50 protein-coding genes, 1 tRNA gene and 1 pseudogene are annotated in these 48,872 nt (G+C 62.8%); 29 read left to right on the plus strand and 23 right to left on the minus strand.

Annotated features, from left to right (window positions below):
• Positions 1 to 203 precede the first annotated feature (203 nt).
• Genes NKH16_RS28825 through NKH16_RS28835 form a run of 3 tightly spaced genes read left to right on the plus strand, consistent with a single transcriptional unit; the run spans position 204 to position 2,375 of the window.
• Positions 204 to 590 (plus strand): thiol-disulfide oxidoreductase DCC family protein, encoded by a 387-nt coding sequence (locus tag NKH16_RS28825; RefSeq protein ID WP_502911762.1) that lies wholly within the window; start codon positions 204 to 206, stop codon positions 588 to 590.
• A 49-nt stretch (positions 591 to 639) separates the two neighbouring features.
• Complete coding sequence (locus NKH16_RS28830; RefSeq protein ID WP_352747383.1) at positions 640 to 1,395, plus strand: saccharopine dehydrogenase NADP-binding domain-containing protein; 756 nt, start codon at positions 640 to 642, stop codon at positions 1,393 to 1,395.
• The gene (locus NKH16_RS28835; protein ID WP_352903068.1) at positions 1,317 to 2,375 is read left to right on the plus strand and encodes a DUF4166 domain-containing protein; all 1,059 of its coding nucleotides are present in this window, start codon (positions 1,317 to 1,319) and stop codon (positions 2,373 to 2,375) included. Before NKH16_RS28830 ends, NKH16_RS28835 begins: the two co-directional genes overlap by 79 nt.
• On the opposite strand, the gene NKH16_RS28840 is transcribed toward NKH16_RS28835, so the two are convergent.
• The 3 genes from NKH16_RS28840 to NKH16_RS28850 form a co-directional block, all read right to left on the minus strand.
• Positions 2,264 to 2,647, minus strand: a complete 384-nt coding sequence (locus NKH16_RS28840; RefSeq protein WP_352903070.1) for a DUF1850 domain-containing protein — start codon at positions 2,645 to 2,647, stop codon at positions 2,264 to 2,266. The genes NKH16_RS28835 and NKH16_RS28840 overlap by 112 nt on opposite strands.
• Positions 2,644 to 4,740 (minus strand): TRAP transporter permease, encoded by a 2,097-nt coding sequence (locus tag NKH16_RS28845; protein ID WP_352620840.1) that lies wholly within the window; start codon positions 4,738 to 4,740, stop codon positions 2,644 to 2,646. Before NKH16_RS28845 ends, NKH16_RS28840 begins: the two co-directional genes overlap by 4 nt.
• 160 nt (positions 4,741 to 4,900) lie before the next feature.
• Positions 4,901 to 5,860 carry a TAXI family TRAP transporter solute-binding subunit gene (locus NKH16_RS28850; RefSeq protein WP_352457892.1) on the minus strand — a complete coding sequence of 320 codons (960 nt, stop codon included), beginning with the start codon at positions 5,858 to 5,860 and terminating at the stop codon, positions 4,901 to 4,903.
• A 253-nt stretch (positions 5,861 to 6,113) separates the two neighbouring features.
• On the opposite strand from NKH16_RS28850, the gene NKH16_RS28855 reads away from it, so the two are divergent.
• Both NKH16_RS28855 and NKH16_RS28860 read left to right on the plus strand, forming a co-directional pair.
• Positions 6,114 to 6,467, plus strand: coding sequence for a YciI family protein (locus NKH16_RS28855; protein WP_352451868.1), 354 nt, complete (start codon positions 6,114 to 6,116; stop codon positions 6,465 to 6,467).
• Entirely contained in the window at positions 6,467 to 7,723 is a 1,257-nt protein-coding gene (locus tag NKH16_RS28860; RefSeq protein ID WP_352903074.1) for an RNA polymerase sigma factor, read from the plus strand. The genes NKH16_RS28855 and NKH16_RS28860 overlap by 1 nt, the downstream gene beginning before the upstream one ends.
• Positions 7,724 to 7,738: 15 nt before the next feature.
• On the opposite strand, the pseudogene NKH16_RS28865 reads toward NKH16_RS28860, so the two are convergent.
• From NKH16_RS28865 to hrcA, 6 genes and pseudogenes are all read right to left on the minus strand, one after another.
• Positions 7,739 to 8,360: pseudogene (locus NKH16_RS28865) on the minus strand (glutathione S-transferase family protein).
• A 134-nt stretch (positions 8,361 to 8,494) separates the two neighbouring features.
• Entirely contained in the window at positions 8,495 to 9,475 is a 981-nt protein-coding gene (cysK, locus tag NKH16_RS28870; RefSeq protein ID WP_352457895.1) for a cysteine synthase A, read from the minus strand.
• Between the two features lie 166 nt (positions 9,476 to 9,641).
• Positions 9,642 to 10,259, minus strand: coding sequence for a LysE family translocator (locus NKH16_RS28875; protein WP_352451872.1), 618 nt, complete (start codon positions 10,257 to 10,259; stop codon positions 9,642 to 9,644).
• A gap of 87 nt (positions 10,260 to 10,346) precedes the next feature.
• Complete coding sequence (locus tag NKH16_RS28880) at positions 10,347 to 11,702, minus strand: PQQ-dependent sugar dehydrogenase (RefSeq protein ID WP_352745562.1); 1,356 nt, start codon at positions 11,700 to 11,702, stop codon at positions 10,347 to 10,349.
• A gap of 99 nt (positions 11,703 to 11,801) precedes the next feature.
• On the minus strand, positions 11,802 to 11,999 hold the full coding sequence (locus tag NKH16_RS28885) for a hypothetical protein (RefSeq protein WP_023678983.1): 198 nt from the start codon (positions 11,997 to 11,999) through the stop codon (positions 11,802 to 11,804).
• Positions 12,000 to 12,035: 36 nt separating this feature from the next.
• A complete protein-coding gene (gene hrcA / locus NKH16_RS28890) occupies positions 12,036 to 13,148 on the minus strand; it encodes a heat-inducible transcriptional repressor HrcA (RefSeq protein WP_036239090.1) in 1,113 nt (370 codons plus the stop codon).
• Positions 13,149 to 13,294: 146 nt separating this feature from the next.
• Here hrcA and rph point away from each other — a divergent pair, with 146 nt between their 5' ends.
• Genes rph through NKH16_RS28915 form a run of 5 tightly spaced genes read left to right on the plus strand, consistent with a single transcriptional unit; the run spans position 13,295 to position 16,604 of the window.
• Positions 13,295 to 14,011 carry a ribonuclease PH gene (gene rph, locus NKH16_RS28895; protein ID WP_023678981.1) on the plus strand — a complete coding sequence of 239 codons (717 nt, stop codon included), beginning with the start codon at positions 13,295 to 13,297 and terminating at the stop codon, positions 14,009 to 14,011.
• A gap of 32 nt (positions 14,012 to 14,043) precedes the next feature.
• Positions 14,044 to 14,454: a VOC family protein gene (locus tag NKH16_RS28900; RefSeq protein WP_352457897.1), complete on the plus strand. Its 411-nt coding sequence runs from the start codon at positions 14,044 to 14,046 to the stop codon at positions 14,452 to 14,454.
• Positions 14,454 to 15,116 (plus strand): RdgB/HAM1 family non-canonical purine NTP pyrophosphatase, encoded by a 663-nt coding sequence (gene rdgB, locus NKH16_RS28905; RefSeq protein ID WP_352457898.1) that lies wholly within the window; start codon positions 14,454 to 14,456, stop codon positions 15,114 to 15,116. The genes NKH16_RS28900 and rdgB overlap by 1 nt, the downstream gene beginning before the upstream one ends.
• The gene (gene hemW, locus NKH16_RS28910) at positions 15,113 to 16,276 is read left to right on the plus strand and encodes a radical SAM family heme chaperone HemW (protein WP_352451877.1); all 1,164 of its coding nucleotides are present in this window, start codon (positions 15,113 to 15,115) and stop codon (positions 16,274 to 16,276) included. Before rdgB ends, hemW begins: the two co-directional genes overlap by 4 nt.
• A gap of 4 nt (positions 16,277 to 16,280) precedes the next feature.
• On the plus strand, positions 16,281 to 16,604 hold the full coding sequence (locus tag NKH16_RS28915; RefSeq protein WP_023678977.1) for a low molecular weight protein tyrosine phosphatase family protein: 324 nt from the start codon (positions 16,281 to 16,283) through the stop codon (positions 16,602 to 16,604).
• A 70-nt stretch (positions 16,605 to 16,674) separates the two neighbouring features.
• On the opposite strand, the gene NKH16_RS28920 is transcribed toward NKH16_RS28915, so the two are convergent.
• Positions 16,675 to 16,860, minus strand: coding sequence for a hypothetical protein (locus tag NKH16_RS28920; protein ID WP_023678976.1), 186 nt, complete (start codon positions 16,858 to 16,860; stop codon positions 16,675 to 16,677).
• 7 nt (positions 16,861 to 16,867) lie between these two features.
• On the minus strand, positions 16,868 to 17,053 hold the full coding sequence (locus NKH16_RS28925; protein ID WP_352745556.1) for a hypothetical protein: 186 nt from the start codon (positions 17,051 to 17,053) through the stop codon (positions 16,868 to 16,870).
• A gap of 176 nt (positions 17,054 to 17,229) precedes the next feature.
• Here NKH16_RS28925 and rsmI point away from each other — a divergent pair, with 176 nt between their 5' ends.
• The 4 genes from rsmI to NKH16_RS28945 all read left to right on the plus strand — a co-directional run bounded on the left by rsmI (position 17,230) and on the right by NKH16_RS28945 (position 20,010).
• Positions 17,230 to 18,156 (plus strand): 16S rRNA (cytidine(1402)-2'-O)-methyltransferase, encoded by a 927-nt coding sequence (rsmI, locus tag NKH16_RS28930; protein WP_352903082.1) that lies wholly within the window; start codon positions 17,230 to 17,232, stop codon positions 18,154 to 18,156.
• Positions 18,149 to 18,526, plus strand: coding sequence for a YraN family protein (locus NKH16_RS28935; RefSeq protein ID WP_352614736.1), 378 nt, complete (start codon positions 18,149 to 18,151; stop codon positions 18,524 to 18,526). Before rsmI ends, NKH16_RS28935 begins: the two co-directional genes overlap by 8 nt.
• A 192-nt stretch (positions 18,527 to 18,718) precedes the next feature.
• Positions 18,719 to 19,690: a complex I NDUFA9 subunit family protein gene (locus tag NKH16_RS28940; protein WP_352903086.1), complete on the plus strand. Its 972-nt coding sequence runs from the start codon at positions 18,719 to 18,721 to the stop codon at positions 19,688 to 19,690.
• An 83-nt stretch (positions 19,691 to 19,773) separates the two neighbouring features.
• Entirely contained in the window at positions 19,774 to 20,010 is a 237-nt protein-coding gene (locus NKH16_RS28945) for a metallothionein (protein WP_254817997.1), read from the plus strand.
• A gap of 307 nt (positions 20,011 to 20,317) precedes the next feature.
• On the opposite strand, the gene NKH16_RS28950 is transcribed toward NKH16_RS28945, so the two are convergent.
• Both NKH16_RS28950 and NKH16_RS28955 read right to left on the minus strand, forming a co-directional pair.
• Positions 20,318 to 21,568: a flavin-containing monooxygenase gene (locus NKH16_RS28950; RefSeq protein ID WP_352903089.1), complete on the minus strand. Its 1,251-nt coding sequence runs from the start codon at positions 21,566 to 21,568 to the stop codon at positions 20,318 to 20,320.
• Between the two features lie 94 nt (positions 21,569 to 21,662).
• Positions 21,663 to 22,469: an undecaprenyl-diphosphate phosphatase gene (locus NKH16_RS28955; protein ID WP_352903092.1), complete on the minus strand. Its 807-nt coding sequence runs from the start codon at positions 22,467 to 22,469 to the stop codon at positions 21,663 to 21,665.
• Between the two features lie 162 nt (positions 22,470 to 22,631).
• Here NKH16_RS28955 and NKH16_RS28960 point away from each other — a divergent pair, with 162 nt between their 5' ends.
• From NKH16_RS28960 to NKH16_RS29000, 9 genes are all read left to right on the plus strand, one after another.
• The gene (locus NKH16_RS28960; protein ID WP_023678968.1) at positions 22,632 to 23,324 is read left to right on the plus strand and encodes a glutathione S-transferase family protein; all 693 of its coding nucleotides are present in this window, start codon (positions 22,632 to 22,634) and stop codon (positions 23,322 to 23,324) included.
• Positions 23,305 to 24,465 carry a tRNA epoxyqueuosine(34) reductase QueG gene (gene queG / locus NKH16_RS28965; RefSeq protein ID WP_352903095.1) on the plus strand — a complete coding sequence of 387 codons (1,161 nt, stop codon included), beginning with the start codon at positions 23,305 to 23,307 and terminating at the stop codon, positions 24,463 to 24,465. The genes NKH16_RS28960 and queG overlap by 20 nt, the downstream gene beginning before the upstream one ends.
• Positions 24,462 to 25,370, plus strand: a complete 909-nt coding sequence (locus tag NKH16_RS28970; RefSeq protein WP_352903098.1) for an SDR family oxidoreductase — start codon at positions 24,462 to 24,464, stop codon at positions 25,368 to 25,370. Before queG ends, NKH16_RS28970 begins: the two co-directional genes overlap by 4 nt.
• 56 nt (positions 25,371 to 25,426) lie before the next feature.
• The gene (mepA, locus tag NKH16_RS28975; RefSeq protein WP_502901473.1) at positions 25,427 to 26,521 is read left to right on the plus strand and encodes a penicillin-insensitive murein endopeptidase; all 1,095 of its coding nucleotides are present in this window, start codon (positions 25,427 to 25,429) and stop codon (positions 26,519 to 26,521) included.
• Between the two features lie 121 nt (positions 26,522 to 26,642).
• The gene (locus tag NKH16_RS28980; RefSeq protein WP_352451886.1) at positions 26,643 to 27,668 is read left to right on the plus strand and encodes a glucokinase; all 1,026 of its coding nucleotides are present in this window, start codon (positions 26,643 to 26,645) and stop codon (positions 27,666 to 27,668) included.
• Between the two features lie 119 nt (positions 27,669 to 27,787).
• A complete protein-coding gene (locus NKH16_RS28985) occupies positions 27,788 to 29,647 on the plus strand; it encodes an ABC transporter ATP-binding protein (RefSeq protein WP_352903101.1) in 1,860 nt (619 codons plus the stop codon).
• Entirely contained in the window at positions 29,644 to 30,477 is an 834-nt protein-coding gene (dapB, locus tag NKH16_RS28990) for a 4-hydroxy-tetrahydrodipicolinate reductase (protein WP_023678962.1), read from the plus strand. The genes NKH16_RS28985 and dapB overlap by 4 nt, the downstream gene beginning before the upstream one ends.
• A gap of 59 nt (positions 30,478 to 30,536) precedes the next feature.
• Positions 30,537 to 31,157, plus strand: coding sequence for a 2,3-bisphosphoglycerate-dependent phosphoglycerate mutase (locus tag NKH16_RS28995; RefSeq protein ID WP_352451888.1), 621 nt, complete (start codon positions 30,537 to 30,539; stop codon positions 31,155 to 31,157).
• 73 nt (positions 31,158 to 31,230) lie between these two features.
• Positions 31,231 to 31,315 (plus strand) — tRNA-Leu (locus NKH16_RS29000).
• Positions 31,316 to 31,448: 133 nt separating this feature from the next.
• Here NKH16_RS29000 and NKH16_RS29005 read toward each other — a convergent pair.
• From NKH16_RS29005 to NKH16_RS29040, 8 genes are all read right to left on the minus strand, one after another.
• Positions 31,449 to 32,624: a hypothetical protein gene (locus tag NKH16_RS29005; protein WP_352903105.1), complete on the minus strand. Its 1,176-nt coding sequence runs from the start codon at positions 32,622 to 32,624 to the stop codon at positions 31,449 to 31,451.
• Positions 32,625 to 32,900: 276 nt separating this feature from the next.
• On the minus strand, positions 32,901 to 33,338 hold the full coding sequence (locus NKH16_RS29010; protein WP_352451890.1) for a DUF4087 domain-containing protein: 438 nt from the start codon (positions 33,336 to 33,338) through the stop codon (positions 32,901 to 32,903).
• A 23-nt stretch (positions 33,339 to 33,361) separates the two neighbouring features.
• Positions 33,362 to 33,775 carry a hypothetical protein gene (locus tag NKH16_RS29015; RefSeq protein ID WP_352451891.1) on the minus strand — a complete coding sequence of 138 codons (414 nt, stop codon included), beginning with the start codon at positions 33,773 to 33,775 and terminating at the stop codon, positions 33,362 to 33,364.
• A 205-nt stretch (positions 33,776 to 33,980) separates the two neighbouring features.
• Positions 33,981 to 34,388 carry a lysozyme inhibitor LprI family protein gene (locus NKH16_RS29020; RefSeq protein WP_352451892.1) on the minus strand — a complete coding sequence of 136 codons (408 nt, stop codon included), beginning with the start codon at positions 34,386 to 34,388 and terminating at the stop codon, positions 33,981 to 33,983.
• 105 nt (positions 34,389 to 34,493) lie between these two features.
• Entirely contained in the window at positions 34,494 to 36,806 is a 2,313-nt protein-coding gene (locus NKH16_RS29025) for a lysozyme inhibitor LprI family protein (RefSeq protein ID WP_352903110.1), read from the minus strand.
• Between the two features lie 38 nt (positions 36,807 to 36,844).
• Complete coding sequence (locus tag NKH16_RS29030) at positions 36,845 to 37,840, minus strand: Do family serine endopeptidase (RefSeq protein ID WP_352903113.1); 996 nt, start codon at positions 37,838 to 37,840, stop codon at positions 36,845 to 36,847.
• Between the two features lie 114 nt (positions 37,841 to 37,954).
• Positions 37,955 to 38,395, minus strand: a complete 441-nt coding sequence (locus NKH16_RS29035; RefSeq protein ID WP_352903116.1) for a hypothetical protein — start codon at positions 38,393 to 38,395, stop codon at positions 37,955 to 37,957.
• 33 nt (positions 38,396 to 38,428) lie between these two features.
• Positions 38,429 to 38,836, minus strand: coding sequence for a hypothetical protein (locus tag NKH16_RS29040; RefSeq protein WP_352903119.1), 408 nt, complete (start codon positions 38,834 to 38,836; stop codon positions 38,429 to 38,431).
• An 890-nt stretch (positions 38,837 to 39,726) separates the two neighbouring features.
• Here NKH16_RS29040 and NKH16_RS29045 point away from each other — a divergent pair.
• The 4 genes from NKH16_RS29045 (at position 39,727) to NKH16_RS29060 (ending at position 41,740) form a co-directional block, all read left to right on the plus strand.
• Positions 39,727 to 40,698 carry an ABC transporter substrate-binding protein gene (locus tag NKH16_RS29045; protein ID WP_352903122.1) on the plus strand — a complete coding sequence of 324 codons (972 nt, stop codon included), beginning with the start codon at positions 39,727 to 39,729 and terminating at the stop codon, positions 40,696 to 40,698.
• Between the two features lie 214 nt (positions 40,699 to 40,912).
• A complete protein-coding gene (locus NKH16_RS29050) occupies positions 40,913 to 41,047 on the plus strand; it encodes a L,D-transpeptidase family protein (RefSeq protein ID WP_352903125.1) in 135 nt (44 codons plus the stop codon).
• Positions 41,044 to 41,385, plus strand: coding sequence for a L,D-transpeptidase (locus NKH16_RS29055; protein WP_352903128.1), 342 nt, complete (start codon positions 41,044 to 41,046; stop codon positions 41,383 to 41,385). Before NKH16_RS29050 ends, NKH16_RS29055 begins: the two co-directional genes overlap by 4 nt.
• 25 nt (positions 41,386 to 41,410) lie before the next feature.
• Entirely contained in the window at positions 41,411 to 41,740 is a 330-nt protein-coding gene (locus tag NKH16_RS29060) for a hypothetical protein (RefSeq protein WP_352787801.1), read from the plus strand.
• Positions 41,741 to 41,862: 122 nt separating this feature from the next.
• Here the strand turns inward: NKH16_RS29060 and NKH16_RS29065 are convergent, their stop codons facing one another.
• Positions 41,863 to 43,893 carry a transcriptional regulator gene (locus NKH16_RS29065; protein ID WP_352903131.1) on the minus strand — a complete coding sequence of 677 codons (2,031 nt, stop codon included), beginning with the start codon at positions 43,891 to 43,893 and terminating at the stop codon, positions 41,863 to 41,865.
• Between the two features lie 213 nt (positions 43,894 to 44,106).
• On the opposite strand from NKH16_RS29065, the gene NKH16_RS29070 reads away from it, so the two are divergent.
• Positions 44,107 to 45,192: a PLP-dependent cysteine synthase family protein gene (locus NKH16_RS29070; protein WP_352458183.1), complete on the plus strand. Its 1,086-nt coding sequence runs from the start codon at positions 44,107 to 44,109 to the stop codon at positions 45,190 to 45,192.
• 25 nt (positions 45,193 to 45,217) lie between these two features.
• Positions 45,218 to 46,750, plus strand: a complete 1,533-nt coding sequence (locus tag NKH16_RS29075; RefSeq protein ID WP_352903134.1) for a pyridoxal phosphate-dependent decarboxylase family protein — start codon at positions 45,218 to 45,220, stop codon at positions 46,748 to 46,750.
• Positions 46,751 to 46,889: 139 nt separating this feature from the next.
• Here the strand turns inward: NKH16_RS29075 and NKH16_RS29080 are convergent, their stop codons facing one another.
• A complete protein-coding gene (locus NKH16_RS29080; protein WP_352903136.1) occupies positions 46,890 to 48,530 on the minus strand; it encodes an ABC transporter substrate-binding protein in 1,641 nt (546 codons plus the stop codon).
• Between the last annotated feature and the right edge of the window lie 342 nt (positions 48,531 to 48,872).

Below are 48,872 nucleotides of genomic sequence, written 5' to 3' on the forward strand. Positions count from 1 at the left end.
TCACCACCGTGCCATGGCCGCTCGCCCCTCAGAGCAAGCCCCGTTCTCTCTCCAAAACTTTTTGCAGAACCTTCAGCACACTATCCGGGCTTTGATCCAGCCGCCGGCAGGCCTAGTGTCGCCTGACACCAGCTGCCGGGCGTCACGTGATCATCAAGCCGAACCATTCTCCTGAGCCGCCAGAATTCGAATCAAGTCGCCCGTTGATCGTGTTCGACGGTATTTGCGTGTTGTGCTCGGGCTTTGTGCGCATGGTGGTGAAGCTCGACCGCAAGGGCCGCTTCCATTTCGTAACGGCGCAGTCGCCCTTCGGCGAGATGCTGTTCAAGAAATACGGGCTGCGGACGGATCGCTACGAGACCAATCTCGTCATCGTCGATGGCGCGGCTTTCACCCGCCTGGACAGTTTCGTTGCCGTCATGGCCGAACTCGGCTGGCCGTGGCGGGCGGCGCGGATCCTGCTGCTGTTGCCGCGCCCGCTTCGCGACTGGCTCTACGACCGTATCGCAAAGAACCGCTACGCCCTGTTCGGCAAGAAGGACAATTGCGAAATCCCTTCCGCCGAGGTGAGGGCAAGATTGATCGGTTAGGTTCGTTGCCGTGGCCGGGAGCGGGCGGGGCATTTTGGGGGAACTGCGGATGAAGGTTCTTGTCGTCGGCGGCTACGGCACCTTTGGCGGTCGCACCGTCGAGCTTTTGGAGGGCGAGCCGCATCTGATCCTCTTTGTCGCCGGGCGCTCGCTCGCCAAGGCTGACGCGTATTGCAAGAAGCGCGCCCCGACAGCAGCCCAGCTGGTGCCGGCGCTGTTCGACCGTGACGGCGATCTCGCCGCGCAACTCGCTGCATTTGAGCCTGATATTGTAGTCGACGCGAGCGGTCCGTTCCAGGCCTATGGCGAGGGACGCTATCGCCTGATCGAGGCCTGCATCGCCCGGCGCATCAACTATCTCGATCTAGCCGACGGCTCGGATTTCGTCGCCGGTGTCTCTGCGTTCGACGAGGCGGCGCGAAACGCCGGCGTCTTCGTGCTGTCCGGCGTCTCGAGCTTTCCGGTGCTGACGGCGGCGGTGGTGCGTCGCCTGTCTTCGGACCTGACGCGGGTCGACGGCATTCGCGGCGGCATCGCGCCTTCGCCCTTTGCCGGCGTCGGCGGGAACGTCATCCGGGCTATCGGCCGGTGCGGCTTGTTCGCAATGGCCGTCCCGAACAAGGCCGTCCGTTTACCGGGCAGCTGCGCTACACTATCGCGCCGCCGGGCCGGCTGCCGCTTCGAAACACGCTGTTTTCTCTGGTCGACGTTCCGGACCTGCGCGCCTTGGCCGCGCTTTGGCCGGAGGCGAGGACCATCTGGATGGGCGCCGGGCCGGTTCCCGAAATGCTGCACCGCGCCCTGATCGGCCTCGCCTGGCTGGTGCGCACCGGATTGATCGGTTCGCTTTCGCCGCTGGCGCTGCTGATGCATCAGGCAACGAACCGGCTGCGCTGGGGCGAGCATCGCGGCGGCATGTTCGTCGAGGTGGAGGGATCGGGCCGGGCGGGCGCCATCGTCAAGCGCTCGTGGCATCTCTTGGCCGAGGGCAATGACGGGCCGCTGATCCCGTCGATGGCGGTCGAAGCACTGGCCCGCAAAGCGCTGGCCGGACATCAGCCCGCGCCGGGCGCACGGGCGGGGGTGCGCGATTTGGAGCTCCGGGATTATGAAGCCCTGTTCGCCGGGCGGACAATCTACACCGGCTTCAGGAACGGGGCGGCGGACGAGGACAAGCCGCTTTATGCCGAGCTGCTCGGTGCCGCCTGGCAAGGCCTTCCCGAGGCAATTAGGTCAATGCATGACCGTACGATCACGGCCGCAGGCCGCGCGCGCGTCGAACGCGGGCGCAATGTTCTTGGCCGGCTAATGGCCTGGACGGTCGGCTTCCCCGGGGCAAGCGAGGACATCCCGGTTCATGTCCGCTTCGACACCGACAAGGACGGCGAGACCTGGACCCGGACATTCGGCAAGCACAGTTTTTCGAGCCTACAGTCCGCAGGCCGGGGTCGATCGCAGCGCTTGCTGTGCGAACGCTTCGGCCCGCTGACCTTCGCGATGGCGCTGGTTGCCGATGACGGCCGGCTGGCGCTGGTCTTGCGCCGCTGGAGTTTTTTTGGCCTGCCGCTTCCGATGTGGCTCGGTCCACGCTCGACTTCCTACGAATCGGTGAAGGATGGCCGCTTCCGCTTCCATGTCGAGATCTCGCATCCGCTTGCCGGCATGATCGCGCGCTACCGCGGCTGGCTGGAGCCCTCCGGCCCGCACGACTCCAGCGAGATCGTGCCGCCTGCCAGCTTGGCCAGTTCGCGACAGTCCTGCGCCGTGCACAGCGTCCAGTCCTGACCCGTGGCGCCCGAGGCGGCGAGCGCGAGGCGCCGCTGTGGCCCGACCTTGGGCGCATAGACCCACCAGCCGTTTCTCAGCACCGAGCCTTGCGGCGGCTCCATCCCGGCGCCCGATCCCTTGATGCGGGCCTCGACCAGCTGCAGGCCGGACGGCAGCACCTTCCAGTCTTCCTGCCACTGGGTCTTCTCCACCGAATGCACCCAGGAGAGCGTGAAGGCAGCGACCGCGAGCGTCACCGTCTTGCCGGCCGCGACGATGCAGAGGCTCATGCTGAATTAGCCAGCGAAGCCTGCCGCGCGCGCCAGCAGTGCCAGCCGATCCAGGCAAGGGACAGCGCCCAGCCCGCCTCGTCGGTGAGCGGCAGCGCCGCAACCAGCAGCACGCCGGCGGCGAAGGCGACGAGGCGTTCCCACCAGGCCATGCGCCGGGCGAGAAATCCGACCGCCGCGGCGCCCCACAGGACGATACCCATGCAGGCTTTGATGACGATATAGGCGACCTCGACGGGATAGCCGAACTGGGCGGCGATCGGGCCGGGGTCCTGCAGCATCAGCGCCGGGGTATAGACCGCCATGAACGGCACAACGAAGCCAGCAATGGCAAGCTTGGTGGCCTGGATGCCGATCTTGAGGCCGCTTTCCTTGGCCATGGGTGCGGCGGCGAAGGCGGCCAGCGCCACAGGCGGGGTGAGATCGGCCATGATGCCGAAATAGAAGACGAACATATGGCTGACCACCAACGGCACGCCGAGCGACAGCAGCGCTGGCCCGGCCAGCGACGAAGTGATGATGTAGTTGGGAATGGTCGGTATGCCCATGCCGAGCACCAGGCAGGTGAGCATGGTCAAAAGCAGCGACAGGAACAGATTGTTCTCGCCGATCGAGATGATCCAGCCGATGAAGGTCGAGGCGATGCCGGTAAGCGTCAACGTGCCGATGACGATGCCGACAATGGCGCAGGCAATGCCGACCGGCAGCGCGTTCTTTGCTCCTTCGGCAAGGGAATCCACGCATATGCGCAGCGTCTCGCGCCCGCCCTTGAAGGTGAGGCAGGCGGCGACCAGCACGGCGATGACCAGGCTGAGGATGTTGACGCCGAATTTCATGAAGGAAGCCGCGGCAAGCCCGAGCGCCAGCCAGAAGACGATGCGGAAGGCGAGCGGCCCGATCGATGCTGCCAGCGGCGTGCCGAGGATAAGCACAATGGTCAACGCCAGGCCCATGGTGCCGGCGAACACCGGTGTGTAGCCGGCAAACAGCAGGTAGATCAGTGCTGCGAGAGGCAGTACCAGCGGCCAATGTTGTCTCACCGCATCCCACGGATTGGGCAGGTCAGCCTTGGCCATGCCGTGCAGGCCGGCCTTGCCGGCTTCCAGGTGCACCTGCCAGAAACAGGCGCCGAAATAGAGCAGCGCCGGAATGATCGCCGCCTTGACCACCGCGGCATAGGGGATGTTCAGGGTCTCGGCCATGATAAAGGCAACCGCTCCCATCACCGGCGGCATGATCTGGCCGCCCATCGACGAGGTCGCCTCGACGGCGCCGGCGAAGGCCGAGCGGAAACCGAAGCGCTTCATCAGCGGGATGGTGAACTGGCCGCTGGCCACCACATTGGCGACGCCGGAGCCGGAAATGGTGCCCATCAGCGCCGAGGACAGCACGCAGACTTGTGCCGGGCCGCCGCGCCATGAGCCGACCAGGCCAAGCGCAAAATCGTTGAACAGCGCGATCATGCCGGCGCGCTCAAGAAAGGCGGCGAAAACGACGAAGATGAAGATGTAGGCGGCCGAGACATAGATCGGCGTGCCGTAGATGCCTTCGGTACCGTAGGCGAAGGTGTCGACGAGCTGGGCGAAATCATAGCCGCGATGGATGAACGGCGGTGGCAGATGATTGCCGGCAAATGCGTAGGCGAGAAAGATGAAGGCAATGACGGCAAGCGGCAGCCCCATCAACCGCCGCGCCGCCTCGAAGACCAGCACGACCAGCACCGCGCCGACGATCAGGTCAGGCGTGGTGAGAAAGCCGGAGCGGCGGATGAGGTCGGCATAGAACACCCAATTGTACAGACCGGTGGCGAAACCAAGCAGGCCGAGCGTCCAGAACACTGCTTTCGCCGGGACGCTTTTGGCGCGCAGATTGGCGATTAGGGCAAAGCCGAGCAGCAGCAGGAAGCCGACATGCATGGCGCGTATGACCTGGCTCGGCAGGCTGCCATAGGCGGCGATGTAGATTTGGAAGATGGAGAAGGCGATGGCGATAAAAAAAGCCGCCTTGCCGGCGATGCCTTCGCCGAAGCCAGGCGGCAATCCTTCGACAGGAGCTTCCGCTGTGGGGGAAAGAACGGTCGGGGTTACGGTCATTAGCGGGGTTCCTGGCGGGGCGGTCCCCTCCTCGAGGGGAGGGTGCCGAGCGAAGCGAGGCGGGTGGGGTCGGTGCGGCAGTGCGCGGCCTCAACCGACCCTACCCGTCCATTCGCCTTCGGCAGCTGTTCACCTTCTCCTCAAGGGGAGGGATGGCTCCTTACTTCACCAATCCCTTTTCCTTGTAATACCTCTCGGCGCCTGGATGCAGCGGCACCGGCATGCCGTCGAGCGCCTTGGCCGGGTCGATCGCCTTGGCGGCGGCGTGGGCAGCGGTGAGCTGGTCGAGATGCTCGAACAGCAGTTTCGTCATCTGGTAGGCGGTCTCGTCGGAGACATCGGCGCTGGTGATCAGGAAATTGCCGACGGCGGCGGTCGCAACATCCTCGGTCTGGCCCTCGTAGGTGCCCTTGGGGATGACCACGGAAAGATAGGGCGAGCCGATCTTGGCGACGTCCTCCGCCGGCACGGCAACGATGTTTACCGGCACTGAGGTGGCGAGGTCACGGATCGACGCGACCCCAAGGCCAGCCGACTGCAGCGTGGCGTCGAGCTGGCGGTTCTTGATCAGCTCCACCGATTCGGCGAAGGGCAGATATTCGATCCGCCCGAGGTCTTCGTATTTCAGCCCGGCAGCGGCAAATATCGTGCGGGCGTTGAGCTCGGTGCCTGAGGCCGGCGCGCCGACCGAAAGGCTCTTGCCCTTGAGATCGGCGAGCGTCTTGATGCCGGATTCCTTGCTGGCGACGATCTGGATGTAATTGGGATAGATGGCGGCAATGCCGCGCAGCTTGTCGAGCTTGCCTGGGAAGCCTGCTTCGGTGTTGCCTTCGGCGGCCAGCTTGACGGAATCGCCGAGCGCAAAGGCGATCTCGCCCTTGCCCTGCTGCAGCAGGTTGAGGTTTTCGACCGACGCTTTCGTCGCCTGCACCTGGGTGCGCGCGCCTTCGATGCCCTTGCCGTAGATTTCCGACAGCGCGACGCCGAGCGGATAGTAGACGCCGGACGTGCCGCCGGTCAGCACGTTGATGAATTCCTGTGCCTTGACCGATACCGCGCCAAGGCCAAGCGACAGCGCCAGCACGCCGGCTGCAACAAATTTCGTCCTGAAATTGAGCATGCGATTTCCTCCCTGAAAATTCGCCGCCGTGCCCTCCTCGGCGGCACGAAGCGAGTTTAGACAGCGGGCGGGAAATGCCAACCCGCAATAGCAGCGATTAGACGAACGGCTAAGCAGTGCCGCAACACGTTGGCGCTTGCGCGAGGTCGCATCGCGGCAGAAAGATTTTTCCAGCGCTTGTCGAAATCCGGCAGGGCCGCGCGACATAAGTCCGGCTCGCAACGATGCGGCCTTCGAGAAACGGGAGAAGACCATGCGATACATGCTTTTGATCTATGGAAACGAAGCGGGGATGGCAGCCGCGCCAGCAGATGCGGTGACACAGATGTCGAGCGCGTACGTCGCCTACACCGAAGCGTTGAAGAAATCCGGAGCCTGGCTCGCCGGCGACCGGCTGAAGCCGACGCAATCCGCTACCTCGGTGCGGATGGCCAATGGCAAGTCCAACGTGCTCGACGGCCCCTATGCCGACACCAAGGAGCAGCTTGCCGGCTTCTATATGATCGAAGCGGAGGACGTCGACGCCGCCATTGCCTGGGCGGCGCGCTGCCCGGGCGCCAGCACCGGCACGGTAGAGGTGCGGCCGATCTGGGAACTCACCATGTGATGCCGGAATTGCCCGATACTGCGCGGGCGGCGGCGGAAGCGGCCGCCCGGCAAAGCTACGGCAAGCTGGTCGCTTATCTCGCCGCGCGCACGCGCGACGTGGCCGCTGCCGAGGACGCATTGGCCGATGCCTTTGCAGCGGCGCTCGAGCGTTGGCCACAGGCGGGCGTGCCCGATAAGCCGGAAGCCTGGCTGCTGGCGGTGGCACGCAAGCGCCGCGTCGACGCGGTCAGACGGCGGCTGACACGCGAGGCGGGCCGCGACCACCTCAGACTGATCGCCGAGGAGATGGAGGCGCGCATGGCCGAGGAAGACCTGCCGGACGAGCGGCTCAGGCTGATGTTTACCTGCGCCCATCCCGCGATTGAGGCCGGCGTGCGAGCACCGCTGATCCTGCAGACGGTCCTGGGCTTCGACGCAGCGACCATCGCCTCGGCTTTTCTTGTCTCGCCAGCCACGATGAGCCAGCGCCTGGTGCGCGCCAAGACGCGAATTCGCGAGACAGGCATTCCGTTCCGCGTGCCGGAGCGGGCCGAGCTCGGCGAGCGGCTGGGCACCGTTCTGGAAGCGATCTACGCGGCGTTTGCCGAAGGCTGGTCCGACCCGGCCGGCACCGAAACGCGGCGCCGCAATCTCGCGACCGAAGGCATCTGGCTCGGCCGTCTGATCGCCTCGCTGATGCCGGATGAGCCGGAAGCACTCGGCCTGCTGGCGCTGATGCTGTTCGCCGAGGCGCGGCGTGCAGCCCGGCGCAATGCGGCGGGTGACTATGTGCCGCTGGCCGAGCAGGATCTTGCATTGTGGGACGACACCCTGATCGATGAAGCGGAGGCGCTGCTCGGGCGCGCGGCCGCCGAGGGTGTTGTCGGCCGCTACCAGCTCGAGGCCGCCGTGCAATCCGCCCATACGACACGGCGGCTGACCGGTTGTACCGACTGGGTCGCGATCAAGGAGCTCTACGACGCGCTGTCGGTGATTGCCGGCTCGCCGGTGGTGTCGATCAACCGTGCGGTGGCGATTGCCGAGGCCGAAGGTGCTTCAGCAGGATTGGGCGCGCTTGATCAACTCAGCGGCGACAAGCGGCTGTATGACTATCAACCTTACTGGGCCGCCCGCGCGGGCCTGCTGGCCAGACTCGGCAAAGTTCCGCAAGCGAGCGAGGCCTATGACCGGGCTATCGGCCTCGAACGCGATCCGGCCGTGCGCCGGTTCCTGCAGGAACGACGGGCATGGCTCGGCCACGCGGAAAGACACTGAGACAAGGCGGAGTGCTTAGGCCGGCCACATGTCGTGGGAAGCATTCAGCCCTCTTTATCACTCGATGTTCCCGCAAATTGGCCCACAGGCGTTCGATATTCGGCCAAGCGGTTGGAACCTTCGCGACCTCCGGATGCCAGGCCACCAACATGACGAGATAGATGTCGGCCAGCGAGAGCCGGTCGCCGGCCAGCCAGTGATGGCCTGCGAGGGCGGCATCGAGAATGGCGAAGCTGCGATCCATTTCCGAGACCGCCGCCTGTTTGACAGCGTCCACGCCGCGGGGATCGGTCGTGTAGCGATGAGCGTAGAAGAACCGCAGGTCAGCCGAATAGATGGAGGACATGAAAAACATCCAGCGCAGGAAGTCGGCACGGTCAGCCGAACTTGCAGCGGGCGCCAGTCCTGCTTCCGGGTGGCGCTCGGCCAGCAGGATGCAGATCGCCGCCGATTCGGTCATCGAGCGTCCGTCCGGCAAGATCAGGACCGGCACCTGGTTCAAGGGGCTGATATCTAAAAAGGCCTGGTCGGGTCGGCCCTTCGGAACGTCGATCTGGTCGAAAGGCACGCCCGCCAAAGCGAGCGCCGCCTCGATGACAAAGCCGCCGGTATTGGCACGCGTATAGAGCTTGTACATGAAGTCCTCCACCTGCCGGGCAGCGACGATTTGATACGGAAGGGACCCGCCGCTCCAGCGAACGATGTCGCTACAGGTATTTTCAGCGGCCCGCCGGAGGGCAGCGCGAAGGGATCGCTACTCGTGTCCAGACCCTAAGTCCCCAACCCCTCGAACAGGATCGTCGAGAGATAGCGCTCGGCGAAGGAGGGGATGACGACGACGAGGTTCTTGCCCTTGTTCTCGGGCCGCGAGCCGACGACGATCGCTGCTTGCAGGGCGGCACCCGACGAGATGCCGACCGGCACACCTTCGAGCCGAGCGACGAGCCGTGCATTGGCAACCGAATCCTCGTTCGAGACCTTGACGATCTCGTCGTAGATCGTCGTATCGAGGATTTTTGGCGCGAAGCCGGCGCCAATGCCCTGGATCTTGTGCGGGCCTGGCTGACCGCCCGACAGCACCGGCGAGGCTTCCGGTTCGACCGCGACGACATGCACCGAGGGCTTGCGCTTCTTCAGCACCTGGCCGACGCCGGTGATGGTGCCGCCGGTTCCGATGCCGGCAACGAAGATATCGACTTCCCCATGGGTGTCGTTCCAGATTTCCTCGGCCGTGGTGCGGCGATGGATTTCCGGATTGGCCGGGTTTTCGAATTGCTGCGGAATGACAGCGTCGGGCAGCGTTGCCGCCAGCTCGTCCGCCTTGGCGATGGCGCCCTTCATGCCTTTCGGCCCTTCGGTCAGCACCAGTTCGGCACCGAGCAGAGCCAGCATCTTGCGGCGTTCGACGGACATGGTTTCCGGCATGGTCAGGATCAGCTTGTAGCCCTTGGCAGCGGCGGCAAAGGCGAGCGCGATGCCGGTATTGCCCGAGGTCGGCTCGATCAGGGTGGTCTTGCCGGGCGTAATCCTGCCCGAAGCCTCCAATGCCTCGATCATCGACACGCCGATGCGGTCCTTGACCGAGGCGATCGGGTTGAAGAATTCGAGCTTGGCCAGCAGATTGGCGACGACACCCTTCTCCCTGGCGAATTTATCAAGCCGCACCAGCGGCGTGTCGCCGATCGTCTCGGTGATCGAATTGTAGATGCGGCCGCGGCCGGGCACGTGTGCGGGGGTGGCGGGCTTGTTCATTGATTTCCTCCCAGAGGTCAAGCGGCAAGAGTCGGGCGGGGCCTAGGATAGAGCCATCCGCCGCGCAAGATAGGCTGTCGACCGAAAAATATCCGAGTGAAGTTCGTGCTGAGTACCCCCGCCCTTGCAAGGCGTGGCAATCCTTGGGCGGATTGGCGAAAGAGATCTATTGGCGGGCGGCAATTGCCGCCGCCGCACCGACCATGAAGCCCGCGGCGGTGCGGTTGAGTACCCTCAGCGCCCGCGGCGACTTCAGGAACCAGCGCGCCTTGGCCGCCAGCGCCAGATAGGGCACCAGCACCACGAGCAGGACGACGATGGTGAGCGCGACGAGGATGCCGTAATCGGCCAGCGTGATCGTCTTCAGATCGACGATGGTCGGGGTGATGGCAAGATAGAAGATCATCGTCTTCGGATTGCCGAGCGTGACGGCGAGGCCGGCTACAAAGCTGGATGCCAAGCCGCCCTTGCCTTTCTTCGCCTCCACCGTCTCCGGCGTGATGCCGCTCGTCCAGAAACGCCAGCCAAGAAAGGCGAGGTAGGCGACGCCCAGCCATTTGATGGCCAGGAAGACCATGCCGAAAGTTTGTGCGACGAAAGCCAGGCCGAGCACCACGGCAGTGAGATAGGTCAGGTCGCCGAGCATCAGCCCGAACGACATGGCCAGCGACGAGCGGAAGCCGGAACCCAGCGCACGCGCAACGAGCGCGGTGACGCCGGGGCCGGGGATGGCCGCGGCGATGCCGAGGGCGGCGCTATAGGCGAGAAACCCGGTGAGTGTCATGATTCGCGCTTGTCGCACAATGTTGAAGTTGGGTGAATTCCCTCGGCCCGGATTCGATTGCGCCAGCGCAGCAGGCGACACCGCCGTTCAGGAGCGGCCGTCTTCGTAGGTAACGCGCCAGATGGTGCCATTACCGTCCTCGGTGACGATCAGCGAGCCGTCCTTGGCCATCGCGACACCGACCGGGCGGCCCCAGACGGCGTCGTTCGAGATGACGAAGCCGGTCATGAAGTCCTCATATTCGCCGGTCGGCTTGCCATCCCTGAATTTGAGCCTTACCACCTTGTAGCCGGTCCTGGCGCCACGGTTCCACGAACCATGCATGGCGACGAAGGCGTCACCCTGATAATCCGCCGGGAAGTTCTTGCCGTCGTAGAAGGCTATATTCATCGGCGCCGAATGCGCCTGCATCAATACATCGGGGACAGTGGCCTTGCCGGCGAGGTCTGGCCGCTCGCCCTGATGGCGCGGATCCTCGTTATTGCCGATGTAGTACCAAGGCCAGCCATAGAATCCGCCGTCCTTGACCGCTGTTGCAAATTCGAACGGCACATTGTCGCCGAGCTCGTCGCGCTCATTGACGACGCACCACAATGCGCCGGTGGCGGGCTGCACGGTCATGCCCGTACAGTTGCGCAGGCCGGTGGCGACAGTTCGGGGATTTTTCCCATCCGGGTCAAAGGCGAGCACATCGGCACGGCCGTCCTCGGAGCCCCAGGCCGCCCCGAGCGGCTTTGATTTGGCCCAGGCGTCGAGGCCGCTATCCGGCTCCTTGCCTATATCCTCGGCGACGTTCGAGGCGGAGCCAACCGACAAATAAAGCGTTTTGCCGTCCTGCGAGAAGGCGATGTCGCGGGTCGTGTGACCACCCGACGGGATTTGGGCGACAATGGTTTCTGGTTTTCCGGATGTCTTCAAGTCGCCATCGCGATAGGGGAAGCGGACGATGCTGTCGCTGTTCGCGACATAGACCCATTGCGGTTTGTCTCCTGGCGGATAGAAGGCGATGCCGTAGGGATAATTGAGCCCCTTGGCGAAGATCGCTTTCTCGATGGGCTTGGCGCTGCCCTCGGCGAGACGATAGACGCGTATTTGGTCGGCATGGCTGTTGGCAACAAACAGGTCGCCATTCGGAGCGACGCGCACGACACGTGGATTGACGATGCCGGATGCGATCATTTCAGCCGAAAAGCCCGACGGCAATTCTGGCTTGGCGCTTTCGGGCCGTTCCGCCACGCCGGCGCCGTTCGAAGCGGATTGGCCGGGGTCGGCTGCCGGCATGTCTCGCGGCCCAATCAGGCGTCGGACGCCAGGCCTGTCGGCTTGCCAATCGCCAAACGCGGCTTCGCCTTTGAGCACATTCTGGTCCGCCTGCTGGGCGGCTGCCGGTGTCGCAACAAGGAGGGCAGCGGCAACGGCCGCAAAGCCGCCAGATCGGATCATCAACGTCCTCCGGGATTCGCCTCGAACAGGGCAAACGGCATCAGGTATTGATCGTTCCAAGCGGCCGTCCAGCACACGAGGATTTGAAGCCGAACCCGTTCAGTTGCCAGAGGCGTAAAAGTCGTCGTCGAGGCGCTTTTCCAGCGCGACCAGATCGGCCGGCAGCGGCAAACCCATCGCCCGCATCTCTTGCAGCTTCTCGCGCAATTGCTCTTGCACCTCGTGCTGATCCTCTGGCTGGTTGATCATTTCTTCGAGCAGCAGACTGATCTGGGCCTTGAACGATTCCAGCGCCATTCTTTTCTCCTCCTTGCGGCAGGCCCGCGGCGGCTCCTAGCTCAGCATGCGCGAAATCAGCTGCGCGGTATAGTCGACCATCGGTACTATGCGCGCATAATTCAGCCGCGTCGGCCCGATGACGCCGAGCGCACCGACGACGCGCGCGTCCTTGTCGCGATAGGGTGCCACCACCAGCGAGGAGCCAGACAGCGAAAACAGCTTGTTTTCCGAACCGATGAATATGCGCACGCCTGGGCCTGCCTCGGCGAGGTCGAGAAGCTGGATCAGCCCATCCTGCGTCTCCAGATCCTCAAACAGATGCCGCAGCAATTCTATGTCGGCCTGGGCAGTGACGTTTTCCAGGAGATTGGCGCGGCCGCGCACGATAAGCCGCCCAGGCACGCCGCTTTCAGCGCCTGCCCAGACCGCCAGGCCCTTCTCGACCAGATCCTGCGACAGCGTGTCGAGGGCTGCCCTGGTCTCTTCCTTGATGCGGGCGATCTCGACCCGCGCCTCGGCCAGGGTGCGACCGCGGATATGGGCGTTGAGGAAGTTGGAGGCTTCGTGCAATTGCGAGATGGTGATGCCGGCGGGCAGATCGATGACGCGATTTTCGACGTCGCCGTTCTGCGAGACCAGCACGGCCAGCGCCTTGGTCGGCTCGAGCTGGATGAATTCGATGTGCTTAAGCGCCACCTCATTCTTGGCGGCGAGCACGAGGCCGGCGCCGCGCGACATGCCGGACAGCATCTGGCTGGCCTCGGTCAGCATATGCTCCAGCGTCGCGCCCGAGCCGGAGGCGCGCACCTGGGCCTCGATGGTGCGGCGCTCCTCGTCGGAGAGGTCACCAAGTTCCATGAAAGCATCGACGAAGAAGCGCAGGCCTGCCTGAGTCGGCAGCCGGCCAGCCGAAATGTGCGGCGCATAGATCAGGCCGAGATGCTCAAGGTCGCTCATCACGTTGCGGATGGTGGCCGGCGACAGCGACGACGGCAGGATGCGCGACAGGCTGCGCGAACCGACCGGCTCGCCATCCCTCAAATAGGAATCGACGATGCGCCGGAAGATGTCGCGCGAACGCATGTCGAGCGATTGAAGCGCGGGCGATTGCAGCGCGTGCGACGGGAGCACGTGCGACTGCAAACCGGGATCGACTGCCTTTGTCATTTCGAGCCAAAAACCTCCGCCCCGAAGATATAGACTTCCGCGGTGTCGGCGCAACCGGTCCATTTTCCTTTGCGCCTCACGCCCCGTGCGGCTACAAGCCGGCCAAGATTCCCCGGCCAAGATTCCGAAGAAAGAAAGAAGCCTGAATGCGCCCTTCCAAACGCCAATTCGACGAAATGCGCCCCATCTCCTTCGAGCGCGGCGTCTCCAAGCATGCGGAAGGCTCGTGCCTGGTGAAGTTCGGCGACACGCATGTGCTGTGTACGGCCAGCCTGGAGGAAAAGGTGCCGGGCTGGATGCGCAACTCCGGCAAGGGCTGGGTGACGGCGGAATACGGCATGCTGCCGCGTTCGACCGGCGAGCGCATGCGCCGCGAGGCTTCGGCCGGCAAACAAGGCGGCCGCACGCTGGAAATCCAGCGGCTGATCGGCCGCTCCCTGCGCGCCGTGGTCGATCTGCAGGCGCTCGGCGAGCAGCAGATCACCGTCGACTGCGACGTGATCCAGGCCGACGGCGGCACGCGCACCGCTTCGATCACCGGCGGCTGGGTGGCGCTCTACGACTGCCTGCGCTGGATGGAAACCCGCCAGATGGCGAGCCTGGGCAAGGTGCTGAAGGATCACGTTGCGGCGATCTCCTGCGGCATCCATGATGGCCAGCCGGTCATCGACCTCGACTATATCGAGGATTCCTCGGCCGGCACCGACGCCAATTTCGTCATGACCGGCAAGGGCGGCATCGTCGAGATCCAAGGCACGGCCGAGGGCGAGCCGTTCTCGGAAGAGCAGTTCGCGGCGCTGATGGGGCTCGCCAAGAAAGGTATTCAGCGCCTGGTCAGCTTGCAGCAAATGGCGGTGGCTTAGCTGCGGTCAATATTAATGAGATTGGCGATCCTGTGACTCCTTCTGCAATCCTGGAATCAGCACTCTACGTGACGGACCTTGCTGCCGCGGAACGGTTCTATTCGGGCGTGCTCGGGCTCGATCTGCTCGGCAAGGTCGATGGCAGGCATCTCTTCTTCCGCTGCGGCGACAGCGTGCTGCTTATGTTCAATGCCGAGGCGACCAAAGTGCCGCCGCCGGCCGACGCCAAGCTCAAAGTACCGCCGCATGGCGCGGTCGGCCAGGGCCATCTTTGCTTCGCCGCAAGCGCGGATGAAATCCCACGCTGGAAAGCGCATCTTGTGGCGAAGAAAATCGCCATCGAAAGCGAGTTCGAATGGCCGCAGGGCGGCCGCTCGATCTATATTCGCGACCCGTCGGGCAATTCGATCGAATTCGCCGAGCCAAGAATCTGGGGCATCTGATGCATTCGCCAACTGTTCATTCGCTTGACGGGCATAAGATCGTCGTCGCCAGCCATAACATCGGTAAATTGCGGGAATTCGCCGATCTGATGGCGCCATTCGGCATAGAAGCGAAGTCCGCAAAGGAATACGGCTTGCCGGAGCCAGACGAGACCGGCACCACTTTCGAGCAGAACGCCCTCATAAAAGCCTTGGCCGCCGCCAAGGCCACTGGATTGCCGGCGCTGTCGGACGATTCCGGCCTGTGTGTCGATGCGCTCGACGGCGCACCCGGCGTCTACACCGCCAACTGGGCCGAGACGCCGGACGGCTCCCGCGACTTCGGCATGGCCATGCAGCGCACGGAAGTGGCCTTGCAGGAAGTTGGCGCGATCACGCCTGCCCAGCGCAAGGGCCGCTTTGTCGCGGTCATCTGCCTGGCCTTCCCCGATGGCCAGGCGGAATATTTTCGCGGTGAGGTCGAGGGCACGCTGGTATGGCCGCCGCGCGGCGAGCTCGGCTTCGGCTACGATCCGGTGTTCTTGCCCGATGGGTTCGAAAAGACCTTCGGCGAGATGAGCGCGAAGGAAAAGCATGGCTGGAAGCCCGGCCAGCCAACCGCATTGTCGCACCGTGCCCGCGCCTTCCAGAAATTCGCGCAAGCCCGATTGGCCGCCGTATGACCATGCTGCTCGACCGCAGGCCTGGTTTCGGCGTCTACGTCCACTGGCCGTTCTGCGCGGCCAAATGCCCGTATTGCGACTTCAACAGCCATGTCCGCCACCAGCCGGTCGACCAAGAGCGTTTTGCCCGCGCTTTCGAGACCGAGCTGGCGACGATGCGCGGCCGCACCGGGCCGCGTGAGGTGACCAGTATCTTTCTTGGCGGCGGCACGCCATCGCTGATGAAACCGCAGACCGTGGCGGCGGTGCTGGATGCAGTGGCGAAGAACTGGACGGTGCCTGACGGCATCGAGGTGACACTGGAGGCCAATCCCTCCTCCGTCGAGGCCGAGCGCTTTCGCGGCTATCGCGCGGCCGGCGTCAACCGGGTATCGCTTGGCGTGCAGGCGCTGAACGACAAGGATCTGCGCTTCCTCGGCCGTTTGCACAATGTCGATGAGGCCCTGCATGCGATCGGCCTAGCGCGCGAGATTTTCCCACGGCTGTCGTTCGACCTGATCTACGCGCGGCCCGGTCAGACGCCGGAAGCGTGGCAGGCGGAGCTCGAGCAGGCGATCGGCCACGCCGCAGACCATCTGTCGCTCTATCAGCTGACCATCGAGGAAGGCACGCCGTTCCATGCACTGCATGCGGCAAGGAAATTCATCATTCCAGACAATGAGCTTGCCGCCGATCTCTACGCGTTAACGCAGGAGATCACCACCGCGCGCGGACTGCCGGCCTACGAGATTTCCAACCACGCCAGGCCCGGCGCCGAAAGCCGGCACAATCTCACCTACTGGCGCTATGGCGAATATGTCGGCGTCGGTCCCGGCGCGCATGGCCGGTTCGTCGAAAATGGCCGCCGCGTGGTGACGATCGCCGAGAAAATGCCGGAGACCTGGGCCAATCTGGTCGAGGCCAAGGGTCATGGCGTTACCGGCGGCGAGGTCCTGACGCGGTCGGAAGAGGCCGACGAGTTCCTGCTGATGGGGCTGAGGCTGGCGGAGGGCATCGACCTTTCCCGCTACGAGGCATTTTCAGGGCGTGGCCTGTCGACGGCACGGCTGTCGGTGCTGCAGGACGAAGGCCTGGTGGCGCCGATCGGCAATGCCCGCCTGCGCGCCACGCCGGCCGGCATGATCGTGCTCGATGCGGTCGTGGCGGATTTGGCCAGATAGCACGTTGAAGAACGTTCTCTTCATCTGCAGCCAGAATCGCTTGCGCAGCCCGACGGCGGAGCAGGTGTTTTCCAAGCGGCGGGACATCGAGGTCGCTTCGGCCGGCACTAATCACGATGCCGACATTCCGTTGACGCATGAACTCGTCGCCTGGGCCGACATCATCTTCGTGATGGAAAAAACGCACCGCGCCAAACTGCAGCAGAAATTCAAGACAAGCCTGAAAAAGGCTCGAGTAATCTGCCTCGATATTCCCGACGACTATGCATTCATGGACCCGGCTCTGGTGGGCCTGCTGGAGGCGCGTGTCTCGAAGTATCTGGGTTGAATGATACATCGCGGAGCATTCGCAACCGCGCTTCGAGAACTGTCTCGACCGATCGCTAAGGTTTGCGGGGTCAAGCCTCGTGCTTGTGGCGGTGTTTGGCGCGATCTTTTTCGCTGGTCTCTCCGGAACGGGCCGGCTTGATCTCGCTTTTGTCGCGTGAGGCGTGGTGCTGGTCGTCTGTGGAATGTGACGCTGCGCCATCGCGGGCGCTTTTTGTTTCGAGGCGGGTGATGAAAATGTCGAAGCGATTGGGCATCGTCCGGTCAGTGCTCCATCGTGCGGTCGGTTTCGTTTGCGGGCTTGCTCTCTGCCGTTCGCTGGCGTGCAAGCGGCTTCTTGGCTCTGCCATCTGCGGCTTCGGCAGGCAGGCCCTTGTCGCTTGGCGCGGCGAAGCGTTTGCGGCCGGCATAGTAGGGTTCGAAAACGTCCTGTATCGTCAGGCTGTTCATCCTGCTCCTCCCGAGATCAGGTGCAAAATTCGCCGGCAACGGTTTCGTTCCCTACTATGGCGAAGGCATGGCGGCTGGTTCACGTCGGCATCCCTTTTGGAACCAGGGCCTTTGCAACCCAGGCTTTTGCAACCAAGCGTGAGCCGTGCCAAACAGGGTCGAACGGAGTTGTGCAGGTGACCGGCGAATCGGCCAAACGCATTTATGTGGTCGGGCAGACCGAAATCGCCGCCCGGCCGCTCGAGCCGGCGCTCTACCTGGTGGCGACGCCTATCGGCAATCTCGCCGACATCACGCTGCGCGCGCTGGAAACGCTCGCCGCCGCCGATATCGTCGCTTGCGAGGACACACGTGTCAGCCGCGTGCTGCTCGACCGCTACGGCATCCGCCGCCGCACCACCGCCTACCACGAGCACAATGCCGGCGAGGCCGGACCGAAGCTGATCGCGGCGCTGCTGGCCGGCCAAAGCGTAGCGCTGATCTCGGAGGCCGGCACGCCGCTCATCTCCGACCCCGGCTACCGGCTGGTCGGTGAGGCGCTGGAACGCGGCATTCGTGTCGTGCCGATCCCCGGACCGTCGGCGCCACTTGCCGCTTTGACGGCATCCGGCCTGCCTTCGGACGCCTTTCTGTTTGCCGGCTTCCTGCCGGTGAAGACCGGGCAGCGGCTGACGCGGCTGGAAGCGCTGAAGGCGGTGCCGGCAACGCTGATCTTCTTCGAATCGCCACGCCGGCTGGCCGAGACGCTCAGTGCCATGGTCGAGGTGCTGGGCGGTGCCCGCAAGGCGGCGATCGGCCGCGAGCTGACCAAGACCTTCGAGGAAATGCGGACCGGCACCTTGCAGTCGCTTGCCAGCCACTACGCGGCAGCCGACACGCCGAAAGGCGAAATCGTCATCTGCGTCGGTCCGGCCGATGCGGTCGCTGATGAGCCAGAAGACATCGACCGGCTTCTGCTTTCGCTCGCCGCCGAAATGCCGGCCTCCAAGGCAGCGGCGGAAGCCGCCAAGATGACGGGTAGCCAGAAGCAGGCGCTCTATCGTCGGCTGCTCGACCTCAAGAATGCCGGAAGAGACGGGGCCGGCGGAGACGGCGATGGCTGAACGGCCGAGCGCCAGCCGGCAAAAGGCCTACCGGCGCGGCCATCACGGCGAATGGCTGGCGGCGGCGGCGCTGATGCTGAAAGGCTACCGGATTCTGGCCCGCCGCCACCGCACCAGGTTCGGCGAGATCGACCTGATCGCGCGGCGTGGCGATCTGGTGCTGATCGTCGAGGTCAAGGCGCGCCGCACGCTGAGGGAGGCAATGGAAGCCGTCGGTCGCGAATCGGAGCACCGCATCGAAGGCGCCGCCGATTTCTGGCTGTCGCGCCAATCCGACTACGGAAAATTATCGGTGCGCTTCGACATGGTGGCGGTGCTGCCGTGGCGCTGGCCGGTGCATGTCGAGAATGTGTTTTACGGGCGAAACTAGGCCATTCTCGAAGTGGGACCGTTTTGCTGCGCCTGCGGTTCAGATCATGGTTTGCCGATCTGTCAAGCATCCGCCCAGCGCTGACTGGAACAAAAGCGTTCCTGCGTTGTTCCTCAATCGTCCTGATGTTCGACGGGCTGGTTCAAATGCCGGCCAGGGCAGTCCTCGTGGCAGCTATGCGAGGACAAAGGGATGGCGAGGCAAATGGATCCCGACGATCTCAACCCGGAACGGATCGTCACCGTGTTCGGCGGAACTGGTTTTCTCGGGCGCAGGATTGTGAAGCGGCTCCTGGAAAGAGGTTTCACGGTGCGCGCCGCATCTCGCCATCCGGCTCGCGTGCCCCTGGTCTTTTCCTCGATTACAAGGATGCCCGAGGCAGTCGAGGCGGATATATTGGATGCGTCCTCGATCGGGTCGGCCATTACCGGATCACAGGCGGTCGTGAATGCTGTCAGTCTTTACATCGAGCACGGCGTCCAGACCTTTGAACGCGTGCATGTGAAAGCCGCGGCCGATCTCGCTGCCGCGTCGCGCGACCGCGCGATCGACCAGTTCGTCCTGATTTCAGGGATCGGCTCCGATCCTCAATCGGATTCGAATTACATAAGGGCGCGTGGGCGCGGAGAAGGTGCCGTGGAAAGCGCATTTCCCGGCGCTTTCATTGTGCGTCCCGCCGTCATGACAGGACCTGACGACGCTTTCCTCACGACCATTGTGAGGATGATACGCCTCCTGCCGGTCTATCCGCTGTTCGGCGATGGTGGCACACGGCTTCAGCCGGTCCATGTGGCAGACGTCGCCGAAGCAGTGAGCCGGCTGATCGACGGGCGAACCCACACGGGTTCATCCATATTCGAATTCGGTGGCCCGCGTATCTATACCTATAAGGAACTGCTTCGGGAGATCGCCCGACAGCTCGATACGCACGTCAAGCTGATGCCGGTGCCGTTTGCGGTATGGAACGCCTTGGCTGGCGTCGCGGAACTCCTCCCGGCTGCCCCCATAACGCGCAACCAGATCGATCTTATGCGTCAGGACAATGTGGCAGCAATCGACGCGCCTGGCCTGAAGGAACTCGACATCGAGCCGCGGGATATTGACGAGGTGATCCGCGTGATCGAACAGCGCCGTCGCGTAGGCTCGCTCTCGTCTCCGGCTTAGGACGGCCCCCTGATCCTGGCGGGAACCTATCGCCGCGCGACAGGTTGGTCGAGCTTGAAGCCAGTGAAAAAAGGAAAAGAACTATGGCCAGATGCGATCAATGCGGGAATGACTACGACAAGGCTTTCAACGTGACGATGGCCGACGAGACCTACACGTTCGACAGCTTCGAATGCGCGGTCCAGAAACTTGCTCCGACGTGTCCGCATTGCGGATGCCGGATCATCGGACATGGCGTCGAACAGGATGACATCATCTACTGCTGCGCACATTGCGCCGCGGAGGAAGGCGCGAGCGCGCTGACCGATCGTGCGCCTTGACGCACCTCCTTTGGCGTCTCCAGGTCGACCATTCCGAACGACTGCGCCGGCTCATCCCATATGGCCAGTGCTGTCAGCACGACGACGACCAGCCGAGGTCAAGGCCGGCGCACGCTGATGGAGGCAATGGATGCAGTCGGCCGCGAATCGGAGCCCCGTATCGAAGGTGCCCGCGATTTCTGGCTGTCGCACCAATGGACTACGGAAAATTGTCGGTGCGCTTCGACAAAAGGCAGCGTGCGTCGTCTTGATCGCGCCAGAGCTGTCATGTTCTTGCACGTTCAAGAACCCGCGTTCGACGGCTCGTTTAGACGCCGTTCCGTGGCAAGTCGGCTCCCGCTTGGACAAGTCGCTCCACGACGGCGGCCGCCTCCTCTGGAATGGCCGGTATGGTGCCCGACTTCCGCGTCGATCCGAAATCGAGGCCGGCGAAAAAGAGACCTGGAATAGCGCTGACGCCGTCCTCGTGGACGGGCTGGCCGGCTGCATCGAGCGCGCCGGGGAGCCGGACCCATGAGAAATCGCCGGTGAAGCCCGTGCACCAGATCACTGATCTGATGCCGCTTGCCGTCCAGTCGAGGGAGCGGATCGGAGGATCGGGCAAGCGCGGGTCAACCGTCTCGGCCGGATCATCCTCGGCCAGTGGCGCATCGAGGCCGGCGCGCTCAATGTACCCGTCGACCAGGCGCTTGGCATTCGCGGAGACTTCGTCGGCAAATCGCATATGGTCGTCGAGCTCGTCGCCGAAGACGAGGTTGCCGTTCTCCACACCCCTGAAGCGGCCGAGCAGCACCACGCCCTGCGCGCTCAGCGATTGCAGGCTGATCGTATGGGTCGCGCCGACCAGCGCGCGGGCCTGCAGCTTGCCGGAGGGGAGGACGAGTTCCTTGCGCGGAACGTCGAGAAAACCGGACAGCGTCAGCCATTTAAGTATGTTGCCCCCGCGGTAGCGCCGCACCCAACGGCCGTTGCGGCTGGTCGCCAAAAAGACCACACGTCCTGCCAACGCCAGATCCTCGGCGATCTGGCCGCCCGACTGGCCGCTGCCGACCACCAGCACCGCGCCACTCTCTAACTCGGCCGGGTTGCGATAAGCCGAGGAATCGACTTGGCCAATTGCGGTTGGCAAATCCGCCGACCCTGCTGGCCGGACCTGCCGATTCTGGTCGCCGGTGGCGATCACCACGTTGCGCGCCAGAAATGCCCCGTCCGTCGTGGTGATGCGAAAGATCCCGTCGTCTCTCGTCAGCTCTTGCACCGGAGTTTGGGTGCTTACCGGCAGGCGGTGCCGGTCGGCATAGCCTTCGAGATACGCGACAAATTCGTGGTGGCTTATCGCGCCCCACGGCTCGGGCCCCTCGTAGGAATCACCGGGTAAGATGGAGCGAATGGTCGGCGAATTCAGTCGAAACGAGTTCCACCGCTGCGTTCGCCACGTCTCGCCGATCCGGCCTCGATCGAGCACACGGTGGTCGCGGTCCTGCCGTTTCAAGAAGTAACTGACGCCGAGTCCCGCCGGACCGGCGCCAATAACGAGGGCGTCAAGAACTTCGCTCATGCATTCCCCCTGCCAACCATACGTCCACAAGATCGTATGGCTCGGCTTCGGGCAAGAATAGAGTTCCGGCTGGGATTGCGCTATCCGCGCCGGCTCACCCCCAGATTGCCAGCCCCGCCAGCCCGACGATGCCGACGACCAGCCGCCACCAGCCGAACAGCGCGTAGCCATGGCGCGAGACGTAGTCGAGCAGGAAGCGCACGACGATTAGCGCGGTGACGAAGGCGGCAACGAAGCCGACGGCGATGATGGGCAAGTCGGCGCTGCTTAGCACATTGCGGTTCTTGAACAGGTCGAAGGCGAAGGCGCCGACCATCGTCGGGATTGCAAGGAAGAAGGAGAATTCCGCCGCCACCCGCTTGTCGACCCCGAGCAGCAGCGCGCCGACGATGGTCGAGCCCGAGCGTGACGTGCCGGGGATTAGCGACAAGCACTGAAACAGCCCGATCTGCAGATAAAGTCTGGTCGGAAACCGCTCGACATCGTGGTAATACGGCTTCGGCTTCATGCGATCGACCAGCAGCAGGATGACACCGCCGATGATCAGCATGATGCAGATCAGCCGCGGCGATTCGAACAGCACCGTCTTGATGAAATCATGCGCCAGTGCGCCGATAATGGCCGCCGGCAGGAATGCGATGAGAATGCCAAGGACGAAATGCCGCGTCAGCCGATCGTAGGGCAGCTCGAGCAGCATCTTCCAGAGACGGCGGAAATAGACGCTGAGGATCGCCAATATGGCGCCGAGCTGGATCAGGATTTCGAAGGCCTTTCCGGTCGAATGAAAACCGAGGAAATGGCCGGCGAGCAGGATATGACCGGTCGAAGACACCGGAATAAACTCGGTCAGGCCCTCGAGCAGGCCGAGCAGCAGCGCTTCGACGACGGTCTGGCTTTCCATGGCAACCTCGGCGTTGGAGTGAGGGCTTGAGAAAAGGGCTTGCTTGTCATGGCGCGGAACTCCCCCTATAGGTCGCAGCACCCTGACAGCCCGCTGAATCGGGCGGCCAAGACTTACCGGCGCAGCCGGCGATTTGCCAGTGCGCTCTATTATCGCGGGACCATGCTGACGCTTTTCCACCATCCGATGTTCGCCAGCTGCCGCTTCGTTCGCCTCGCCTTTGGCGAGTATGGCGAGGAACTGGCGCTGATCGAAGAGAAGCCGTGGACGCGGCGCAAGGAGTTCCTGGCGTTGAACCCGGCCGGCACGCTGCCGATCCTGCTCGCCGAAGGCGACGTGCCCATCGTCGGCGCAGTGGTCATTGCCGAATATCTCGACGAGACGCGCGGCGTACTCAAGCGCGACAAGCGGCTGTTCGCCGAGGATCCGATGGAGCGCGCCGAAATCCGCCGGCTGACCGACTGGTACCTCAACAAGGCGGAAAGCGAGGTTACCCGGCATCTGGTGCGCGAACGCGTTCTGAAGCCGGTCATGCCGGAAACGGCAGGCGGCGGATCGCCCGATTCGGCGGCGATCCGCGCCGCCCGCGCCAATATCCGCCAGCACATGAAATACACCAACTGGCTGGCCGGCACCCGTCATTGGCTGGCCGGCAACAAGGTCACCTATGCCGATCTCGCGGCGGCGGCAGCACTGTCGGTGCTCGACTATCTCGGCGAGATCGACTGGCGCGAACACAGCGCCGCGCGCGAATGGTATACAAGGGTGAAATCACGGCCTTCGTTCCGGCCGCTTCTGTCCGACCGGGTGCGCGGCCTGTCGCCGGTGTCACATTATGCGGACCTCGATTTCTGATACGGCAAAGCTGCGCGCGCTGATCGACCGCGAGGCGCGGAATGCCGGCTTCGACGCCGTTGCCGTCACCACGCCCGATGCGATTCCGCAGGCGCCGGAACGGCTGGCCGAATTCGTTGCCGACGGCTTTCACGGCTCGATGGGCTGGATTGCCGAAACGCTCGAGCGGCGAGGCAAACCGACGACGCTTTGGCCAGAGGTCCGCTCGATCATCGTGCTGGCGATGAATTACGGCCCCGACCACGACCCACGCGACATCCTGGCAAAGCGCGACCGCGGCGCGATCTCGGCCTATGCGCAGAACCGCGACTATCATGACGTGATGAAAGGCCGGCTGAAGGAGATCGCCGGCAAGATCGTGGCGCGCGCCGGCGGGGACGTGAAAGTGTTTGTCGACACCGCGCCGGTGATGGAAAAGCCGCTGGCCGAGGCGGCCGGCCTCGGCTGGCAAGGCAAGCACACCAACCTGGTCAGCCGAACGCATGGCTCCTGGCTGTTCCTCGGCACCATCTTCACGACGGCCGAACTGGTGCCGGACGCGCCTGAGGACGACCATTGCGGCTCCTGCCGCGCCTGTCTCGACGTTTGCCCGACGGACGCCTTTCCGGCGCCTTACCGGCTCGATGCGCGGCGCTGCATTTCATACCTCACCATCGAGAACAAAGGACCGATCCCGCATGAGTTCCGGGAAAGGATCGGCAATCGTATCTATGGCTGCGACGACTGCCTGGCCGAGTGCCCGTGGAACAAGTTCGCCCAAGCCGCTTCGGAGGCAAAGCTTGCCGCCCGCGCGGACTTGCGCGAACCGCCGATCGCCGAGCTGCTGCGCCTCGACGACGCTGCCTTCCGCGTGCTTTTTTCGGGCTCGCCGATCAAGCGCATCGGCCGCGCCCGTTTTATCCGCAACGTGCTGATAGCGGCCGGCAATTCCCAGGACTTGTCGCTGGCCGGCGCCGTTCGCGCGCTGCTCGACGACGCCTCGCCCCTGGTTCGCGGAGCTGCGGTATGGGCGCTGTCGCGGCTGGTGCCGGGTCGGGAGTTTGCCGAACGTGCCGCAGCCGCTTTGCAAGCAGAAGATGACGAGGCGGTGAGAGGCGAATGGCTTCTGGCCCTGCCAAAGCCGATCGAGGCACATACGTGACCAAACAGCAGATTTTCATCTTCGGCGCCGGTTATTCGGGCAAGGCCTTTGCCCGCGCCAACAAGGATGCCGACACAGCGATCTTCGGTACAACACGGTCGCTGGAAAAATTCGCGGCGCTGCGGCAAGCCGGTATCGTGCCGCTGCGTTTCGATGGCACGCTGACCTCCGAAATCGGCGATGCGCTTGGGAAGACAACCCATCTCGTCGTCTCGGTCGCGCCGGACGAGGCCGGCGACCCGGTGCTGGGTGCGGCTCGCGAGGTGGTCACGGCCAACATGCCGGAGCTCGAATGGATCGCCTATCTCTCGACCGTCGGCGTCTATGGCGACCATGGCGGAAATTGGGTGGATGAGGCCGCCGAATGCCGGCCAGTATCGAAGCGATCAGCGATGAGGGTTGCCGCCGAGCAGGACTGGCTGAAACTGGGCCACGACACCGGCCGGCCGGTGGCGATCCTGCGGCTTTCCGGCATTTATGGGCCAGGCCGCAACGCCTTGGTCAATCTGGAAAACGGCACCGCCCGCCGGCTGGTCAAGCCGGGCCAGGTGTTCAACCGCATCCATTGCGACGACATTGCCGGCGCGCTCTGGCATCTGGCCGAAGGCAATCGCGGCGGCATCTTCAACGTCACCGACGACCTGCCGGCGCCGCCGCAGGACGTCGTCGCCTATGCCGCCCGATTGATGGGCATTGAGCCGCCGCCCGAAATTCCGTTCGAGACCGCCCAACTTTCGCCCATGGCGCGGTCCTTCTACGGCGAGAACAAGCGTGTCGCCAACGCGGCGATCAAGACGGCCGGCTTTGGGTTTCGCTTCCCCGACTACCGTTCGGCGCTCGACGCCATGTGGGCGAGCGGCGACTGGCGCGACGGCGAGGCGCGCAGCCCGATGAAACGGTCATGATCGATACGTTGCGCGGGGCGTGGTATGATGCGGTTCAAATCGCGGAGGGGTCCAGCTTGGGGAAGACGTTAAAGCGAGCCTTGCCCGGCAAAACACTGCTGCTTTCGGCAGCACTGGCCGTCACCAGCTTGACAGCGCCGGCAACGCAGACGGCGGGCGCCGAGGAACGGGCAAAAGACCTGTTTGGCGCCAAAAGGCTGCCGGCGGTCGCAGCAGCGCAATCGATCGGCTTCTACTCCAAAGGCTGTTTTTCCGGCGGCGTCGCCCTGCCCATGGACGGCCGGCACTGGGAGGTGATGCGACCGTCGCGCAATCGCCGCTGGGGCCATCCGGCAATGATCGCGCTGATCGAGAAACTGTCGCGCGACGCCGCTGCCGACGGCTGGCCGGGCCTGTTGATCGGCGACATTTCGCAGCCGCGCGGCGGGCCGATGCTGACCGGCCATGCCTCGCACCAGATCGGCCTCGACGCCGACATCTGGCTGACGCCGATGCCCGACCGCAAGCTCTCGGCCGAAGAGCGCGAAAACATCAGCGCTACCTTGATGGTCGATGAAAAAACCCATCTGGTGAAGGACGGCCTGTGGACGCCGATGCACACGCGGCTGTTGAAGCGTGCCGCGAGCTATCCCGAAGTCGAGCGCATCCTGGTCAATCCAGGGATCAAGAAGAAGCTCTGCGACACGGTCAAAGGCGACCGCGGCTGGTTGCGCAAGGTCAGGCCGTTCTGGGGCCACGACTACCACTTCCACATTCGCATCGGCTGCCAGGCTGGATCACCCGACTGCAAGGCGCAGGAAGCGACGGCGCCGGGCGATGGCTGCGACCAGGCGCTGGCCTGGTGGTTCACCGAGGGGCCGTGGCGCCCCAACAAGAACCCGGACAAGCCGAAGGCACGCGACGTGATGACGATGGCGAACCTGCCCAGACAATGCCAGTTCGTGCTCGACGCGCCGGCTCCGCCCTCGGCCGAAGCAGTCACCTACTATGGTGACGGCGTACCGATCGCAGCAGAACCCGCTCTCGCGGCAGAGTCTTCGCCGCCGCCGACGGTCGCAGCCGGCGCGGCAGCGCTTCCGGCCTCGGCGAACGCCTTTGTGGCGACCCCCGAGATCGGCATTCCGCTGCCGCGGCCACGACCGGGGCACTGATGCGGGCAGCGTGTTTGCTGTCTGCATCCGTGCATCTCCACTTCGAAAACCGATTTCCCTTTTTGCGGTCATGCGCTAGTCAACGAGAGAACGGCGATACGCGTCGGGAACGGACGAGAGCATGCCAGGCGTAAGCGACGACGACACTCTGTTGCGATTTCCGATCCTGATCGGCGACATAGGCGGCACCAATGCGCGCTTCTCGATTGTGCTCGACGCAAATTCCGAGGCCGGCGAGCCGACGATCGTCCAGACCGCCAACTTCAATACGATAGACGAGGCGATCCAGTCGGCCGTGCTCGACCGCTCGTCGGTCCGGCCGAATTCAGCTGTGCTGGCGGTAGCCGGTCCTGTCGAAAGCGACGAGATCCCGCTTACCAATTGCCCATGGATCGTCAAGCCGAGACAGATGTTCGCCAGTCTCGGTCTCAGCGACGTCGTGGTGCTCAACGACTTCGAGGCGCAGGCGCTGGCTGTCGTCGCGCTCGGCGAAGAGCATATGGAAAAGATCGGCGGCGACGAGCCGGAACCGAATTCCGGGCGGGTGGTACTCGGCCCGGGAACCGGGCTCGGTGTCGCCGGGCTGGTTTATGCGCTGCATCACTGGATACCGGTACCCGGCGAGGGCGGCCATATGGATATCGGGCCGCGCTCGCCGCGCGATTTCCAGGTGTTTCCGCATATCGAGAAGCTCGAGGGCCGCATCTCCGGCGAACAGATCCTGTCCGGGCGCGGCCTGGTCAATGCCTACCGGGCGGTGGCCAAGGCGGACGGCAAGCCGTCGCCCTTTACAACGCCTGCCGAGGTCACCGCCGCGGCGCTGGCAAAGAACGATCCGGTGGCCGAAGAGGCGCTGTCGATCTTCGTCACTTGCCTGGGGCGCACCGCCGGCGATCTCGCTCTAGTGTTCATGAGCCGCGGCGGCGTGTTTCTCACCGGCGGCATCGCGCAAAAAATCCTGCCGGCACTACGCACCGGCAATTTCCGCGCCGCCTTCGAGGACAAGGCGCCGCACAGCGCCCTGATGCGCAGCATGCCGGTCTATGTCATCACCCATCCGCTGGCGGCGCTTTTAGGGCTGGCCGCCTATGCCAGAAATCCGTCGCTGTTCGGCGTGCAGACGGCGGGGCGGCGCTGGCGGGTCTAGGACACAAGCTGCGCCGCGACGAAGTTTCGCCGTCCCCGGCCATAGGCAAGCCGCCATCGGGGCGTTAAGAGGTTGCCGAATTGCAGCCCGGCCGAACCGAAACCACAAAGCGCTCCAACTTGACACTTCCAGCACCAACCAAAGGGAAAGTCCGTCCCAGCGAGATCGTGGCGGTGATCCGCCGCATCATCGCCGAAAACAGCCGCGATTATCGCTGGTATTATGTTCTTGCCGTGCTGTGCCTGGTGACGATCGCGGCGACGACCGCCTTCACCGCCTGGATCATGAAGGATGTCATCGACCAGATCTTCTATAAGCAGCGCGGCGATCTTATCGCGCTGATCAGCGTGTCGATCCTGGCCGCCTTCATGCTGCGCGGGCTGGCCAGCTACGGCCAGGCAGTGACGCTGGCCAAGATCGGCAACAATCTGGTGGCGCGCTACCAGCGCCGCATCTTCGACCATCTAATGAAGCTCGGCGTCGGCTTCTTCAACGACACCCGCTCGGGCCGGCTCGCCGCGCAGATCAACGAGAACGTCAACGGCATCCGCGATCTCCTGTCGATGACGCTGACATCGCTGGCGCGCGATGCCGTGTCGCTTGTCGCGCTGGTCGGCGTCATGATCTGGCAGGACCCGGTGCTCTCGGCGATGTCGCTGCTGATCGGGCCGCCCTTGATCTACAGTGTGACCTATCTGATGCGTCGGGTGCGTCGCATCACGCGTGAATCGGTGCAGATCAACTCGCGGCTGATCGGCGCCATGCAGGAAGCGACGCAAGGCATCGCTATCGTCAAGGCCTTCACCTTGGAAGACGAGCTGTCGCGCCGCATCGGCGGCCTCGTCGCCGGCGCCGAGCAGCGGGCAAACAAGATCGCCCGCGTCTCGGAACGGCTGACGCCGATCTCCGACATGCTGGCCGGCTTCGCCGTCGCCGGCGTCATCGCCTATTCCGGCTACCGGGCGACCGTCGGCGGCCAGCCGCCGGGCGCCGTCGTTGCCTTCCTCACCGCCCTGCTGCTTGCCTATGATCCGGCCAGGCGGCTGGCGCGCATGCAGGTCGGTATGGAAAAGTCGCTGGTCAATGCGCGCATGATCTACGAGCTTCTCGACCTCGAGCCGCAGCAGGGTGACGTGCCAGGAGCCGCCGAGGCGAAATTCACCTCTGGCGAAGTGCGCTTCAACAACGTGTCCTTCCGCTATGTCGAAGGGGCGCCGGTCCTGCAGGATCTGAGCTTTGTCGCCGCCGCCGGCAAGGTGACCGCCATCGTCGGAGCCTCGGGCGCCGGCAAGACGACGCTGGTTGCGCTGCTGCAGCGCTTCCACGATGTCGAGTCGGGCAGCATCGAAATCGACGGCCAGGACATTTCAAAGGTCACCAAGCATTCGCTGCGCGGCTCGATCGCCTATGTCTCGCAGCAGCCCTATCTGTTCGAAGGCACCATCCGCGACAACATCCGGTACGGCAGGCTGAGCGCCACCGACGCAGAGATTGAACGCGCCGCCCAACAGGCCGCGGCACACGATTTCATTCGCCAGCAGCCGCAAGGCTACGACACGCCCGTCGGCGAGAACGGCGTGACGCTGTCGGGTGGCCAGCGCCAACGCGTATCGATTGCCCGCGCTATCGTTCGGCAGGCGCCGATCCTGCTGCTCGATGAAGCCACCTCGGCGCTCGACAACGAGGCCGAGGCCCGCGTCCAGGAAGCGCTGACCCATGTCATGGAAGGGCGCACTACCATTGTCATCGCGCACCGGCTGTCGACGGTGGTCAATGCCGACCATATCATCGTGCTGGAGCAGGGCCGGCTGGTCGAACAGGGCACGCATGCCTCGCTGATGGCCGACCCGCACAGCGTCTATGCGCGGTTCCATCGGGTGCAAGGCAGGAAAGGGCTGGGGCTTGTCGACGACGGCAAGCCAATCCAGACTGCGGCGCAAAATGTCCGCGCGAAAAAGGCGGCCGGGAGACATTCATGAGCGACACGCCGACCGTTAGTGAAATGGGCCTGGTGGTGGTGGGCGCGGCCGGCCGCATGGGCCAGGCGCTGATCCGCGCCATCCACACGATTCCGGGCGCCCGCGTCGCCGGCGCCATCGAGCGGGCCGGTTCGCCCCATATCGGCAAGGATGCCGGCGAGCTGGCCGGCGTCGGCAGGCTCGAGGTGGCGATCGGCGACGATCCGCTGCCGGCCTTCGCCAAGGCCGACGGCGTGCTCGATTTCACCACGCCGGCGGCGACCGTCGAATTCGCCGGCTACGCGGCGCAGGCGCGCATCGCCCATATCATCGGCACCACCGGCTGCTCGGCTGAAGACAATGCCAGGATCGCGGCGGCGGCGCGGCACGCGACGGTGGTCAAGTCAGGCAATATGAGCCTCGGCGTCAATCTGCTGGCGGTGCTGGTTGAGCAGGCGGCGCGCGCGCTCGATGCCGACGATTTCGACATCGAGATCCTGGAAATGCACCACCGGCACAAGGTCGATGCGCCGTCGGGCACGGCGCTGCTGCTCGGCGAGGCCGCCGCTGCCGGGCGCGGCGTAGCACTTGCCGGCAACGATGTTCGCGTGCGCGACGGCCATACCGGCGTGCGCAAGGCAGGCTCGATCGGTTTCGCCAGCTTGCGTGGCGGCTCGGTGGTCGGCGACCACAGTGTGGTGCTGGCCGGTACCGGCGAGCGCATCACGCTTGCCCATCATGCCGAGGACCGGGCGATCTTTGCCCGCGGCGCGGTCAAGGCAGCCCTGTGGGCGCGCGGCCGCAAGCCGGGCCTCTATTCGATGCGGGACGTGCTCGGCCTGACAAGCTGATCCACAGATTTGGCTGATCCACAAGATTTGGCTGATCCACAAGATTTGAAGGAGCAAATATGTCGAGAACTCTCGTGCTCGTGCGCCACGGCCAGAGCGAATGGAACCTGAAGAACCTATTTACCGGCTGGCGCGACGTCGACCTGACCGAACTGGGTCATGCCGAGGCCAAGGCGGCCGGCGCCAAGCTCAGGGCGCGCGGCATGAAATTCGACATCGCCTTCACGTCGTCGCTGATCCGGGCGCAGAAGACCTGCCAGCATATTCTCGACGCCGTTGGCCAGAGCGATCTCGAGACCATTCGCGACCAGGCGCTGAACGAGCGCGACTATGGCGATCTCTCCGGCCTCAACAAGGATGATGCGCGCAAGAAATGGGGCGAGGAGCAGGTGCATGTCTGGCGCCGCTCCTATGACGTGCCGCCGCCCGGCGGTGAAAGCCTGAAGGACACCGGCGCGCGCGTCTGGCCCTATTACCTGCACGATCTGCAACCGCATGTGCTGCGCGGCGGCACCGTGCTGGTGGCGGCGCACGGCAATTCGCTGCGCGCGCTGATCATGGCGCTGGACGGCAAATCGGGCGAGGAGATCGTCAAGCTCGAGCTCGGCACCGGCGTGCCGATCATCTACACGCTCAACGCCGATTCCACGGTGGCGTCGAAGGAAGTGCTGGAGCATTGAGCCGGAGAAGGAACGCGGCTTTCAAAAAAGCGCGTTGACACTCATCCCTCGCCCGCTTAATGAGCGCGCACCAGCCCAGATGGCGGAATTGGTAGACGCGCACGGTTCAGGTCCGTGTTCCGCAAGGAGTGGAGGTTCGAGTCCTCTTCTGGGCACCAAATTCCCGTTTCGGACCGTCCAAGTAGGTCCGTAAGCGCTAAAAAAGCCCGGTTTTCCGGGCTTTTTTGTTGTTTCGTGGCCTTTTTGGGGTCCGGCCGGGTGAAGTGCTGCCCTTGCTGTTAAACGTGCCGGCTAGCGACAACAGACATTGCGGACGTAAGTGTTGCCATAAGTGACGTAGGCGTCGTCGGGGATCGCCCCGTTTTCCTTCATCGCCTTGGCTAGGTCCTTAGCGGCATCCTGGGCATAGGTGCCGCGTAGCGTAATGGCGAACCACCCGTTGGTGGCGAGGTAGGCGACAAGCGGGATTGATGCCGATCGCACATAGGCCTCCGTATCGGCGAGATTGTCGAAGCTCTTGACCTGGATATGACGCTGTCCGAAGGGGCCGCTCTCATACTGGTCGACGTAGACCCAGGTGTCATGCATGTAGCCGACCTGACCGCCTGCACGGACACGGTACCATCGCTCGACATTACCCAAGATTACGACTGCGCTGCCGTTTCGCACATTTGCGAGCGTGGCGGATCTTACCTCTGGGAGCGCCTTTAAAGGCGCCGCGCCCTGGGAGCGGAGAATACGGCCCGAGCGGGCTTGGGGAATAACGAGTGAAGGATTCGTGGAAGCAGGTGGCAAAGAGGCGACAGGCGGTTGTAACGGCGCTTGCTGGGAGGATGGCGTCGAGGATGGTGCCTGGCTTGCGACCTGCGGCCAGCTCGCTTCGGGTTCCAAGGTAACGACCTTGTACTTCGCCATCTCGCTCCTAGAAAGATAACGTATGTCGTCACTGTCATATTGCAGCGAAAGCTGAAGCAGAGCGGGGTCCACGCCCATTTCGATCATGTAGGTGATGATGTCGGCGGTCATCTGCTGGATGCCGGAAACGGCGTCCTTGCTGTTTACGGGAATGTCGCCACTGAATGAGGATCTATGGACGCCGATGGAACCCGGCTCGGCAAAGCGCACAACGCCACCAAGGAACGCCAGGGAACAGGCCGAAGCACACTCGACAGCCCTGAATTGAGCCGTGCTGAGGCGGAGCCTGCGAATAAGGCGGCCAAGCTCCATAGCCTTCTGGATATTGCCGCCGGGGGACTGGAAGGTGACAGCGACTGATGCATTGGACCGTGCCAGTGCCTCGAAGACCGATAGGTCGTCCTGATACGAGAAATCACCCGACACGAGGATATACTGGAATCCGGAGTCGGTCTGCCCGGCTTGAAACTGCAAACCGGCATGGGCCACCGGAGCGCCCAGCAGCATCGATGCAACAAACAACAGGACGCGAACGAAAGAGATGCGAGACATGGCCCATAATACCCCCAAGTAGCCTAGCTTCGGCGCACGACACTGTCGAATCCTCGTTGCAGATTTGGTGAGAGCAACTTCAAGTTTTGCCTTGGTCGGGACCACTAGTAAGGCGCGCCCGCCATCACCCCAGCCAATCCGCCTGGCGCCTTGCCGAAACAGGCCTCGGCGTCGGGCTCGAAACGGAAGAGTTGATGAAATCGTCGGCGCAGTAGTTCGGCAGCGTCTTGCTCAGCGAGGCGCCATTTGCTGACTGCGACTGGTTCCTGGTTATGCTTATCCGTCGGGGTTAGGCAGCGATCTGTCGTTGCGACAGCGCAGCAGCGGAAGGATTTGGCCCGAGATCACTCTGGTGATCTTCTGTTGCTTGGCGTTGGTTACGACGTTCATGCACGCACATCCGTAGCCGTGACCCGAACCAGGCACATTGGTCTCGACGAATTGCCGCTCGTCAAAGGCCGGCACATTGTCGATGCCTTTGGGATCCGGGCGTCCCTGCATCTGGATCCACCAATCCCCGTCACTGTCGGTCAGGACGAGGTTGCCGGGTGTCGGGCTGGAGTACCAGCCACAACGGCGCTCGGCATAGGCGGCGGCAGACAAGGACATGATGGTCAGGCAGAAACAGATTGCGAACAATGGACGCATGAGAATCTTCACCTCCCTTGAGCAAAGCAGGTAATGCCGCCGATAATCTGCGTTGACGCCGGTCACGAGGCGGCATGATTTTGTTAGCCTTATGGCCTCAACTTCGTGTCCACATTTTCTTCGATCAATCCGCAATGAAGCGTCACAGGCTTCCTTTGGACATCGCTTAGTGGACCGTCGATGAAATCGCAGTTGAGCAGATTGTCCGGGCTGCTCTTGCGCGCCGACGCAACGTTGACGTTGACCTTGGCCGGCCCGGCAAGCCAGTCGAGACGCTTCGCGTCGACCTTTGCGCCGCTGACGTGGGCGTGGCCCGCTGTACCCGGTATCTCCACCTCTTCGTCCTGCGGCGTGAGATCGATCTGGCCGATTTCGTTTACGCGCTTCGCGGCGCTCCGCTTCGGGTCGCCGTAATAGGAGGCGAAGACAACGATCCCCTCCTTTTCAGCCGCGAGCTTGGCAGCTGCCTTTTTGGAAAGCGTGACGTTGACGTCGAAGCTCATGTCAGCCTGGGCTGTTGCCGGCACGACACATGCCAACAGTACAGGATGCCGCAATCGTCATTGCGAGTGACGATTTATAGGGTTTCACGATCCGCCTCCTTCAAGTCTCTCACGCAATGATGATGCCCCTCGCATCCTTTCATGTCTGGCGGCGACGTCACGCTCGCCGCCGGCTTCATCGTGATCCGATCAGCTGTGGCATGTGTCAGTTCGCGGCCGGAACAGGGCAGCTCATGTCGCCTTCCTGGCATTTCAGATAGCCTTCGAAACCTTTGACACGGGATTGTGTCAGGCCGTCCATGCACTGCGCGATGAGCATTGGCATCATGCTTCCTCCGGCCGCGCCTGCGGTCTGGAAACTGCACTCCGCGTCGCGAAACTTGCCCCAATCCCGCTGTGCCTGAACAAGAAGCTTCTTGGTATCCGTATCGTCCTTCAGGCGGGTTTCGATCTGCTTGTAAAGCTCATTGAGCTTCTTGTCGGATTTCTGGAACTCGGCACCGAAGCACTGGTTCATGGTGGCCTGATCCTTGGCCTCGGCGCACTTGTCCTTGGCAAGGGCGAATGTCGGCGCAGCCAGAACCACGGCAGCAGTCAGTATCGCTATTTTCATCGATTTCCCTTTCCCGTTGCAGTCAAGCTCTTAAGTTGCTCAGCCCCGCCCTATGTTCTCTTCAGCTATCCGTCATTGCCACGGTCGGCCGTGCCCATGGCCTGATTATCTGGTTTTCATTGGATCAGCTTTGCCACCTTCGGCGACCGTGACGTTGCCGACCTTTCCTGAGCCGGTCAGGGTGCCGCCCTCCTTGACCATGACTTTGCCGGAGACCTCTCCGTCAACGACAAGCAGTCCCGAGACGGAAACGTCACCAGTCAACAATCCGGTCACGCGCAACTCCGCCCCAGACGCCACTTCGGTCATGCCTGAATATTTGTTCTTTCCGCTCAGCGTCAGCTTGCCACCGGCGACAACGAGGCCGCCGCTGTCGCCGGCGTCATCATAGTTCGCGATGGTTCCATCAAATTGCCCGTCGGCTTCTGTCAGGATCAATCTGCCCGCACCCAGATAGACCTCGCCTTTACCGGTAAGGGTGCGAATGGCCGTATCGTTCAGGGAGTGCGCCACTCCCCAGGGCTTCAGGTGGTTTCCTTTCTGGTCGAGGTTGAGCACACCGTCGACCATGACGCGCGATGAATGCTCGATGCTGGCCGGACCGGCCAGGGTAAGATACCCATCGGCCGCGATATGGGTTGTGCCGGTATAAGTATTGGCCCCGGTCATGCGCACGTCCGCGTCCTTCTCGATCGTGAAGTCGCCGGCGCCGGAGACGATGCCGGCCAGTCCGAGCCATCCGTTGCTTCCAGCATCGCTGGTCGCGCGATTCAACTGCACTTGATCCTTGGCAGCCGCGTCTGTCGTAAAGTTAGCAGCGCTGACAAAATAGGGTGAATATGCGGTCGTCCTGTTTTCCAGATCATTCATTATGGAATTGGACTCGAAGAATGGCAGACCGAGAATGAGACCGCCGACTTTCATCTCATCGCTTTGGCGGAGAATGTCGACATCATCATATTCACGGTTATTTATACCATCATCGAATCCAAAAAACTTGAAGTCGACTATCTCATCACCGAATTCAGCAATATTAAGTCCTCTCGACTGAAGCTTACTCAAACTAGATTCTGTTGTAATATAAATGAAGCTTGTCGTTCCTGTATCCAATAAAACAGGTCCACTGAAATCAACCGATTGCTTCTTTCCCTTATGATCAAAGGAAATTTTATAACGGTAAGACCCTTCGTACTGACTGGATGCATTCGCGCCTGATCGCGGGAATCGTCTCTGGAGGAATTCGTAATCCAGTTCGCCCCACGGTATCAGGGCCGTAAACTGGGATCTCAGACTGGGGGACAAATTCAGCGTCAGGCAGGGAGCGCAGCCCGGTGTCGTCCTCTTTCCAAGATTTGCATTGGCGGAGACCACATAGCCGCTTTGCGTCTGACTGCCAGGAGCGGCGGTCTGGTCCCCCTTATCGATAAAATCGCCGGCTCCAAAGACGCCGTAAAACGGCGCCTCGTTACCGGGTTCGCCATTCTTCATGCTCTTGCGCGCATCAAGATCCGCATAAACCGGCGTATCGCCATGGTGGCCCACGGGCTTTTGCGTCACATTCGCATCCTCGAAGTCGCCGAAATCCTTGGTGAAGACGTAATCCACCACCCGACCTACGCTAAAGCCGCCGTCAAAGGTTACGGCAGGCTCTGAGGGATCATCTGGATCGTAATACGACAGGCTGTTGACCCGGGCCTGTTGTACCCAACCTCCATAGGTGCCGTTTCCATAGGGGTACATTTCGGGCTTGCTGCCGCGCACCGGCTCTACGCCAGGGACACTCGAATCGATCTCAGCGTTGAACTCATCCGACCCGGTGTCGAATTCGAACAGACGAGGCTTGGCACCATTGATGCCCAACGCAATCCCGAGTTTATGGTAGATGACTTCATCGCTGCCGGTTCCGAGGTGCCCAACAACATGTTGCAATGGAATGGGTATCGGGTCGGCAGCCTGGGCAAGGCCGGTCTGGCCGTTCTCCTCGGCCACGGCAGGTACGGCATGTGATGTGTTCGCTGCCGGAACGGGGCAGCTCGCATCGCCTTCCCTGCATTCCAGGTAACCCTCGAAATCTTTGACACGGGATTGCGTCAGGCCGTCCATGCACTCCGCGATGAGCGTTGGAATTGCGCTTTCTCCGGCCGCTCCTGCGGTCTGGAAACTGCACTCTGCGTCGCGAAATTTGACCCAATCCCGCTGTGCTTGAACGAGAAGCGTCCTGATATCCGCGTCGTCGTTCAGCCGGGTTTCGATCTGCTTGTAAAGCTCGTTGAGCTTCTTGTCGGATTTCCTGGACGCGGCATCGGCGCACTCGTTCGGGGTGGACTGATCCTTGGCGGCGTCGTTGCACTTGTCCTGGGCAAATGCGAAAGCCGGCATGGCCAGAACGATGGCAGCGGTCAGCATCGCGGTTTTCATCGATGTCCTCGGTCTAGAACTGCCGGCACGGTCGGCCGCTAATTGGCATCGTCATCGTCCGATCCGTCAGCGTCGTTACTGTCATCCGACGCATCGTCATTACTGTCGGTGCTGTTTTCGTCTTCACCATCTGCCGACGGGTCGTCATCGTCATTCTGATCGCTGGAATCGTCCTGATCATCGGAATCATTGTTGTCAGTGCTGTCATCCGACGCATCGTCATCCGTGCTATCGTCGTCGGTGTCGGTGCTGTTCTTGTCATCATCACCGTCCGTTGAGTTTTCATCGTCGTTCTGATCGCTCGAATCGTCCTGATCGGAACTGTTGTCGTCGGGACTGTCGGCCGGGCTATTGTCGTCAGTGTCGGTGCTGGAATCGTCGTCGTCAGCATCGGGAGAAGACACATTTGCGTCCGGATTGGCGTCGCCAGGGTGCGAGTCGTCCTCGCGATAGCTCGTGTCATTGAGGCCAGTCTCCATCTCGTCGTCATACTCATCGACGATCTGCGTCCACTCCTCTCGATTGTCGACGCTCGTCCATTGGGAGATATTGTTGACCGAGATGTTGGTGTTGAAGTTGTTGACGGTGATGTTGGTGTTGACCTCGACGACATCTGCGACTTCTGTCCCGCGATTCACGCCAAACAGGAAACTGGTGGCACTCGCGGCAAGGGCGGCCCAAACGAACCTATCGACATCGCGCGGCGTCGAAATCGGTTGATGCCGCACTGTGGCAAGCACGTCACCCGGTCGGATGCCTTGCCGCGCGGCAACGCCATGGGGTGCAACGGCCAAGACATATACCCCGCGAAGCTTGGGCGGGATCTGATAGCGGTGCCGAGAGGCGTGGTTGATGGGTATCAAAACCGCGTTAAGAGCCCGGGAAACATAGGGTTTCGGCAGATCATATTTGCTGGCATACGCAACATTGATCGTGTGCGGGACAGCTACACTCACAAGAGCCGTCATTTTCACTGAAGTTGCCAATGCACGGGCGAGCTGCATTATCAGTCTGGATTTTCGAACGGTTTGCATTTTGCACGTCCTGCAGCTGATGATTGGAGTCGATCTCACAGCCCCGGCGCCCCGGAGCGCTCACCAATCATTCTCCCCCCTGCACCAACGGTGAGCGGCAATCTCAAGCGATCATCACCGTCGTTCCGTAACTGTCTCGGCAAAACACTTTGCCAGGTCTTGCGGCGCTCCGAGCTTCTTCGCCCAGGATACCAGTTCAGGTTTTTCCGACGGCTCGGCATAGCCGCCCCACACGTCGCGAAACTGCTTCTTTCCATCGACTGTCTGGAAGAACATCACGCCGTCGTCGCTCACCGGCGTGGAGACGTAGGCGGCGCTCCAGCTGCCGCTCTCCATGATCGAGAAGAACTTTGCCTGAGCGGGCTTGAACTTATTGGTCATCGCCGAGACGACGAGAGGGGCATATTCCTGCTTGCGCGCCTTCGTCACTTCGACCTTTATACCGTCACAGGCGTTATTCGCAGCGAAAGCGGACGTCAGCGCCATTCCCAACCCCGCAAGGCCGACCATAACGATTTTGGCATGTCGCCGGACCAGGCCGCTGAATTCAGACATGATTGGCTTTCTCCTTGTTCGCCCCCGAGTCCCTTAATCGGAATCGTCATCGTCCGATGAACTGTCGTCGTTCGATGAACTGTCATCGTCCGGTGTATCGACCTCGCAGCCGATGCCGCGGCAGCCTTGGTAGTTGCCTTGCGTATCGAAGTTGGGATTGCCTTCTCTGTCGTACTGCGGCCTGTCGTCGATACTTTGATCCCCGTCATCAGGATCGTCGACTTTACATCCGAGCCCATGGCAGCCGATGTAACGGCCCCTGGTATCGAAGTTGGGATTGCCGTTCCTGCCGAACTGCGGCCGGTCGTCTATCTTCCGGCTCCCTTTATGGGACCGATCAACCAGGCAGCCCTTTCCGCGACAACCATCGTAGTCGTCGGTGGTACAACCGACGATCGCCATCAAAGCAGTGGCCAAGGCCGCACAGATTACGAGTTTCATGATTCATTCCTCCGACTGGCTGGCGGCGGACATCGTCCATATCGGAAGGCCATTGCAGGCGGCGATCCTCGCTTTTGCCGCGAAGGCTGGCGCCAATCGGAGGAGGGCAAAGCTTCGCCAGCCATCAAACGAAAGCCAGGATGTGGGCGATGCATTCGACGACTTAGCCGACGGTTGCCGTAATCTCTTACGTGGGAGGGAACGCTCCCAGCGGGGGCCGCCGCATTAGCGACTGTCAATATTCCTCTCCATGCTTAGTGCCCAGTCCGCCCAAGCATGTTTCAACGATCCGCTGACGCGGCTGTGCTTCCAAGAAATGCATCCGAGTCAGCCTATGACAAGGACAAATCCCAATATCGCAGGATTGAATTTTGCAAATGCTTAATAATTCGGAATCAGCACGGACTATCTTAGCAGATACTAAAATGTGATCAGTAGCAAGATTCCGGAATGCTTCCTTAGTTTTGCTCTCATTAAGCCGAGTTAGTGCAAGTAATATTCTATGTTGTTGTGAATTTTGCGCCCATCTCTACAAAAAAGGCGCGACGATACCACATCTTATACGATCACCCTAATCGCGATCTATTGTGGTATTTTTTCGAACCCAGCCAACCGTTGCGAGGGCCGAAAGAAACGCGCCCCTTTGCCCGCCTTTTCAACGCTGCGGCGTGCCAAATAGGGGCGCAGTGGGGGCGCCGCGGCCGCGTTGTGAGCATCCTCCCAGTCGGATTGTCATCGGGTAGCGTGCAGGGGCGGCACGTGAAGGCGCTCTCTTTGGCGAACGCACTGCCGCACCTTCAGCAGTTGCCCGTCAGAAGATGGGTCCGGTGCTTGCCGCGACAGATTGTTCCCGTCCCGGTTCATTTCAGCACCGAAGCGAGGGGGAAGAGATGCACAACCGATTTCGGCAGTGCCTGCGGAAAGTGTCGCTGGCGGCATTGACGATGCTGGCGCTAAACATCCCGGTCCACGCGGCTGATCTCGTCATTGCAATGCCGAAGTGGCCGTCGGGCCAGGCGACGGCAAATATCCTCAAGGTCAGCCTGAAGGAAAATTTCGGGCTCGATGCCGACGTGCGCGAGATGGGGACGCTTATTGCCTTTGCCGGTCTCAATTCTGGTGAGGTGGATATTCATCCCGAAATCTGGCTGCCCAATCTGGATAATCTGGTGAAGAAGTATGTGGACGGGGCCGGCACCGTGGCCATCAGCCCCATTGGAGTGCCGGCCTGGCAAGGCATTTGCGCGACGCGTGAAGCAGCCGACAAATTTGGAATTCACGATGTTTCGGCTCTCAGCGATACGAAGAAAACGGCCGCGTTGGATACCGATGGCGACGGACGCGGCGAACTCTGGATCGGCGCTGAGGGTTGGTCCTCAACCGCTATCGAGCGCGTCCGCGCCAACAGCTATGGTTATGCCAAGACAATGACCTTGTTGGAGACGCCCGAGGATGCCGGAATGGCGGCTGTCGATGCCGCGGTCGCCAGGGGTCATCCGATGGTGTTTGCCTGCTACGCGCCGCACCACGTCTTTGAGTTGCACGACATTGTCCGGCTTACCGAGCCGCCCTTTGATCCGGCAAAGTGGAAGATCGTACTGCCGTCAGAGGACCCGCTCTGGGTCTCGAAGTCCAGCGCGCCGGTATCATGGGATACCGCACATTTCCATATCGCCTACGCCACCTCGCTGCGCAAAAAATATCCGAAGGTGGTGGCGTTCCTGGAACGGGTCGAGCTGAAGCCCGAGGAAATCACCAAGATGAGTTATGCGCTCCAGGTAGAGCGTCAGGATCCTTACGAATACGCCAAACAATGGGTTGCCGCACAAGGCGCACGGGTGCACGGGTGGGCAAATCCATGAGCGGAAATCCTATGTTCGCGGAACGCGGCACTGTCCGGCGGCGCTCCCTCACGGCAGTCGTCGCCGCGGCGTTCGGTCTTGTCGCGGTGGCGGCGCTGGCTGAGGGAACACAGGTTTTCGACCCGAAAAGCCACAAATGGGTGGACTACGATCGCACCAAGGCGCGCAAATACTACGCCGCGCATAATGAGGTGCCCGAGGCATTTCGTCGCAGATGGTCAAATTCCGCACCGCGGAAGTGCCAGGCACGATCATTATCGATGGCAACCAGCACTTTCTCTATCTTGTGCAGCCGGGTCAGCGGGCCATGCGCTACGGCGTCGGCGTGGGCCGGGAAGGGTTTGGATGAGCCGGCATCGTGCGCGTCGGCCGCATGGCGGAGTGGCCGACCTGGACACCTCCGGCCGAAATGGTCGCTCGCTATCCGAAGGCGGTGAAATACGCCGGAGGCATGGAGGGAGGGCCCGACAACCCGCTCGGCGCAAGGGCTCTATCTCTATGAGCGCGACCAGGACACGATCTACCGGGATACACGGCACCCCGGAGCCCTGGACGATCGGGCTCGACGTGTCATCGGGGTGCATCCGTATGAGGAACGACGACATCGTCGATCTCGCATCCCGCGTCAAGGTTGGGGCCAAGGTCATCGTTCTCATGCAGGGGGCGGCACTTTACAAGGGTGTGTGAAGCGGCATTCGGAGAGGGACAAGCAATGTCGGCAAAAGATGCAGTGAGAACTTCGATCCTGGTGACGGCAATCGGATTCCTGGCTGGAGCCGTTAGCGCTTGCGTCAGCGCGCCGCCGCCGCCTCCTCAGGACCAGATGTCCAGGACCAAGGTCGAGACTGCCCCGGCGGACCTTCAACTGCTTTGCGCCAATGCGGTCGCCAAGGCGAGCGGTGTCGACAGCACGAAGATACTTCCGGTTTCATCGAGCAAGCTCGATTCCAAGACCTATCAGGTCGAACTCGATGCCAGTGGCAAGAAGACAAGCTGCCTCGTGGATACCGACGGCAACGTCAAATCGGTTGAGCCCGTCTGATCCGCTCTGGTCGACGAATTCGCAACCAACCTGACGATGCGCTCTGGCTGCAGACATGACGATGTTTGGGGCGGCCAGCCGCGATGAGCGGTTTGGAGAGCCTGGCAAACCGCGCGCCTGCCTCACCCCAGCCCGATCCGCTTAGCGCCTTGCCGGAACAGGGCCTCGGCGGCCGGCTCGAAGCGGAAGGTGCCGATGAAATCATCGGCGCAGTAATTCGGCAGCGTCTTGCGCAGCGCGGCGGCGAAACTTCGTGCCTCGTCCAGCCGCCCCGCCAGAGCAAGGCAATGCGCAGCAATCGCCAGGATGATGGCGTGGGCGTTGGGACGCGCGGCTGCCTTCAGCGCCCATTCGGCGGCTTCGTCGAACTGGCCGAGCCGGACATGCGACATCGCCCTGGCGCCCAACATACCGAACAGCAGCGGATCGAAGGGGCTCAGATGCCTGGAATGGTCGGATGAGCCGATCGCAGACTGCGGGTCGCCGGACTGCGAATGGACGAAAGATAACGCATAGTGGCCGAGCGCGAAATTCGGGCTGAGGTCTACGGCGCGTTCCAGCTCGATGAGGGAGCCGTCCTGCTCGCCGCGCAGCCACAGCGCCCGCCCCATGGCCCAGTGAGCGGCCGGATTGTGATCGTCGACGAGCAGGCTCTGGCCGGCTGCCTCGAAGGCCAGGGCGCTTTCGTGATCGCGGTCGCCCCAGCGCTGGAAGGCATTTTGCCAATGGGTGAAGGAGAGGCCGGCATAGGCGCGGGCGAACGTCGGATCGAGCTTCAAGGCTATGTCGAAGAAATGCCGGGCCTGCTCGTTTTCCGCGCGGGTGAAGCGATACATGTGCCAGAGACCGCGGTGGTAGGCTTCCCAGGCGTTCAGCGAATTGGGCGCCTTCAACATGGCGCGGTTGCGCTCGACCGTCTCGATCTCGGCCGAGATCGACGAGACGATGCTGTTGCCGATGTCGTCGAGCACGGCAAAGATGTCGTTCGGCTTGCGCTCGAACGTCTCGGCCCAGACGATCCTGGCCGTGCGCACTTCGACCAGCTCGACCGCGACGGTGACGCGGCCGGCCTGGCTGCGTACCGTGCCGGTGGCGACATAATCGACATTGAGCCGACGGCCGGCATCCTCCGGCCCAATGTTTTTTTCGGCGAGCGCAAACACCGAACCGCGCGCGATGACGAAGAAATCCCTGAGCTTGGCCAGGCGGGTGATGGTATCGTGGGTCAGGCCATCGGCGATGCCTCCGCGTGGACCGCCGTCAGCCGTCTCTTCGGCAAACGGCATCACCGCAAGCGAAGCCTTCTGCGATGCAGCAGTGTCGGAATTGGGAAGCACAATTGACGCGTGAGGGGCCGCGGGTACGAGTGACGGTCGCGCCCAGAGCGTAGCGGCAGGTCGTTCGTTGCGGATCGTGCGCCATGCCTCACGAACGGGTCCGAAATCCAGATCCTCCGAAGCAAACAGCTGCGCTGCGGAAGCGAGATGTTCCTCGCACGCGTCAAACTGGCCGCGCTGCGCCAGCCCTTTCAGAAGAGCCACATGCGCGCGCCCGTCGAACGGAGCGAGTTCCAGCCATTTGTCCAGATGCGAAGACATTCTGTCGGCATCCACCGGAAGCTTGTTGACGAGATGTTCCAGGATTGCGGCGTGCCAAGAGCCGAAGCGGCGGCGCTGAGCGATCAGCCAGCTGTTGAAATGCGGGCTGCGGTCGATCTCCAGCCCATCGAGAAAGTCGCCGGCGAACATTCCGGAAAGAGCCTGCAGCCGCTCTAGACCGAGCGTCTCAACGCCCTTGGCGGCGGCCGAGGCTATGTCGACAGCGTCGACGGAAGCACCTCTCAGATCAAGCGCGATCGTGTCGCCTGGTGTCTCGACCCTGCGACGATGCGGTTCATCGAGGATGCCTCTAAGCTTGCTCAGGCACCAGCGAAGCTCGCCGCGCGGGTCGTTCGGCACATCCCACAAAAGCTCGCAGAGGCGGCTGCGGCCGACCGGATGCGGCGCCAGCGCCAGATAGGCGAGCAGCGCACACAGCTTGCGCGATTTTGGGAGCTGGATGATGATGCCGTTGCGTGCGATCGTCAGGGGTCCGAGCAGACGCACGGAAAAGCCGGCCACCTCGCCGCCGAGGCTCGATCGGGTGGATTCCACGTAAGTTTCCACGCCTGCTCCCACGCTGGCCAGTCGGCCTTTGTTTTATCACCAAACGCGACACGGTGCATCCGGCAGCGAATTCCCGCTCCGGATGCCGCCATTGCCGGAGGCAAATGTAGCGCGGCAAGGTCTCGAAACCTCGCCGCCCAAGCCACCGGTCTGTAACCGGCCCGTGACGACAAGAGACAACGACAAAGCGAGGAGATCGACATGTTGCATCAACAGAAAATCAGAACCACCGCCGGGCGCGGCCGTCTGTTTGACAGCGTTCTCGACACGGTCGGCGATACGCCGGTGATCCGCATCAATAATCTCGGACCGGACCATGCCACGATCTATGTGAAGGCCGAGTTCTTCAATCCCGCCGCCTCGGTGAAGGACCGGCTGGCGCTCAACATCATCGAGGAAGGCGAGCGCAGCGGCGCTCTAAAGCCTGGCCAGACCGTGGTCGAGGCGACCAGCGGCAACACCGGCATCGGCCTTGCCATGGTCTGCGCCCAGAAGGGCTATCCGCTGGTGGTGACGATGGCCGACAGCTTTTCTATCGAACGCCGCAAGCTGATGCGCATGCTGGGCGCCAAGGTGGTGCTGACGCCGCGCGCCCAGAAGGGTTTCGGCATGTACAAGAAGGCGGTGGAGCTCGCCGAAGCCAATGGCTGGTTCCTGGCCCGCCAGTTCGAAACCAAGGCCAACGCCGCCATTCACGAAGCGACGACGGCGCGCGAGATCATCAACGATTTCGCCGGCTCGCGGCTCGACTGCTTCGTCACCGGCTACGGCACGGGCGGCACCGTCGCCGGCGTCGGACGCGTGCTGCGCCGCGAGCGGCCGGAGACCCGGATCGTGCTCGCCGAACCGGCCAATGCGCAGCTTATCGGCAGCGGCAAGCCGCAGCAGCGCGGCACCGGCGGCGCGCCTGCCGCCAGCCATCCGGCGTTCGAGCCGCATCCGATCCAGGGCTGGACGCCCGACTTCATTCCGGACGTGCTGCAGGAGGCGATAGACGCAAGCCTCTATGACGAGGTGGTGCCGATTGCCGGGCCCGAGGGCATGAAATGGGCCAAGGCGCTGGCGCAGAAGGAAGGGATTTTCACCGGCATCTCCGGCGGAGCGACCTTCGCGGTGGCGCGGCAGATCGCGGAAAAGGCGGCGTCCGGCTCGGTGATCCTGTGCATGCTGCCCGATACTGGCGAACGCTACATGACGACACCGCTGTTCGACGGCATCGAGGCGGAGATGGACGCCGAGGAGACTGCGCTTTCGCAGTCGACGCCCGGCTGCCAGTTTCCGGCGTGACAGCGGCACATCGGGAGCGGGCTGCATGGACACGAAGCCTGGACTGGCCGTCACGGCCACCGAGGAAACGCTTGACCCCTCGAACTGGGCCGACGTGCAGGCCCTGTCGCATCGGATCGTCGACGATGCCGTCGCTTACCTGCGCGATGTCAGAGAGCGTCCGGTGTGGCAGGAGATGCCGGTTGATGTGAGGACCTTCTTCACATCGCCGCTGCCGCGTTCGCCGGCGCCGCTGGCAGAAATCTATGGCGACGTCACCAGGAGTTTGATGCCCTATCCGATGGGCAACGTCCATCCGCGCTTCTGGTCCTGGTATATGGGCTCGAGCAATTTCACCGGCGCGCTCGGCGATTTCCTGGCGGCGATCCAGGGCTCCAACCTCGGCGGCGGCAACCATGCCGCCGCGCTGATGGACAACCAGGTCGTCGACTGGTGCAAGCAGATGATGGGCTTTCCGCAATCGGCCAGCGGCACGCTGGTCAGCGGCGGCTCGATGGCCAATATCATCGGGCTGACCGTAGCGCGCAACGCCATGGCCGGCATCGACATACGCGAGCACGGCGTTGCCGGCATCGACAAGCCGCTGCGTTTCTACGGCTCCGACCAGCTTCACTCCTGTCACCGCAAGGCGATGGAAGTGCTCGGCCTCGGCAACCGGGCGCTGCGTCGCATCCCGAGCGATGCCGGGCTGCGGATCGACATCGCTGCGTTACGGGCGGCGATCGCCGAGGACCGCGACGCCGGCTTCAAGCCAGCCTGCGTAATCGGTACGGCCGGCACGGTGAACACCGGCGCAATCGACGATCTGCAAGCGCTGGCTGATCTGGCGGCAAAAGAGGATCTGTGGTTTCACGTCGATGGCTGCATCGGCGCCTTGCTTGCGATTGCGCCGGACAATTCGCATCGCGTTGCCGGCATCGAGCACGCCCACTCGATCGCGCTCGATCCGCATAAATGGCTGCACGCGCCATTCGAGGTCGGCTGCGCGCTGATCCGGGATGCCACCGTGCATCGCGGCACGTTCGTGGTGACGCCGGAATATCTGGAATCGACGCCGCGCGGCCTGGCCTCCGGCCAATGGCTGCACGATTACGGCCTGCAGACGACGCGCGGCTTTCGCGCTCTGAAGGTGTGGATGGCGTTGCGAGAGCACGGCATCGAAAAGTTCGGCCGGCTGATCGACCAGAACATCGCGCAAGGGCATTATCTCGGCGCGCTGATCGCGGCCGAACCGGCACTCGAACTGGTAGCGCCGGTGAGCATCAACATCGTCTGCTTTCGCTACCGCGCGGACGGACTGGGCGGGGAGCGCCTGAAAGCGCTCAATACCGAGATCATGCTGAGGCTGCAGGAAGAAGGCATCGCCGCCATTTCCGACACGACGGTGCATGGCCAGCATAGCCTCAGGGTGGCGATCAACAACCACCGCACCCGGCGCGACGATCTGGACCTGCTGGTGCGGGAAACGGTGCGGCTTGGACTGGAGATTTCAAGGCCTGGCGTGGCTCTTCCTTCTTCCCTTCTTGTGGGAGAAGGTGGACGCGAAGCGGCCGGATGAGAGGCGTTCCAGCTTGATACTGACGGCACTCCGTCCGCACCCCTCAACCGTCTTGGCGCTGCGCGCCAATCCACCTTCTCCCACAAGGGGAGAAGGAAGAAGGAGCGGCGCTGGCCCCGACAATTGGTCGTCTGCAAGGCTACGCCTCGAGCCAAACCTTCTCGAAGTGCTGCTCGAGCGACTGGTGCTGCTCGCAGCCATGCACGCCCTTGCGGTAGGTGCGGTAGACCGAGCGCCAGTAGGGCTGGATGATGACGCCGGAATCGCGCAGATTCTGTTCGATCTTGGCCATGAGCTCCTTGCGGGCGCCGGGATCGGGCATCGCCAGCGCCTTGTCGAGCAGACTGTCGAATTCCGGATCGGCGTAGGCGCTCTCGTTCCATGCGGCGCCAGACTTATAAGCGAGCGCCAGCACCTGGACGCCGAGCGGCCGGCCGAGCCACTCCGTGCAGGAGAAAGGATATTTGCTCCAGTCGTTCCAGAAGGTCGCGGCCGGCAGCACGGTGCGCTTGATCTTCAGCCCGGTCTCGCGCATCTGCGCGGCGATGGCGTCGCCGGTGCTCTTCTGCCAGTCGACGTCGACCGAGATGAGTTCGTATTCGTGGTCGGCCTTGCCGGCCTCGGCGAGCAGGGCCTTGGCTTGATCAATGTTGCGGACGGCCGGGCCGATATCGGCATATTCGGGATGCATCGGCCCGACATGATGGTTCTCGGCAGGCTTGCCGCGGTTGTCCATGCCGATCTTCAGCACAGCGGCGTTGTCGACGGCGAGCTGGGCGGCGCGGCGCACCTTGATGTCGTCATAGGGCGGATTGCCGATATTGAACCGCGCGACGATGGTCGAGCCGGTGGCGATTTCCGAATTGCTCAGGCCCATGGAGTCGGTCTGCGCAACCGTGTCGGAGGCGGTTTCGTGGTCGGTGTCGATCTCGCCCGATTCGAAGGCCGACAGCATCGCATTGGGGTCGGAGCCGTAGTCCACCCATTTGATGCCGTCGAGGTAGAACTCGCCCTTCCACCATGGCTTGTCTTTGCGGCGGACTTCGGCGCCGACCTCGGCGTCCCATGCCACGAGTTCGCAAGGCCCGGTGGTGATCGCCAATGCCTTCAGCGGATCGCCGTCGCCTTCATAGCTGCGGTGCATGATCAGCGCCGGGTAGTCGGCCATGCCGGCGATCAGCGAAATGTCGGGCTTCGGCAAATTGAGCCGCACGGTGACGTCGTCGACGCGCTCGATGCCGCCGTCGACGGGCTTCTTGGTATCGGCGTTGACCAGTGCGCCCATGCGCGCGGCGACCGAATTGCCGGCGACGGACGCATCGCACCAGCGCGTCAGATTGTGGATCACGTCGTCGGCGTTGAAGGTGTCGCCGTTCGACCAGGTGATGCCCTTGCGGACATGCAGCGTCAGCACGCGGGCGTCGTCGCTGGTTTCCCAGCTCTCGAGCAGCCATGGCTCGAAGGTGAAGTCGCGCTTCCAGCGCACCAAATATTCGTTGCACTGGCGGGCGACGTTGGACATCTCGACGCCGTCGAAGGTGCGCGGATCCTTCCAGCCCTTGACGTTCATGGCGACACGCAAGATGCCGCCGCGCTTCGGCTCCTCGGCCCTGGCCGGTGACGGCGCAAGCCCGCCGAGCGCCAGCGCGCCGGTAGCGCTGACGCCGAGCGCAGCCATGGTGGCGAGATATTCGCGCCGGTTCATCTGGCCTTTCTTGAAGCCATCGGCGACGGGCTCGGCCTGCGGATGCAATGATCTGCCGGTCAACATGAATTTCATCGTCGTTCCCCTGTTGTTGGGCGCCCCGGCCAATCGCCAAACGCGGGGGACGGATGCGATCGCCGGGACGCCATTGCCTCCGGGATGATAGGGCGGGCTTCCCTAGGGGAGTGTTCGGACTTCCGCAGTTCTTGTGCGCTGTTCCGCAAACGGAAGGTCCCCCTCACCCGGGTTGCCAACCGAATTGCGAAGGGCAATTCGGGGCAATCCGACCTCTCCCCGAGGGGAGAGGAGGTCGCCAGCGTTGATCCCAGCCTCTTTGTAACTTGTTTCTTGCCGACTCTGCTATGAAGGCAGGTGCGGTGGCGGACGGGAGACCGGAGCATCTTTGGGTGATCGAGC

The organism is Mesorhizobium sp. M1307 (assembly GCF_040318155.1).
Lineage (GTDB): Bacteria > Pseudomonadota > Alphaproteobacteria > Rhizobiales > Rhizobiaceae > Mesorhizobium.

What these genes read in the sequence shown, in the direction of transcription:
- NKH16_RS28830 (WP_352747383.1), top strand. Translation starts at nt 640, where the DNA reads ATGAAGGTTCTTGTCGTCGGCGGCTACGGCACCTTTGGCGGTCGCACC.
- NKH16_RS28840 (WP_352903070.1), bottom strand. Translation starts at nt 2,647, where the DNA reads ATGAGCCTCTGCATCGTCGCGGCCGGCAAGACGGTGACGCTCGCGGTC.
- NKH16_RS28845 (WP_352620840.1), bottom strand. Translation starts at nt 4,740, where the DNA reads ATGACCGTAACCCCGACCGTTCTTTCCCCCACAGCGGAAGCTCCTGTC.
- NKH16_RS28850 (WP_352457892.1), bottom strand. Translation starts at nt 5,860, where the DNA reads ATGCTCAATTTCAGGACGAAATTTGTTGCAGCCGGCGTGCTGGCGCTG.
- NKH16_RS28855 (WP_352451868.1), top strand. Translation starts at nt 6,114, where the DNA reads ATGCGATACATGCTTTTGATCTATGGAAACGAAGCGGGGATGGCAGCC.
- NKH16_RS28860 (WP_352903074.1), top strand. Translation starts at nt 6,467, where the DNA reads ATGCCGGAATTGCCCGATACTGCGCGGGCGGCGGCGGAAGCGGCCGCC.
- cysK (WP_352457895.1), bottom strand. Translation starts at nt 9,475, where the DNA reads ATGAACAAGCCCGCCACCCCCGCACACGTGCCCGGCCGCGGCCGCATC.
- NKH16_RS28875 (WP_352451872.1), bottom strand. Translation starts at nt 10,259, where the DNA reads ATGACACTCACCGGGTTTCTCGCCTATAGCGCCGCCCTCGGCATCGCC.
- NKH16_RS28880 (WP_352745562.1), bottom strand. Translation starts at nt 11,702, where the DNA reads ATGATCCGATCTGGCGGCTTTGCGGCCGTTGCCGCTGCCCTCCTTGTT.
- NKH16_RS28885 (WP_023678983.1), bottom strand. Translation starts at nt 11,999, where the DNA reads ATGGCGCTGGAATCGTTCAAGGCCCAGATCAGTCTGCTGCTCGAAGAA.
- hrcA (WP_036239090.1), bottom strand. Translation starts at nt 13,148, where the DNA reads ATGACAAAGGCAGTCGATCCCGGTTTGCAGTCGCACGTGCTCCCGTCG.
- rph (WP_023678981.1), top strand. Translation starts at nt 13,295, where the DNA reads ATGCGCCCTTCCAAACGCCAATTCGACGAAATGCGCCCCATCTCCTTC.
- rdgB (WP_352457898.1), top strand. Translation starts at nt 14,454, where the DNA reads ATGCATTCGCCAACTGTTCATTCGCTTGACGGGCATAAGATCGTCGTC.
- hemW (WP_352451877.1), top strand. Translation starts at nt 15,113, where the DNA reads ATGACCATGCTGCTCGACCGCAGGCCTGGTTTCGGCGTCTACGTCCAC.
- NKH16_RS28920 (WP_023678976.1), bottom strand. Translation starts at nt 16,860, where the DNA reads ATGCCCAATCGCTTCGACATTTTCATCACCCGCCTCGAAACAAAAAGC.
- NKH16_RS28925 (WP_352745556.1), bottom strand. Translation starts at nt 17,053, where the DNA reads ATGAACAGCCTGACGATACAGGACGTTTTCGAACCCTACTATGCCGGC.
- NKH16_RS28935 (WP_352614736.1), top strand. Translation starts at nt 18,149, where the DNA reads ATGGCTGAACGGCCGAGCGCCAGCCGGCAAAAGGCCTACCGGCGCGGC.
- NKH16_RS28940 (WP_352903086.1), top strand. Translation starts at nt 18,719, where the DNA reads ATGGCGAGGCAAATGGATCCCGACGATCTCAACCCGGAACGGATCGTC.
- NKH16_RS28945 (WP_254817997.1), top strand. Translation starts at nt 19,774, where the DNA reads ATGGCCAGATGCGATCAATGCGGGAATGACTACGACAAGGCTTTCAAC.
- NKH16_RS28950 (WP_352903089.1), bottom strand. Translation starts at nt 21,568, where the DNA reads ATGAGCGAAGTTCTTGACGCCCTCGTTATTGGCGCCGGTCCGGCGGGA.
- NKH16_RS28955 (WP_352903092.1), bottom strand. Translation starts at nt 22,469, where the DNA reads ATGGAAAGCCAGACCGTCGTCGAAGCGCTGCTGCTCGGCCTGCTCGAG.
- NKH16_RS28960 (WP_023678968.1), top strand. Translation starts at nt 22,632, where the DNA reads ATGCTGACGCTTTTCCACCATCCGATGTTCGCCAGCTGCCGCTTCGTT.
- queG (WP_352903095.1), top strand. Translation starts at nt 23,305, where the DNA reads ATGCGGACCTCGATTTCTGATACGGCAAAGCTGCGCGCGCTGATCGAC.
- NKH16_RS28980 (WP_352451886.1), top strand. Translation starts at nt 26,643, where the DNA reads ATGCCAGGCGTAAGCGACGACGACACTCTGTTGCGATTTCCGATCCTG.
- dapB (WP_023678962.1), top strand. Translation starts at nt 29,644, where the DNA reads ATGAGCGACACGCCGACCGTTAGTGAAATGGGCCTGGTGGTGGTGGGC.
- NKH16_RS28995 (WP_352451888.1), top strand. Translation starts at nt 30,537, where the DNA reads ATGTCGAGAACTCTCGTGCTCGTGCGCCACGGCCAGAGCGAATGGAAC.
- NKH16_RS29005 (WP_352903105.1), bottom strand. Translation starts at nt 32,624, where the DNA reads ATGTCTCGCATCTCTTTCGTTCGCGTCCTGTTGTTTGTTGCATCGATG.
- NKH16_RS29015 (WP_352451891.1), bottom strand. Translation starts at nt 33,775, where the DNA reads ATGAGCTTCGACGTCAACGTCACGCTTTCCAAAAAGGCAGCTGCCAAG.
- NKH16_RS29020 (WP_352451892.1), bottom strand. Translation starts at nt 34,388, where the DNA reads ATGAAAATAGCGATACTGACTGCTGCCGTGGTTCTGGCTGCGCCGACA.
- NKH16_RS29025 (WP_352903110.1), bottom strand. Translation starts at nt 36,806, where the DNA reads ATGAAAACCGCGATGCTGACCGCTGCCATCGTTCTGGCCATGCCGGCT.
- NKH16_RS29030 (WP_352903113.1), bottom strand. Translation starts at nt 37,840, where the DNA reads ATGCAAACCGTTCGAAAATCCAGACTGATAATGCAGCTCGCCCGTGCA.
- NKH16_RS29035 (WP_352903116.1), bottom strand. Translation starts at nt 38,395, where the DNA reads ATGTCTGAATTCAGCGGCCTGGTCCGGCGACATGCCAAAATCGTTATG.
- NKH16_RS29040 (WP_352903119.1), bottom strand. Translation starts at nt 38,836, where the DNA reads ATGAAACTCGTAATCTGTGCGGCCTTGGCCACTGCTTTGATGGCGATC.
- NKH16_RS29045 (WP_352903122.1), top strand. Translation starts at nt 39,727, where the DNA reads ATGCACAACCGATTTCGGCAGTGCCTGCGGAAAGTGTCGCTGGCGGCA.
- NKH16_RS29050 (WP_352903125.1), top strand. Translation starts at nt 40,913, where the DNA reads ATGGTCAAATTCCGCACCGCGGAAGTGCCAGGCACGATCATTATCGAT.
- NKH16_RS29055 (WP_352903128.1), top strand. Translation starts at nt 41,044, where the DNA reads ATGAGCCGGCATCGTGCGCGTCGGCCGCATGGCGGAGTGGCCGACCTG.
- NKH16_RS29060 (WP_352787801.1), top strand. Translation starts at nt 41,411, where the DNA reads ATGTCGGCAAAAGATGCAGTGAGAACTTCGATCCTGGTGACGGCAATC.
- NKH16_RS29070 (WP_352458183.1), top strand. Translation starts at nt 44,107, where the DNA reads ATGTTGCATCAACAGAAAATCAGAACCACCGCCGGGCGCGGCCGTCTG.
- NKH16_RS29075 (WP_352903134.1), top strand. Translation starts at nt 45,218, where the DNA reads ATGGACACGAAGCCTGGACTGGCCGTCACGGCCACCGAGGAAACGCTT.
- NKH16_RS29080 (WP_352903136.1), bottom strand. Translation starts at nt 48,530, where the DNA reads ATGAAATTCATGTTGACCGGCAGATCATTGCATCCGCAGGCCGAGCCC.